52 protein-coding genes (2 of these 52 running past the window's edge) are annotated in these 57,671 nt (G+C 49.8%); 25 read left to right on the top strand and 27 right to left on the bottom strand.

The window, feature by feature from the left end; translation table 11 throughout:
• The 5 genes from AZF00_RS18365 to AZF00_RS18345 form a co-directional block, all read right to left on the bottom strand.
• Positions 1 to 1,414 carry the 5' portion of a putative bifunctional diguanylate cyclase/phosphodiesterase gene (locus AZF00_RS18365; protein ID WP_062384639.1) on the bottom strand. The gene continues 632 nt to the left of window position 1, outside the view, so only the first 1,414 of its 2,046 coding nucleotides appear in the window; it begins with the start codon at positions 1,412 to 1,414; its stop codon lies off the left edge, out of view.
• A gap of 463 nt (positions 1,415 to 1,877) precedes the next feature.
• Complete coding sequence (locus tag AZF00_RS18360; RefSeq protein ID WP_062384637.1) at positions 1,878 to 2,243, bottom strand: DUF3703 domain-containing protein; 366 nt, start codon at positions 2,241 to 2,243, stop codon at positions 1,878 to 1,880.
• Positions 2,236 to 2,745: an RNA methyltransferase gene (locus AZF00_RS18355; RefSeq protein ID WP_062384634.1), complete on the bottom strand. Its 510-nt coding sequence runs from the start codon at positions 2,743 to 2,745 to the stop codon at positions 2,236 to 2,238. The genes AZF00_RS18360 and AZF00_RS18355 overlap by 8 nt, the downstream gene beginning before the upstream one ends.
• 511 nt (positions 2,746 to 3,256) lie before the next feature.
• Positions 3,257 to 5,278 carry a PKD domain-containing protein gene (locus tag AZF00_RS18350; protein WP_062384630.1) on the bottom strand — a complete coding sequence of 674 codons (2,022 nt, stop codon included), beginning with the start codon at positions 5,276 to 5,278 and terminating at the stop codon, positions 3,257 to 3,259.
• Complete coding sequence (locus tag AZF00_RS18345; protein WP_062384625.1) at positions 5,275 to 5,550, bottom strand: hypothetical protein; 276 nt, start codon at positions 5,548 to 5,550, stop codon at positions 5,275 to 5,277. The genes AZF00_RS18350 and AZF00_RS18345 overlap by 4 nt, the downstream gene beginning before the upstream one ends.
• 456 nt (positions 5,551 to 6,006) lie before the next feature.
• On the opposite strand from AZF00_RS18345, the gene AZF00_RS18340 reads away from it, so the two are divergent.
• The 3 genes from AZF00_RS18340 to AZF00_RS18330 all read left to right on the top strand — a co-directional run bounded on the left by AZF00_RS18340 (position 6,007) and on the right by AZF00_RS18330 (position 10,131).
• The gene (locus AZF00_RS18340) at positions 6,007 to 7,158 is read left to right on the top strand and encodes an IS4 family transposase (RefSeq protein WP_062383042.1); all 1,152 of its coding nucleotides are present in this window, start codon (positions 6,007 to 6,009) and stop codon (positions 7,156 to 7,158) included.
• A 1,084-nt stretch (positions 7,159 to 8,242) separates the two neighbouring features.
• Positions 8,243 to 9,691: an SLC13 family permease gene (locus AZF00_RS18335; RefSeq protein WP_008252982.1), complete on the top strand. Its 1,449-nt coding sequence runs from the start codon at positions 8,243 to 8,245 to the stop codon at positions 9,689 to 9,691.
• Between the two features lie 44 nt (positions 9,692 to 9,735).
• Entirely contained in the window at positions 9,736 to 10,131 is a 396-nt protein-coding gene (locus AZF00_RS18330) for an MAPEG family protein (protein WP_008252980.1), read from the top strand.
• Positions 10,132 to 10,289: 158 nt separating this feature from the next.
• Here the strand turns inward: AZF00_RS18330 and AZF00_RS18325 are convergent, their stop codons facing one another.
• Positions 10,290 to 11,819, bottom strand: coding sequence for a carboxylesterase/lipase family protein (locus tag AZF00_RS18325; protein ID WP_008252978.1), 1,530 nt, complete (start codon positions 11,817 to 11,819; stop codon positions 10,290 to 10,292).
• A gap of 507 nt (positions 11,820 to 12,326) precedes the next feature.
• Here AZF00_RS18325 and AZF00_RS18320 point away from each other — a divergent pair.
• Complete coding sequence (locus AZF00_RS18320; protein ID WP_008252976.1) at positions 12,327 to 13,109, top strand: Crp/Fnr family transcriptional regulator; 783 nt, start codon at positions 12,327 to 12,329, stop codon at positions 13,107 to 13,109.
• Positions 13,110 to 13,295: 186 nt separating this feature from the next.
• Positions 13,296 to 15,545, top strand: a complete 2,250-nt coding sequence (locus AZF00_RS18315) for a TonB-dependent receptor (protein WP_008252974.1) — start codon at positions 13,296 to 13,298, stop codon at positions 15,543 to 15,545.
• Between the two features lie 70 nt (positions 15,546 to 15,615).
• On the opposite strand, the gene AZF00_RS18310 is transcribed toward AZF00_RS18315, so the two are convergent.
• The 4 genes from AZF00_RS18310 to AZF00_RS18295 are packed head-to-tail and all read right to left on the bottom strand — an operon-like array spanning position 15,616 to position 20,740.
• Entirely contained in the window at positions 15,616 to 17,376 is a 1,761-nt protein-coding gene (locus AZF00_RS18310; protein WP_008252972.1) for a SulP family inorganic anion transporter, read from the bottom strand.
• A 43-nt stretch (positions 17,377 to 17,419) separates the two neighbouring features.
• Positions 17,420 to 18,313, bottom strand: a complete 894-nt coding sequence (locus tag AZF00_RS18305; protein WP_008252970.1) for an MBL fold metallo-hydrolase — start codon at positions 18,311 to 18,313, stop codon at positions 17,420 to 17,422.
• 60 nt (positions 18,314 to 18,373) lie between these two features.
• The gene (locus tag AZF00_RS18300) at positions 18,374 to 19,366 is read right to left on the bottom strand and encodes a cytochrome d ubiquinol oxidase subunit II (protein ID WP_008252968.1); all 993 of its coding nucleotides are present in this window, start codon (positions 19,364 to 19,366) and stop codon (positions 18,374 to 18,376) included.
• Positions 19,367 to 19,369: 3 nt separating this feature from the next.
• Complete coding sequence (locus AZF00_RS18295; RefSeq protein ID WP_008252967.1) at positions 19,370 to 20,740, bottom strand: cytochrome ubiquinol oxidase subunit I; 1,371 nt, start codon at positions 20,738 to 20,740, stop codon at positions 19,370 to 19,372.
• A gap of 238 nt (positions 20,741 to 20,978) precedes the next feature.
• On the opposite strand from AZF00_RS18295, the gene AZF00_RS18290 reads away from it, so the two are divergent.
• From AZF00_RS18290 to AZF00_RS18275, 4 genes are read left to right on the top strand one after another with little or no spacing between them, the layout of a single operon-like run.
• Positions 20,979 to 22,295: a sigma-54 interaction domain-containing protein gene (locus tag AZF00_RS18290; RefSeq protein ID WP_040804432.1), complete on the top strand. Its 1,317-nt coding sequence runs from the start codon at positions 20,979 to 20,981 to the stop codon at positions 22,293 to 22,295.
• Positions 22,296 to 22,334: 39 nt separating this feature from the next.
• A complete protein-coding gene (locus AZF00_RS18285; RefSeq protein WP_008252965.1) occupies positions 22,335 to 22,769 on the top strand; it encodes a hypothetical protein in 435 nt (144 codons plus the stop codon).
• Between the two features lie 30 nt (positions 22,770 to 22,799).
• On the top strand, positions 22,800 to 23,006 hold the full coding sequence (locus AZF00_RS18280) for a hypothetical protein (RefSeq protein WP_008252964.1): 207 nt from the start codon (positions 22,800 to 22,802) through the stop codon (positions 23,004 to 23,006).
• Positions 23,007 to 23,027: 21 nt separating this feature from the next.
• Positions 23,028 to 23,393 (top strand): SpoIIAA family protein, encoded by a 366-nt coding sequence (locus tag AZF00_RS18275; protein WP_008252963.1) that lies wholly within the window; start codon positions 23,028 to 23,030, stop codon positions 23,391 to 23,393.
• Between the two features lie 20 nt (positions 23,394 to 23,413).
• Here the strand turns inward: AZF00_RS18275 and AZF00_RS18270 are convergent, their stop codons facing one another.
• The gene (locus AZF00_RS18270; RefSeq protein ID WP_008252961.1) at positions 23,414 to 24,007 is read right to left on the bottom strand and encodes a class I SAM-dependent methyltransferase; all 594 of its coding nucleotides are present in this window, start codon (positions 24,005 to 24,007) and stop codon (positions 23,414 to 23,416) included.
• 530 nt (positions 24,008 to 24,537) lie between these two features.
• Here AZF00_RS18270 and katG point away from each other — a divergent pair.
• Positions 24,538 to 26,748: a catalase/peroxidase HPI gene (katG, locus tag AZF00_RS18265; RefSeq protein ID WP_008252959.1), complete on the top strand. Its 2,211-nt coding sequence runs from the start codon at positions 24,538 to 24,540 to the stop codon at positions 26,746 to 26,748.
• 40 nt (positions 26,749 to 26,788) lie between these two features.
• On the opposite strand, the gene AZF00_RS18260 is transcribed toward katG, so the two are convergent.
• The 4 genes from AZF00_RS18260 to AZF00_RS18245 all read right to left on the bottom strand — a co-directional run bounded on the left by AZF00_RS18260 (position 26,789) and on the right by AZF00_RS18245 (position 31,355).
• Complete coding sequence (locus AZF00_RS18260; RefSeq protein WP_008252958.1) at positions 26,789 to 27,997, bottom strand: CaiB/BaiF CoA transferase family protein; 1,209 nt, start codon at positions 27,995 to 27,997, stop codon at positions 26,789 to 26,791.
• A gap of 15 nt (positions 27,998 to 28,012) precedes the next feature.
• Positions 28,013 to 29,191, bottom strand: a complete 1,179-nt coding sequence (locus AZF00_RS18255) for a hydroxymethylglutaryl-CoA reductase (protein WP_008252957.1) — start codon at positions 29,189 to 29,191, stop codon at positions 28,013 to 28,015.
• Positions 29,192 to 29,297: 106 nt separating this feature from the next.
• Positions 29,298 to 30,572, bottom strand: a complete 1,275-nt coding sequence (locus tag AZF00_RS18250; protein ID WP_008252956.1) for a dicarboxylate/amino acid:cation symporter — start codon at positions 30,570 to 30,572, stop codon at positions 29,298 to 29,300.
• Positions 30,573 to 30,734: 162 nt separating this feature from the next.
• Positions 30,735 to 31,355 carry a class I SAM-dependent methyltransferase gene (locus tag AZF00_RS18245; RefSeq protein WP_008252955.1) on the bottom strand — a complete coding sequence of 207 codons (621 nt, stop codon included), beginning with the start codon at positions 31,353 to 31,355 and terminating at the stop codon, positions 30,735 to 30,737.
• 193 nt (positions 31,356 to 31,548) lie between these two features.
• Between AZF00_RS18245 and AZF00_RS18240 the strand changes: the two genes are divergently transcribed.
• The 4 genes from AZF00_RS18240 (at position 31,549) to AZF00_RS18225 (ending at position 35,691) form a co-directional block, all read left to right on the top strand.
• Positions 31,549 to 32,706, top strand: a complete 1,158-nt coding sequence (locus tag AZF00_RS18240; protein ID WP_143829483.1) for an alpha/beta hydrolase family protein — start codon at positions 31,549 to 31,551, stop codon at positions 32,704 to 32,706.
• 123 nt (positions 32,707 to 32,829) lie between these two features.
• Positions 32,830 to 33,645, top strand: a complete 816-nt coding sequence (locus AZF00_RS18235; protein WP_008252953.1) for a Stp1/IreP family PP2C-type Ser/Thr phosphatase — start codon at positions 32,830 to 32,832, stop codon at positions 33,643 to 33,645.
• A gap of 28 nt (positions 33,646 to 33,673) precedes the next feature.
• Positions 33,674 to 34,318 (top strand): FHA domain-containing protein, encoded by a 645-nt coding sequence (locus AZF00_RS18230; RefSeq protein WP_008252952.1) that lies wholly within the window; start codon positions 33,674 to 33,676, stop codon positions 34,316 to 34,318.
• A 176-nt stretch (positions 34,319 to 34,494) separates the two neighbouring features.
• On the top strand, positions 34,495 to 35,691 hold the full coding sequence (locus tag AZF00_RS18225; protein ID WP_008252951.1) for a kinetochore Spc7 family protein: 1,197 nt from the start codon (positions 34,495 to 34,497) through the stop codon (positions 35,689 to 35,691).
• 131 nt (positions 35,692 to 35,822) lie between these two features.
• Here the strand turns inward: AZF00_RS18225 and AZF00_RS18220 are convergent, their stop codons facing one another.
• The gene (locus tag AZF00_RS18220; protein WP_008252948.1) at positions 35,823 to 37,193 is read right to left on the bottom strand and encodes an FAD-dependent oxidoreductase; all 1,371 of its coding nucleotides are present in this window, start codon (positions 37,191 to 37,193) and stop codon (positions 35,823 to 35,825) included.
• A 204-nt stretch (positions 37,194 to 37,397) separates the two neighbouring features.
• Between AZF00_RS18220 and AZF00_RS18215 the strand changes: the two genes are divergently transcribed.
• Genes AZF00_RS18215 through AZF00_RS18205 form a run of 3 tightly spaced genes read left to right on the top strand, consistent with a single transcriptional unit; the run spans position 37,398 to position 40,056 of the window.
• Positions 37,398 to 37,958, top strand: coding sequence for a chorismate--pyruvate lyase family protein (locus AZF00_RS18215; protein ID WP_040804427.1), 561 nt, complete (start codon positions 37,398 to 37,400; stop codon positions 37,956 to 37,958).
• A 60-nt stretch (positions 37,959 to 38,018) separates the two neighbouring features.
• Positions 38,019 to 38,900 carry a 4-hydroxybenzoate octaprenyltransferase gene (gene ubiA, locus AZF00_RS18210; protein WP_008252943.1) on the top strand — a complete coding sequence of 294 codons (882 nt, stop codon included), beginning with the start codon at positions 38,019 to 38,021 and terminating at the stop codon, positions 38,898 to 38,900.
• A gap of 10 nt (positions 38,901 to 38,910) precedes the next feature.
• Positions 38,911 to 40,056 (top strand): GNAT family N-acetyltransferase, encoded by a 1,146-nt coding sequence (locus AZF00_RS18205; RefSeq protein ID WP_008252940.1) that lies wholly within the window; start codon positions 38,911 to 38,913, stop codon positions 40,054 to 40,056.
• 45 nt (positions 40,057 to 40,101) lie between these two features.
• Here AZF00_RS18205 and AZF00_RS18200 read toward each other — a convergent pair whose 3' ends face one another.
• The gene (locus AZF00_RS18200) at positions 40,102 to 40,485 is read right to left on the bottom strand and encodes a hypothetical protein (RefSeq protein ID WP_008252939.1); all 384 of its coding nucleotides are present in this window, start codon (positions 40,483 to 40,485) and stop codon (positions 40,102 to 40,104) included.
• A gap of 49 nt (positions 40,486 to 40,534) precedes the next feature.
• Positions 40,535 to 41,872 (bottom strand): prephenate-dependent tRNA uridine(34) hydroxylase TrhP, encoded by a 1,338-nt coding sequence (gene trhP / locus AZF00_RS18195; RefSeq protein ID WP_008252938.1) that lies wholly within the window; start codon positions 41,870 to 41,872, stop codon positions 40,535 to 40,537.
• 145 nt (positions 41,873 to 42,017) lie between these two features.
• Between trhP and AZF00_RS18190 the strand changes: the two genes are divergently transcribed.
• On the top strand, positions 42,018 to 43,304 hold the full coding sequence (locus AZF00_RS18190) for an OmpA family protein (RefSeq protein ID WP_008252937.1): 1,287 nt from the start codon (positions 42,018 to 42,020) through the stop codon (positions 43,302 to 43,304).
• A gap of 207 nt (positions 43,305 to 43,511) precedes the next feature.
• The gene (locus tag AZF00_RS19525) at positions 43,512 to 45,044 is read left to right on the top strand and encodes an OmpA family protein (protein ID WP_197465692.1); all 1,533 of its coding nucleotides are present in this window, start codon (positions 43,512 to 43,514) and stop codon (positions 45,042 to 45,044) included.
• 77 nt (positions 45,045 to 45,121) lie between these two features.
• On the opposite strand, the gene AZF00_RS18180 is transcribed toward AZF00_RS19525, so the two are convergent.
• On the bottom strand, positions 45,122 to 45,727 hold the full coding sequence (locus AZF00_RS18180; protein WP_008252935.1) for a DUF938 domain-containing protein: 606 nt from the start codon (positions 45,725 to 45,727) through the stop codon (positions 45,122 to 45,124).
• 101 nt (positions 45,728 to 45,828) lie between these two features.
• On the opposite strand from AZF00_RS18180, the gene AZF00_RS18175 reads away from it, so the two are divergent.
• Positions 45,829 to 46,287: an EVE domain-containing protein gene (locus AZF00_RS18175; RefSeq protein WP_008252934.1), complete on the top strand. Its 459-nt coding sequence runs from the start codon at positions 45,829 to 45,831 to the stop codon at positions 46,285 to 46,287.
• 7 nt (positions 46,288 to 46,294) lie between these two features.
• Here AZF00_RS18175 and yaaA read toward each other — a convergent pair whose 3' ends face one another.
• From yaaA to AZF00_RS18160, 3 genes are all read right to left on the bottom strand, one after another.
• Positions 46,295 to 47,071, bottom strand: a complete 777-nt coding sequence (gene yaaA / locus AZF00_RS18170) for a peroxide stress protein YaaA (protein ID WP_008252933.1) — start codon at positions 47,069 to 47,071, stop codon at positions 46,295 to 46,297.
• A 22-nt stretch (positions 47,072 to 47,093) separates the two neighbouring features.
• Positions 47,094 to 47,597, bottom strand: coding sequence for a DUF4265 domain-containing protein (locus AZF00_RS18165; RefSeq protein ID WP_008252931.1), 504 nt, complete (start codon positions 47,595 to 47,597; stop codon positions 47,094 to 47,096).
• Between the two features lie 91 nt (positions 47,598 to 47,688).
• Positions 47,689 to 48,336 carry a hypothetical protein gene (locus AZF00_RS18160; protein WP_008252930.1) on the bottom strand — a complete coding sequence of 216 codons (648 nt, stop codon included), beginning with the start codon at positions 48,334 to 48,336 and terminating at the stop codon, positions 47,689 to 47,691.
• A 76-nt stretch (positions 48,337 to 48,412) separates the two neighbouring features.
• Between AZF00_RS18160 and AZF00_RS18155 the strand changes: the two genes are divergently transcribed.
• The 4 genes from AZF00_RS18155 to AZF00_RS18140 all read left to right on the top strand — a co-directional run bounded on the left by AZF00_RS18155 (position 48,413) and on the right by AZF00_RS18140 (position 51,729).
• On the top strand, positions 48,413 to 48,931 hold the full coding sequence (locus tag AZF00_RS18155; RefSeq protein WP_008252929.1) for a TRAP transporter small permease subunit: 519 nt from the start codon (positions 48,413 to 48,415) through the stop codon (positions 48,929 to 48,931).
• On the top strand, positions 48,921 to 50,294 hold the full coding sequence (locus AZF00_RS18150; protein WP_008252928.1) for a TRAP transporter large permease: 1,374 nt from the start codon (positions 48,921 to 48,923) through the stop codon (positions 50,292 to 50,294). Before AZF00_RS18155 ends, AZF00_RS18150 begins: the two co-directional genes overlap by 11 nt.
• A 117-nt stretch (positions 50,295 to 50,411) precedes the next feature.
• Positions 50,412 to 50,801 (top strand): acyl-CoA thioesterase, encoded by a 390-nt coding sequence (locus AZF00_RS18145; protein ID WP_008252927.1) that lies wholly within the window; start codon positions 50,412 to 50,414, stop codon positions 50,799 to 50,801.
• Positions 50,802 to 50,874: 73 nt separating this feature from the next.
• A complete protein-coding gene (locus tag AZF00_RS18140) occupies positions 50,875 to 51,729 on the top strand; it encodes an SDR family oxidoreductase (RefSeq protein WP_008252926.1) in 855 nt (284 codons plus the stop codon).
• 627 nt (positions 51,730 to 52,356) lie between these two features.
• Here the strand turns inward: AZF00_RS18140 and AZF00_RS18135 are convergent.
• The 5 genes from AZF00_RS18135 to AZF00_RS18115 form a co-directional block, all read right to left on the bottom strand.
• Positions 52,357 to 53,082 carry a hypothetical protein gene (locus tag AZF00_RS18135; RefSeq protein ID WP_008252925.1) on the bottom strand — a complete coding sequence of 242 codons (726 nt, stop codon included), beginning with the start codon at positions 53,080 to 53,082 and terminating at the stop codon, positions 52,357 to 52,359.
• 126 nt (positions 53,083 to 53,208) lie between these two features.
• Entirely contained in the window at positions 53,209 to 53,778 is a 570-nt protein-coding gene (locus tag AZF00_RS18130) for a hypothetical protein (RefSeq protein WP_008252924.1), read from the bottom strand.
• Positions 53,779 to 53,862: 84 nt separating this feature from the next.
• On the bottom strand, positions 53,863 to 56,220 hold the full coding sequence (locus AZF00_RS18125; protein ID WP_008252923.1) for a TonB-dependent receptor: 2,358 nt from the start codon (positions 56,218 to 56,220) through the stop codon (positions 53,863 to 53,865).
• A gap of 198 nt (positions 56,221 to 56,418) precedes the next feature.
• The gene (locus AZF00_RS19845; RefSeq protein WP_040804062.1) at positions 56,419 to 56,610 is read right to left on the bottom strand and encodes a zinc-binding dehydrogenase; all 192 of its coding nucleotides are present in this window, start codon (positions 56,608 to 56,610) and stop codon (positions 56,419 to 56,421) included.
• Positions 56,611 to 56,620: 10 nt separating this feature from the next.
• A complete protein-coding gene (locus AZF00_RS18115; protein WP_008252920.1) occupies positions 56,621 to 57,232 on the bottom strand; it encodes an AMP-binding protein in 612 nt (203 codons plus the stop codon).
• A gap of 399 nt (positions 57,233 to 57,631) precedes the next feature.
• Here AZF00_RS18115 and AZF00_RS18110 point away from each other — a divergent pair, with 399 nt between their 5' ends.
• On the top strand, positions 57,632 to 57,671 hold the start of the coding sequence (locus tag AZF00_RS18110) for a TetR/AcrR family transcriptional regulator (protein ID WP_081482731.1). The gene runs 617 nt beyond the window's last position; 40 of the gene's 657 nt are visible here — the first part of the coding sequence; its start codon is at positions 57,632 to 57,634; its stop codon lies off the right edge, out of view.

Raw genomic sequence — 57,671 nt, 5'->3', positions numbered from 1 at the left:
TTAAGCCGCGTTTTTTATGCGGCCAGCGGATCAAGGCTTCTGCTCCTAATACACGGTTGAAGTTGTCGACCTGAATTTGGTAATACAAGCAAAATTGCGAAGTTTCCTCGGCAATGCGCAATTCATGTTCCAGGCTGGTGCGGATGTGAATGATGTCCTGCATTTCCTGGTTAAAGAATCGCAAAATATTTCGACCCTCTTTTTTGGCTTGATGCAGGGCGATACCAGCTTGCTTCAGCAGTTCTTCTGCACACGGGCTATCATGCCCGAAAAACACCGCGCCCATACACGCGGTGCCACGGTATTTGTGCTGGTATAACTGATAAGGTTGATTGAGTGCATTGAAAATCTTCACACTCATGGCCTTGGTCATTGCGGCCGCTTCTATGGGGTGTATGTCTAGATCTTGCAGAATTAACACAAACTCGTCATCTCTGACGCGTGCCAAGGTATCGCCTTTGCTTATGCAGGCATTGAGGCGTTGCGTAGTTTGTTCCAGTAATAAATCCCCGTGGCCGTAGCCGAGGGTGTCGTTAATATCTTTGAAATTATCTAGGTTGATAAAAAGCACGGCATTTTGTGCGTATTTACGCATGCTAGACGCTATGGCGTGCTCAAGCCGATCAATCAATAGACGTCGGTTAGGTAGGCCGGTAAGGGGGTCGTAAAAGGCGAGGGTGTGGAACTCTACGGCGCGCTTATCTTTTTCTTCATTTTGAAACGCCAGCTCAGTGTTGGCAAGGGCCAGCTCAGCTGCGCGTTTATCTTTCTCTTCGTTTTGAAAGGCGAGTTCGGTATTGGCAATGGCGAGCTCAGCCGCTCGCTTACCCTTTTCTTCATTTTGAAAGGCCAGCTCGGTGTTGGCTATAATCAGTTCCGCCGCGCGTTTGCCCTTCTCCGCATTTTGAAAGGCCAGCTCAGAATTCGCTGCAGCCAGTTCGGCTGCGCGCTTGCCTTTTTCGGCGTTTTGAAAGGCTAGCTCAACATTGGCAATGGCAAGCTCAGCGGCGCGCTTACCCTTTTCGGCATTTTGAAAGGCCAACTCGGTATTAGCAGTGGCCAGTTCAGCGGCGCGCTTATCTTTTTCTTTGTTCTGAAAAGCCAGCTCGGCATTGGCGATGGCCAGTTCAGCGGCGCGTTTACCTTTTTCTTTATTTTGAAAGGCCAGTTCGATATTGGCGATGACCAGCTCAGCGGCCCGCTTATCTTTTTCTTTACTTTGAAAGTTAAGTTCGTCAGCACGTTTGCCTTTTTCGGTGTTTTGAAAAGCTAGCTCTGTATTCGCGATGGCTAATTCGGAGGCGCGCTTGTCCTTTTCTTGGTTTTGAAAGGCTAGCTCGGCGTTGGCATTAGCCAGCGCCGTATTGGCAGTAGCCAGCTTTGCTGAGCTCAGCCTGCTATGCTTGTTATTCACAATCCTTCTCCGTTTCGTCACCCATAGGTGTCTCCATTGAAGTCGTTGAATATCCTTATAAAGTAGTTCCTTACGACAATTCGAGATGTGATATTCTGATATGGAGTTCTGAATGCCGCGCTTTATGTCGACGCGGCCGATATGCAGTGGCCCCACTGGGGTAAATAGCGAGCGCGGCCCAAGATTAATTCCTGACTCATTATAGGCTGTCTGCAGCCGGTAGATAATAAGGAATCACCGCAGGATCTAGATCTTGATGAAGGCCTAACTGGCGCTTAATACTGTCTGCAAACCCGCAAGTGTCAAAGATATTAGCATATTCGGGAGTAGCTAGGCCTTTTAATCACCAAGTAGCTTGGTACAGATGGCGGAATTTGGTTGAGTGTGGTGGGGTATGGACTGAAAATTTACTGTATCGTTGAACTGCATAGCGCAAAAACAATAATGCCGCTAAATAAGTTTGTTAGGGTTTGTCTTCAAGCATAGTGATAATGGCTTCGTGTTCGGGTTTAATTGGCATTACCGCAATGGGGCTAACATTGCTGCCGCCGGTATTGCCCGTTGGCACTCCTTTAATTGCCGTTAACGCTGCTGCGCCAATGATTCTAATCAGCTGCCCAAATATTTCGTGGCGGTCATTTTGTTTTATTCCCCAGCGCAGCATTAAAATATGCACCTTCACATGCCAATAAGTAGAGGCTTGGCCAAGTACATGGGCGTTCTCAAGATGCGTAAATGCCAGCGCATAATCGCCCGACTTTTGTAGTTGATCTGCTTTTTCCAACTCAGACTTAACATAGGGAGCAATACGCTTTGCAAATTTACTCATTGTTGATGCCGCTCGTGATCTGTTTGCGCTTATGACTTAATACATACTGATGATGCGAGAAATTGTCCCCTTTGGCGAGGCGGTCATACAGCACCACATTGACTGTGGCGGCCAAATTCATACAGCCCTCTGTGGGAATATAAACAATGTCTTGGCAAAGGTCTGTGATTTCTTTTTTAAGGCTGCCGTCTTCCGGGCCAAAAATGTAAAAGGCCTGAGCGGGGTGTTTATAGCTGGTCAGTGGCTTAGCGCCTTTGACAAGCTCAACGGCGACGGGTACGCAGCCTAGCGGAATAATGTCCATTAGGTCTTTGACACCAATCAGCGGAATCTTTTCATAAACCTTTTTGGTGTCGGTGTAAAAGGGCTTGGCGCGATCGTAGCGCACACCGGTATAAAACACCGAGTTAACGCCATAACAGCCTGCAGCGCGCATCACCGAACCGACATTCTCTACAGATTTTGGATTGAATAAGCCAATGCAGGCGTAGTTGTTTTTCATAATGTTTACAAGCTAGTTCGCTGAGCTGGTTGATGTGCGGTACTCCACCAGGGAACTATAGCTCAAATGGCACACGACTGTTATAGAAAATAGTTGGTCGAGTTTGGTTTTTACATTGGTTTAAGGTGGTGCTTAATTAAGGCCGTTTGGCAAGAAATTTCAATATTACGGTGGTGGGCGACTCAATCGCGAACACAAAAATTTATGAGACGTTAATAGGCAGCACTCGCTTTTTTCACGCTATTTTTTAAAATTTTTCGCGGATGTCAAGACTGCTCCGCTGGCGATAGAATTATGTTTTAACAATTGAAAAGCTATCATGTAGCTGAATAGAGTATTTCAGCAGAGACGATACTCCTAGTGGGTGTTACGAGTACGAGCGAATAATTAAAGAAATTGAGCGCTATAACTTAAATATATCACCCACAAAAAAGGCCGGGATCACCGGCCGTTAATTGGGAATAAATTTAATTATTAGCCCGCTAAAGTGCTAGCGGGCAGCAGTCAAGTGTTACTCGCTTGCGTCATAGTTTTGTCCGCTATCAATAGCGGTCTGTTTCTTGTTGTGACGAACACATACATCGACTGATCCAGAGGCGCTGCCTTCATAATCGGTAGCGGTGAAGTTGACCCGATAAATGCGGCCGTCACCATTACCTGAACGCTCAGCGCGTAGCAACACCGTGCCATTGGCATTGATTATCGCGTCCACTGCGGTGTCACCGTCGCCAGTGCCATTGGTAGACTCGTCGGACGTTACGCTGTCAATCACAATACTTGCGTTGTCTTCAGGGTCGCTCACACCAAGAATGCTGACCTCGGTCATCTTATGGTTTGGTGGCCACATGCAATTCACAGAAGGCTGCGCAGCACTCACTAGTGGTGGATCATTCGCATTCTGAACATTCACCAAAACCTGATCTGTTGCGCTACCGCCAAAGCCGTCTTGAACGGTAACTTCTAAGATCAAGGTCTCGCCGCCTGGACTTACAAATGGCGCAGTGAACGAAGGTGTTGGCGTATTCGCGTCGCTAAGAACAACGGTGCTACCGCCAACTTGCACCCAAGCGAAGCTTAAGGCATCCCCATCGGGGTCGGAGCTACCATTTGCATTAAGCTGCAAAGGATTAGCTTCGTTAATGGTGATATCGCTACCTGCATCAGCAATGGGGTCGTTATTAATATTGCTAATATCAATAGCAACTGTCGCCTGATTGTCGGTAATACTGTATCCAGGTGCCGCCGCATCGGGTGAGAAGCCGTCGTCGACTGTTAAACTAAACACCAACGTTGCCACTACACCAGGGTTGCCGCCGGCACTCACAAAGGGCGCGGTAAAAGATGGCGTTGCAGTGTTTGCGCCAGTCAACGCTACAGTTGGGCCAGAAAGCTGCGTCCAGCTATAGGTGATTGGATCGCTGTCACTATCAAAGCTCGCGCTACCATCCAAGTTTACCGGTGAGCCTTCACCAACAAGCTGTGCGTCGCCAGCTTCGGCTACCGGCACGTGGTTGATATTTACCACGGTTATACCTACCTGAGCATTGCTGGAAAGGCCGTTGGCGGTCACCAGCAAATTAAAGGTTAGTGTTTCGCCGCCTAGCGCTACCGTTGGGGCGGTAAAGCTCGGCTGCACTGCACTTGGATCAGATAAGGTGACTGTAGTACCAGACACTTGTGACCAGGAGAAGCTCAAGGTATCGCCGTCGGCGTCACTGCTGGCGCTGCCATTGAGTTGCACCAAATCCTCTTCGTTTACCGAAAAATCGCTGCCAGCATTGGCAATTGGTGGGTTGTCAGACACTTCAAGGGTACAGATGCCAGAGCACCCATCGCCGCCTTGAATATTGCCATCGTCACACTGTTCAGAACCCTGCAATAGACCATTACCGCAGACCACGCCCTCGCAGACATCACCCTGACCATTAAAGTTAACGTCCTCTTGTCCAGGATTGTAATTTAGCGGGCAATTATCATTATTAGCGCAGAGGCCGTCGCCATCACCGTCGTTTGCCGAATCTAGGGGGCAGGCGTCCTCATCATTACAGATGCCGTCAAAGTCAGCGTCGGAACATGCGCCGCCACCAAAGACTTGCGGAGGGAAGCTTTCGCCAGGATAGGGATATTCCACCGCTGTGCTAGTGGTGAAGGAAAAGGTATGTAAAGCACTGGCAAAGGAACCGGTAAAGGTCTGAAAGTGCCGAACACCTGACTTAACAACGCCATCTGGGTTGCCTGGTACACCACCACCGTAGCTCGGCGTAGCCCAGCAATGGGCGTCAGCTGGCAGCGCGCCCGGCAAGATAAAGCCTGTGAAGGGGTAGTCGAAGCCATCAATGATAATACTGCCGACCGGCGAGGGCGCTTCATTCGCGCTGTGATAGGTGCCAGCGTAAAATGTGGTTACGCCGCCGTTGTCGCGCCAGCAAATTTGAACGGTATGGGCGCTTGCTGCAACGCTAAACAGAGCAATGACTAAAAAGCCTGTCGCGCATACTAGCGTACGCATTTGCTTCATTAGGGAATAGTTCATGATCTTGCCCTCATGCCAAGTAACTCACGAATAGAATCCGCGAGTGAGGCCACGGACGCTAAGCTCGACCCACTAGCGCAATCAACACTTAGCACATCCAACATTTGCTTTGCCTGCTCTAGCTCGTTACTGCTACTGCCGTTCAGTGCGGCGATTTCGTTATTGAGCGTCACCACCTCGGCGTCGCAGTCGGCATCAGCCGCGGCATACCACGAGACAGTGGAGGCAAGCACCAAAACCGCGACGTAACGCGGGCTCTTTTTAATTTTCATTTTATATACCCCTAATATTGTAACGGTGCCAATTGAACTTCGGCCCCAGCTTGGGCTATTAAAAACACTAGCAGAGTCTGAATGATTCGGTATTAGCGAAGGTGGAGGAAGGAGGTTTGTACGGCGGTTTTATTTGGTATTTAGAATATCTAATGCAACATAATCAATATGTTAGTATTTTGAAAAATAATTCATTATTTTTTTAGGAAAGTTCTTTGTGTTGTTATTAAAGTGCCTAAAGGAAATGCAGTGTGCACTAGCAATGCGTATATACACTTAGATTTTTCCATAAAAACTAGTTCACGATTTTTGATAAAAACAGAGTTATGAGAATTAGCGACGTTTTATTTAATGTCATTGCTGTCCCATAAATCTGACATAAAAAGGGCTTGAATCCCAACAAGTTGTTACAATGGATGTGCGACCAAACACTGTAAAAACAGGGAGATTCAAGCCTTGGCACATCATAACACGGTATTTTCTCAATTGTTAAAACTCGTATCGAGACATGAATTTGAGAATCTCGCCAAACAGCATCACGAGGGTCAAAAACTGCGCAAAATGTCGCGCTGGTCTCAGTTCGTCGCGCTGAGTTTGGCGCAATTTTCTGGCCGATCCAGCTTACGCGATATCGTCAGCAATCTGTCTGCCCAAGCGGCCAGGCTTTACCACCTCGGTACCGGTAATGTGTCGAGAAGCACTCTTTCCCGCGTGAATGAAAGTCAGCCCTATACGCTTTACGAAGCGCTGTTTCATAAACTGCTTTCTCGCTGCCAAGGCGTCGCGCCCAAACATGGATTTCGCTTTGGGAACAAACTGTATTCTCTCGATTCCACAACTATTGACCTGTGTCTTTCCGTGTTCCCTTGGGCAAAATTCCGTCGTGCCAAAGGAGCAGTAAAAGTGCATATTGGCCTAGATCATGACGGACTACTTCCCAGCTTTGTCAGCATTAGCGATGGCAAAAAGCACGATGTCACTGTCGGTCGCGTCCTTGAATTCCCTGCTGATAGCATTGTGGTAATGGATCGTGCCTATACCGATTACACATGGTTTAAGGCCCTGAATGACAAAGGAATATTTTTCGTTACTCGACAAAAACGTAATGCCACGTACCGTATTATCGAACGCCGCGAGGTCATTAAATCCAAAGGCCTGACATGTGATCAGACCATACTGATCACCGGGGCAAAGGCAAAGACTTGCCCAATTCCTTTGCGCCGGATCGGCTTCCGTGATGCTGAAACCGGCAAGCACTATGTGTTTCTGACCAACAACTTCCATCTTGCCGCCAAGACCATTGCTGATATCTACAAATCCCGCTGGAAAATTGAATTGTTCTTCAAATGCATCAAGCAAAACCTGAAAATCAAATCCTTTGTCGGCACGTCCAAGAACGCGGTCATGACCCAGATTTGGATTGCTATGTGCGCCTATCTACTGCTGGCTTGGATTAAGTTCAGTAGCCAAATTGATCGCAGCCTGCAGCAAATGATTCGCCTTTTGCAGCTCAATTTATTTGAGCGCAGAGAGTTGCTGCCTTTGCTAAGAGGTGATCCACCGGAGCCAATCGACAACAACATTCATCCGCAACTATGCTTGATGTGAATATTTATGGGACAGCAATGATTTAATGTAATTTAAATAGAAATGTGATGCTGTTGGTAGCATGATTTATTGCTTGAAATTCTATTTGGCATTAAGGTCTCGGATTTTAATATGATTTGGAGATTGTCGAAATCTAATCCGTGGGATTAAGACCGGAATCAGAGGCATTCGCTGCGCTCACATGGTTACCTGCTTACGCAGGTAAGACGAATTTTTTAGCCGTGATGAAAAACGCCTACATCTTCGCAGCTAAAAGGATAGTCTCAGTACAACGACATCGTCGCCCTCCGTAGCTAAACACTAAATTAAGGCTGATAGTGTCGCGTCTTGTTGTTAAGGTAACCTTCGTCGCAGGTGTAATGGTGGTCGTTTCGGGGATGGCTGTTGTAAAAATATTGCGTTGTTCCGTGGGTTTACAACGAGAATTAGAGGCATTCGCTGCGCTCACATGGTTACCTGCCTACGCAGGTAAGACGAATTTTTAGCGGTGATGAAAAACGCCTACATCTTCACAGCTAAAAGGATTGTCTCAATACAACGACGTCGTCGCCCTCCGTAGCTAAAGACTAAATTAAGACTGATAGTGTCGCGTCTTGTTGTTAAGGTAACCTTCGTCGCAGGTGTAATAGTGGTCGTTTCGGCGATGGCTGCTGTAATAATATTGCGCTGTTCCGTGGGTTTACAACGGGAATTAGAGGCATTCGCTGCGCTCACATGGTTACCTGCCTACGCAGCTAAGACGAATTTTTTAGCCGTGATGAAAAACGCCTACATCTTCGCAGCTAAAAGGATTGCCTCAGTACAGCTACATCGTCGCCCCTGCGAAGGCAGGGGCCCATCGCTACGACGAAGCATTAGCTAGCAGCTGAGATTAAATCCGCTGGCGAAGCGCGCAAGGTCTCGATGAGGCTTGTTGCTATCGACGGCGGAAAAAGGCTAGCAGTAATTTGCCATGGTCAGTCTGAAGGGCGCAGGTTAGCGACTCATTGGGCAGACATGCCATAAGCAAAAAATTCCCCCTACCGGCATCTGGTCTATACTGCGAATCTGCCCTTGCCATTTATCCTAAAGACCAGAATTCTTCATGATCACTAAGCAATCTCACAAAACTGCCAAGCCCGGGCTACTCGCCTTAATTATCGGCCCAGTCATGCTGGTCTTCACGCTATTGATCCCAGCACCCGCCGGAATGAACTCCGAAGCATGGTTAGCTCTTGGTTCTGCTCTATGGATGGCGACATGGTGGGCGACAGAGGCGGTGCCAATTCCGGCGACGGCGCTATTGCCCTTAATTTTGGTGCCGGTCTTAGGAATTGCTAAGGTCGGAGATTTGGCAGATGCCTATGCCAACGGCATTATCTTTTTGTTTTTGGGTGGTTTTCTTTTGGGTTTGGCGATGCAGCGTTGGAATCTGCACCGCCGTATTGCGTTGAATATTCTACTGGCGGTCGGACAGCAGGCTACGCGGCAGATCGCGGGCTTTATGATTGCTACTTCGTTTTTGAGTATGTGGGTGAGTAATACCGCGACCAGTATCATGATGCTGCCGATTGGTTTGTCGGTAATTAGCTTTTTGCCTGCGGGCAATGATGGCGAGCGGCGCCGCTTTGCGGTGGCCTTGTTACTGGCCATTGCCTACAGTGCAAGCATTGGCGGTATTGCGACCTTAATCGGTACACCGCCCAATGCGATGTTGGCGGCGTATTTAAAAGACAACCACGATATTAGCATCGGCTTTGCCCAGTGGATGATGATTGGCCTGCCGGTGGCTGTGGCTATGCTGTTGTTTACTTGGTGGTGGTTGTGTCGCAAGGGCTTTGCGGGCTTAGAGAACGCAGGCAGTCAAGATTTGTTGCGCGCAGAGTTGCATCAGCTGGGACCATTGAGTGGGGCTGAGGCGCGGGTCTTGTTGATTTTTGTGGGCACTGCGGCGGCGTGGATTTTTCGACCCCTATTAAACGATTATGTGCCAGGCATTAGCGACACAGTGATCGCAATGGCGGCGGGTGTGTTGCTGTTTGCGGTGCGTTCCGGCGGCCCCGACTCGCAGGCCTTGCTCGACTGGGACAGCGCCGAAAAATTGCCTTGGGGGGTATTACTGTTGTTTGGCGGCGGCTTGGCCTTGGCGGTAATGATTAAAGATTCCGGTTTGGCCGAGTGGCTGGCGCAGAACTTTGCCTTGCTCAACGCTTGGCCGTTGTTTGCGGTGGTGCTGGTGATTGTCACGGTAATTATCTTCTTAACGGAGATCACCAGTAATACCGCAACCACGGCCACCTTCTTACCGTTGTTAGGGGCCTTGGCCGTGGCGCAGTCGGTGTCGCCTATGTTGTTTGTGATTCCCGCCGCGATTGCCGCGTCTTGTGCGTTTATGATGCCGGTGGCTACGCCGCCAAATGCTGTGGTGTTCGGTAGTGGTGAGCTGCGCATTAAAGATATGATGCACGCAGGCCTTTTAGTGAATCTATTTGGTATAGGATTGGTAAGTATTTTGGGTTATTACATTGTGCTAGCGGTGTTCATCGCCAGCTAAGCTAGTGCAGTGTTTATGGTAATTATTTATTTGGAGACGCTACGATGAATATTGCACTTATGTGTATTGGCCTGCTGGGCGCCCTGTGTATTGGGATGGGCATTGCGGTGACAGTGAACCGAATAAAACAAAAGCAGGGCTTCGGCTGCCCAACGGATCCCAAAGATACGCTGCATAAGTATATTCGAGCCCATGCCAATACTATCGAATTTGCGCCGGTGCTTATGGTGCTGATGTATATTTTGAGTCAGTCGCAAATGGCGGGCTGGGTGTTGTGGTCGATTATTTTGGCGACGCTATGCCGTTTTATTTTGGTAGCTGGCTTAATCTTCCCCCGAACCATGTCGCGGCCGAATCCTATTCGCCAGATTGGCGCAGGGGGCACGTATATTTTTGGTCTGGCGCTTTGTGTTGCGGTATTACAGCTGGCGGCGGGGTAAAGCGTAACGCTTGATGGGAGACGGGAAAGGCAAAATAGAAGGCGCATCGGGATTTGAGTATTGCTGCTCTTTGGCATCTCCCGTTTGCCGGTTAAGCCATAGCAGTGCTTCAGGTGGCAAAACGCTAAGCTTGGTAATTGCCACCTGAATGTTAAACGCTACTGAATTATTTTTACCTGCTTGGTCTCATTCCACAGCGGCCACTCAGCATTGGCAGTGTATTTATTGGGATCCGTCGTTTCAATAAACCCCTGAATAGCTTTGCGCAGCTCGGTATGAATATTTTCTCTTTCTGCCTCTTCGCTGACACGCCAAGTAAAGTGCGTAAAGTTTTTTGTGCCGAGACCAAAGTTGCCAAAGATAAAGGGTACATCAATGCCGTGGTAGGCTCCAAAAAGTGCGCGCCAGGGTTCTGGTGTTTTTTGCCAATTAAATTTGTACTGGTAAACTGGAACCGATTGCTGAGTAAGGAGCGGGACAGCATCTTGGACCATACTTAACAGCATTTTATTTGTGACCCACGCGCTTACCTTAAATTTCCAAAGGTCACTTAGGCCGCCAAAGAAATCACTTTGTTTCAAGGGCTTGTCGGTATGAATCATCTCCCAAATAGCGCTGTAATTTTTTTGGCTAAACTTCTTTAGTAGCAGCAGTGGTGCTTCATTTTGAGTTGTGCCTATAAGGGTCGGCACGGCATTTACCAGCGGCCCAGATTTGCCCACGGTAATCACGTGGCCATCTACTGCAATGGCAATGCCGCCAGTACCTTGGGACGCACTGCTAATATCAATCGCTGATTTACTGTAAAGGTAGTTTTTGAGTTGTGTTGGGTTCGTGGTATTAAGGTAATTCTTCAGTTCGTCCTTCGATGCAATGATGCCATCGGCTACCAGTAAGTTAGCCAGCAATTTATTGTTCGTTTCCGCTAATTCTTCTTTGCTACTTTCCTGTGGTAGACCAGATAGGCAAATGGATTTGTGGAATTTACCGCTTGCCAGTGGTGAACGCATCAATGACCAAATACTCGTGCAGCCTGCCGAGTGACCCATAACGGTTACATTACTCGCGTCACCACCAAAGCTGGGTATGTTTTTCTGAACCCACTCGAGTGCTTTGATTTGGTCTAGTAAGGCAAAATTTCCTGAATCGTGAGCGGGATCACCAGTTTGCAGCGCGGCAAGGCTAAGGTTTCCGAAGAAGCCGAGACGATAATTTATACTGACAAAGACTGCGTTTAATTCTTTGGCCAATCGTTGGCCGTTGTATAGCGGCAGCAGAGTCGCGCCGTGTACTCCACTGCCGCCGTGAATAAATACAATAACCGGACGGGGCATTGCGGATCGCTTTGGAGCCCACACGTTTAGGTGTAGGCAATCTTCGCTACCGTAGGGACGATCAAAACTAGCGGCGTCATTGCTTGTGTAAAAGTTGCCGAACTGGGCGCAGGCGTCACCAAAAGCATTGGCGTGGTGTAAGCTGTCCCATGGTTCTGGGTCCTGGGGGGCGCGCCAACGCAGCTCCCCCACAGGGGGCTTGGCATAGGGAATGCCCAAAAATGCGGTTACCTCGTCATAGCTGATACCGCTCGCCTGACCCTGTTCAATTCTGACCGTATTATTTGCTTGAGTACTTGCGCCATTTTTTTCATCAGCAACTGCCGTCATTATAGAAAGGCTTAGCAGTGTCATTATCGTTCGTTTGGCGACCTGGATACAGTTTAAAAAAGTCATAATGTCCTCTGTAAAATAATGACGATGGCTAGCAATAAAATGGTCGACGGTGGATCATGTATATGCAGCCGCGCTAGGGATACATCGTTAAATCCGCGCGATGCGGCTCAGTGAATGATGGGTATATAAAAGGCGGCGAAGACATAGCCGGTCTGTAAATAATATATTGGCTTAGCGGTCTTTTTCGCGTTTTTAGGTATACTGCTATTATTAGCTTGTAGCTGATTCATTGTTTGCTTGTTCTCATTGGCTAGCCATTTAGATAAGGTCCTTGTTCTAATATTGCTAAAACTGCGGTAATAACAAACGGCTATAAAAATAGACCTTAGCAGTGTCGCCAATTTTGATTTCATTGAGCAACAGAATGCATTGTCCGGCGCTGGCGATGTTATGCAATTTACCTGCACACGACGCGAAAGGCTGTCATTTTCGGGACAGTTACAGTGCAATTCACGAGGACGGAGTATGAAATCCCAAGCGTTGGAATTGATTCACTGCTGGACGTGGTTTAAATTTTTACCGGATGAGGCTAAATCAAGCTTAGCGGAAGTGTGCCGATTAATGACGATTGATAAAGGCACGGCGCTGTATCGTCATAATGACGAGACAAGTTATATATATGGTGTTGTCAGTGGTGGCTTTCGGATTTATGTCGCGTCGCCTGAAGGCGAAGAGATGACTCTTGAAGACGTTGCGGCAGGGGCTTGGTTTCCCCATTTTTTGCCTCAGGAGACGCCAGTCTATTTTGGTAATTGCGTGTCGACTAAGTCGAGTACCGTGGTAAGCATTTCTGCAAAAGACTTTCTCGCGTTTGGCGAGGTGTGGCCCCAGTTGTATCGTGGTCTGTACAATGAATTCGTTGCCCGTGGCGCGGTGACTATCGGTCGCCTGGAATTATTAACATTCCACAGTCTTAATGTCCGCTTGGCCGTGTATCTACTTAGACTGCTGGTTATCCGTGGTAGCGCAGCGCCGAGTAGCAGCTATTTTATCGAATCAAGTGACAATCAAGGTGAAATTGCTAATCGCGTGGGTGGGGCGCGGCAGCGAGTAAACGGTATTCTGAAAGAGTGGGAGCGTAGAGGCGTTATTTGCATTGAGAAACACGGTTTATTGATACAGAAACCGGAACACCTTTTGGGACTGGCGCGAGATAGTGGTTTCGATGTCGAGACGTATCTTGGCGCCTGGCAGGGGGGCTGGAAGAGCCCGTTCCAGATTGATTCAGGCTTCTCAGCATCCGAATAACATCGTCTTTCGCTATCGTCTAGTGACGAATGCGCCTTTGTATATCTATCTGGGTGACCGAGGCATATTGAATGGCTTATATCAGCGATTGGGGAAATTACGCGGTGCTGTCCCAAAAGTGACTGCCACTGATGGCCAACGACGTAATAATTGTCATTGTTATAAGCCGCAACCGTGAGAAATATAATGATTACCGCGTTCAATAGACTCTCTTTAGCAAATCGCCTATACCTGCTTACACTTCCCCTTGCGTCTGTCAGCCAACTGTCATTGGCGGACGCAGGGAAAAGGCAAATCGAAGAAGTTATTGTTACGGCCACAAAGCGTTCAGAAAATTTACGTGACATCCCTGCTTCAATTGCCCATTTTGACGGATCAGCTCTTGAAGAGCAGGGTAAGCTCAATTTATCTGACTATTTGCAGGAAACACCGGGCGTTGTTTTAAATAATGCAACTCCGGGCTTTATGCGTATCTCGATTCGGGGCATTGGTATCGACAATAGCCCGAATTCCACGGTTTCCTCGCCGGTGGGGATACTGATTGGTGACACGTCCTTCAGCGACCCCTATGTTGCCAGTATCACTCCAGACTTGAGTGCTTTTGATCTTGCCAGTGTCGAGGTACTAAAAGGTCCCCAGGGTACGGTCTTTGGTGGTGCGGCGCTGTCTGGCGCCGTGCGCTACGTGCTTGAACCGCCGCATATGGAGGGCTTTGAAGCGAAAGCGTTTAGTCAACTGTCGGATGTATCTCACGGTGGTGAGGCCTATACCTCCGGGGTGTCTGCTAATGTACCGCTTTATGAAGACAAGCTCGCGGCCCGATTGGGCTTTGTGAAACGTGAGTATCCTGGTGTATTCGACAACCGTCGCACGGGCGAAGAAGACGTGAACGATGGTGGCGGCGAGCAACGCCGCGCTTTGTTGCGCTGGCTGCCGACAGATAAGCTGAGCGTTAATCTCACCTACTTACATCAGGACTTTGCCGTTGATGACGCAGTGTATATTGCCGATAATCGCGAAGAGAGAAGTTTGGACGATGTGCTATTTGCTCAACCCAGCAACCACGACTTTTCACTGAAGAGCATGGAGCTACGCTACGATTTTGAGCATTTTAGGGTTTTGTCATTGACCTCAAAAATCACCAAAGACTTGTATAACGTTTCAGATATATCCGCCACCTTTAATTCACCCCCATCTGGCGCAGGTCCAGATGAGGGTATTATTTCAGTCGTGAACCACAATTCTAATGCGCTCTCCCAAGAGTTTCGTTTCCAGTCTAGCGGGGATTGGTGGGTAGACTGGATAGTGGGTTTATACAGCTACGATTATGAAATGTATTTCGATATTTTTATCAATACGGTTGCCCAGCAAAGCCTGAACAGTACTCTAGCACCGATTGTTGGTCTCGTTCCTGGCTTTGATAAAGAAACGTCGGTGCTGTACGCCTTTAACGATGCTACCGCAACTGAGCATGCCGTGTTTTTCGATTTGACGAAAACCCTGTGGGATAGTTTGCATTTTGCCGTGGGCGCGCGCTATTACGAGACGGTTGTAGAAGGCGGCTATAACGGTGTTGGTGTGTTGGCTAGGGCCGCAAACAACGGCCAAGCTGTGGATATTCACGAGGAGATTATCGAAGACGGTGTGAGTCCGCGCTATTCAGTAAAATACGATATTACCGAGGAACATTCAGTCTATGTACAAGCCGCGCGGGGATTCCGTTTTGGTGGCATACAAACCATACCGTCTAGTGAAGTAGAGCGGGTTCCGTCTACGTATAAGTCGGATAAAATTTGGAATTATGAACTTGGTCTGCGATCGTCGTGGCTGGAAAACACCCTGCAGATTGACGCTGCTATTTTTGAAATTGAGTATACCGACCCGCAGATTCAGCAAAAAACGCAGACCACGCAGCTTAACTTTCGCGACAATGTTGGTGCGGCAAAAAGCTCGGGTTATGAAATTAGTTTACGTTGGTTAACGCCAATAGATGGATTGACCTTGGCGGCCAGTGGCGGCGAAGTTGACGCCCATACGACGGAAGAGTTCGAAGACTCTAATCGAAATTTGATTCCGCCGGGAACCCAAATGCCGGGCGCCGCAGACTCGCAATACGCCGTATCGGCATCGTATTTTAATACGCTGTTCGGCGTGGATTACAATGTCTATCTTAGCTATGATTATATTGGTAAAAACTTTGGCGATCTTGCTCAGACTGAAGCCGTGAATGATTTCTCTACGCTTAATGGCGGTCTGTCACTTGCCTTAAATGAATTGCGATTCCGTCCTCAGTTGTCGATTAATATAAGTAATATTCGCGATACCACCAATGCCATTGGCGGTGGCTCGAGAACCTTGGCAACCCAGGAAGAACAAGCAATTTTTACGTTGAATTCGCCAAGAACGCTTAACGCCCGTCTGTCTTTTGAATTCTAATTTTTTTGCTCTGGATTCGGCTGCGCCGTATCCAGTGTATTTCCTCATCGTGTTACACACATAGTCATACTTAAATATTCCAGTCTTGAACCTTTTGGGTGTCAGCGCTTTTCTGCTTAGCTAGAATTTTTTGTATTCCCAAGTGGTGAGACAAAAATACCTGGCCGCTCAGGTGCTTTATAAACTCGGTATGGGCGAGTACATCCATCACCGGCCCCTTCACTTCCGACAAATGCAGTTTTATGCCACTGTCTTTTAGGCGAAGATTAATCGATTCAAGTACTTCTAAAGCGCTTAAATCAATTTCGTTTACGGCGGTACACATTAAAATAACGTGCTGAATATCAGAGCAGGCGTCGACCAATTCATAAACCTTGTCTTCAATAAAACCGGCATTGGCAAAGTACAGGCTTTCGTCAATGCGCAGCGACAGGATATGGTTGTGGGTAATGACTTTGTGGCGATTTATATTACGGTAGTGTTCGGTGCCCGGAACCTCGCCAACCACGGCCATGTGGGGCACCGAGGTTTTGTATAGGTGCAGGGCGAGCGAGGCGAAAACGCCACAGGCGACGCCAGTTTCTACACCCATAATTAAGGTCACGACAAGTGTGGTGACCACGGCGATAAAGTCGCTGCGGGCATAAGCCCAGGATTTTTTGAGTATGGAAAAATCCACTAGCGATAAAACCGCGACGATAATGGTCGCCGCTAAAGTGGCCTTGGGTAAGTAGGCCAAGTAAGGGGTGAAATACATGGCGGCGGCGGCAATGCCCACGGCGGTAAACATACCGGCCGCTGGGGTGACGGCACCGGCATCAAAATTAACCACCGAGCGCGCGAAGCCACCAGTAACCGGATAGCCGCCAGAGAATGACGCGGCAATATTGGCGGCGCCAAGACCGATCAGTTCTTGGTTTGGCACAATGCGCTGGCGGCGCTTGGCGGCCAGGGTGTGGCCCACCGATACTGACTCAACAAAACCGATAATGGATATAAACACTGCTGACAACATGAGTTCACGCCAGGCGTCGTGGCCGAGTTTGGGCATTTGAAAACTGGGCAAGCCGGTGGGGACCTCACCGACCAAGACGACACCTTTGCTGCCAAGTTCAAAATAGTAGGCGGCATAACTGGTGGCAATAATGCCGAGCACGGGGCCGGTCTTCGCTAGCATGGCCGCGGCTTTGTCACTGAGCCCGGTGCGTACTAGCAGCGGTTTAAGGCCGCTGCGTACCCAGAATAAAAAGATCAGCGTGGGTAAGCCCACCGCCACGGTATAAAAGTTGGTATTGGCCACCGAGGCATAGAGCGAGTGCAGCAGAGCAAACAGGTTTTCGCCATGGGCATTGATGCCCAATATATATTTAAGCTGGCTAAACGCAATAATAATGCCCGAGGCCGTGATGAATCCGGCAATGACGGGGTGGGATAAAAAGTTCGCTAAAAAGCCCATGCGTAGCAAGCCCATGCCGAGCAGGAATACACCCGACAAAAAGGCCAGCAATAAGGCGGCTTCGATATAGCTCACACTGCCGGCACTGGCAATATGGCCGATGGCCGATGCGGTCATTAGCGAGACCACGGCCACCGGCCCCACCGACAGCGTGCGGCTAGTGCCAAAAATACCGTAGGCGACCAGTGGCAACATACTGGCGTACAACCCCATTTGCGGTGGCAGCCCGGCCAGCAGAGCATAGGCGAGGGACTGGGGAATTAGCATGATGGTAACGATTAATGCCGCCAGCAGATCGCTAAATAGCACATCGCGGTTGTATTCGCCTGCCCAGCTCAGAATGGGAAAGTAAGATTTAAGCGTCGTTTTTTGCACTGGGATTCCTTAGCCTTATGTCGCCGTGTTTAGCATAGCTAATTTATAGCGTATCTAAGGGCACTTTGAGATACACAGTGCCATTGCTGTCGGCTTCGGGCAAATGTCCGGCGCGCATATTGATTTGTAGCGCTGGAATGATGAGCTTGGGCATGCCTAAGGTGGCGTCGCGTTGTTCTCGCATGGCGACAAATTCGTCTTCGCTTATGCCTCGGTGCACGTGAATATTATTGTCGCGCTGTTGTTTAACGGTGGTCTCAAATTCCACGTCGCGACCATTGGGCATATAGTCGTGGCACATAAACAAACGCAGTTCATCGGGTAGTGACAGTAAGCGCTGAATTGATTGGTAGAGGACCCTAGCGTCGCCGCCGGGGAAGTCGGCGCGGGCGCTGCCGCCGTCGGGCATAAACAAGGTGTCGCCCACAAAGGCTGCATTACCCATAATATGGGTCATGCACGCCGGTGTGTGGCCAGGGGTGTGCAATGCGTGGCACTGCAAATTGCCCACGGTGTATTGGTCGCCGTCTTTAAAGAGTTGATCAAACTGAGAGCCGTCGCGCTGGAACTGACTGCCTTCGTTAAAAATTTTACCGAAGGTTTCTTGTACCGTAATAATGTGTTCGCCAATACCGATTTTGCCGCCAATCTGGCCTTGGATATAGGGCGCTGCCGACAAATGATCGGCGTGCACGTGGGTTTCAATAATCCACTGTAAATCGAGTTGTTGTTCGCGAATATACTGAATAATTTTATCTGCGCCTTGTAAGCCTAAATGTCCTGCGGCGTAGTCTATTTCCATAACCGAATCGATAATTGCGCAGGCCTTGGATGTCGGGTCTTGCACAACATAGGAAAAGGTATTGGTGGGTTCGTCAAAGAAGGGAATGACCACCGGTATTTGTTTTAGATTGGGTGTAAACGCAATGGTGTTCATTAGGCATCTCCGGTTGTAACGCGTTGCGGATTTTTTATGGTCATCATTATTTTAAATACACTATTCATAGGAAAGCGCCGTGGCTTTGCCATGAAAAATGCGGTACATAAAAAAGGTATAGAACAAAATCGCGGGCAGGGTGATAACAACACCGACTAAGGTAAATTGCAGCGACTTAACCGAGGCGGCGGCGTCCCAAATCGTCATTTGACCAATAATAATGTAGGGAAAAATACTGTAAGCCAAGCCCAGGCTCGCCATAAGGCAAATTACCGCGGTGGCGGCGTAAATTAGCCAGCCGTAGCCGTGGCGAAGAATATTGGGTTTGCCCAACAGAATAAAAATTGCCACATAACAGATGATACAGCTTAGCGGAATGGGTAGCAGTAAGATGGTGTAGGGTAGGGTAAACCATTTCGCGGCAATAGCTGGGCTGACCATGGGCGTGGCCACCGAGACCATAAATAGGCCAAGCCCCATGGGCCAGATTGCCATGCGGCCCCAGCTGATGGCCTTATCTAATAATGCGCCTTCGGTTTTCATTAGCAGCCAGCCGCAGCCTAATATTAAATACAGGGCGGGTAAGGTCATGGCAATGAGCGCCGAAAATAACAGGCTGGTTATGTTGTCTTGCAAGCCGGTGATGTAGGCGCCGAGCATCCAGCCTTGGGCTGTTGAGGCAATTAAGGACCCAGCAAAAAAAGCCTTATTCCAACGGCCGCGATGGTGGTCGCCCGCTTTTACCCGCAGGTCAAAGGCCACCCCGCGCAGCATTAAACCCATGAGCATGATGGTGACGGGCAAATACAAGCCGCTAAGAATAATGCCGTGGGCAAGCGGGAATGCGATTAATAAAATGCCAACACCCAGTACAATCCAAGTTTCATTGGCGTCCCAGAAGGGGCCAATGGAGGCGATCATCATGTCTTTTTCGTCTTCTTCCGCCAGTGGCAGCAATAAGCCCACGCCGAGATCGTAGCCGTCTAGCATCACGTAAATGAGCAGCGCCAAGCCCATAATGCCCATATAAATAATTGGTAGCCAATATTCCATTGTTCAGTGCCCCCGGTTCTGTGGCGATGTATCGCCAGCGCTGTTGCGGCTCGGTAAATTCATCATTCCTAAGGAGGCCGCGGGCTTGTTCGACATGTGGCGCAGGGCGGCAATATAAGAGCCCAACAGAAACACATAAAGCGCGACATAGCCAAATAATGTACCGGTGAGGGTGGCGCTGCTGTGATCGGCCGCGACGTCGTTCACTGTTAAAACGCCGGTGACAATCCACGGCTGGCGGCCAATTTCAGTTACATACCAGCCGGCGAGAACTGCGATCCAGCCAGAGAATGCCATAGCCGATAAAACATGGAGCATCGGCTTGTTGGGCTGATGATGGCCGCGAAATTGCCAAGCACTGATCCACGCGGTGAGTAGCATTAGACCACCCATAGCGAGCATTACGCGAAAGGACCAAAATACCATGGCAACTGGCGGATGCTCGCCTTTAAAGTCGTTCAAACCCTGCACTTTGCCATGGGGATCATGGGTTAAAATTAGGCTGCCAGCGTAGGGTACCTCTACGGCAAACCGGTTGCTGCGACTGGCTTCGTCCGGCAGGGCGAATACCGTAAAAGGCACTGCTTGGTCGGTGTCCCAAATAGCCTCCATTGCGGCGATTTTTGCGGGCTGATGTTCTAAGGTATTAAGGCCGTGAAGATCGCCGATAAAAATTTGCAAAGGCGTTAATACGGCGGCAATGATGACACCGGTTTTCATTACTTTCCACGTAGCTGGGCCATCAACGTTTTTCAGTGCCCGCCAGGCACTGACCCCCGCCACTAAAAAGGCGCTGGTGAGTACCGAGGCAACTAGCATGTGGAAGAAGCGATAAGGGAAGGAGGGGTTGAAAATCACTGCTATCCAGCTGTCGACCATCACCACGCCCTCTTCTAAATGATAACCGCTTGGGGTTTGCATCCAAGAATTTAGGCTGAGGATCCAGAATGCCGACAAGGTAGTGCCGAAGGCGACTAAAAAGGTGCTAATTAAATGTAGGCGGTTGGATACACGATCTTTGCCAAACAGCATAATGCCGAGGAAGGAGGCTTCTAAAAAGAAGGCCGTCAGCACTTCGTAACCGAGCAGCGGGCCTGCGACGTTCCCGGCCTTTTCCATAAACCCGGGCCAATTGGTGCCAAACTGAAAGCTCATGGTAATACCAGACACCACGCCCATCGCAAAGGTGAGTGCGAAGACCTTTACCCAAAATAAATAGGCATATTCCCAAGCCTTGTCGCCGGTTAGCGTGTAGCGCAGGCGGAAAAATAGCAGGATCCACGCAAGACCAATAGATATGGCGGGAAAGAGAATATGAAAACTCATATTGGTGGCAAATTGAATGCGTGCCAGTACAAAGGGGTCGAAATTCATGCCTGCGCTCCCAAAAGAGATGCTATTACCAAGATTGGCGAGTGGATTACGATTATGGCCCTGTGTGCCTAAACAGCAATAGCTGTGCCACGGCGAGCATGCCGCACTTAGCTGTACTTAAGTTGCTGTTTTATAAGTAGTATCTAATTTTCTTTGAGTGGTTTGTCAAAATTAGGCTCGATAAGCACGCGCTTTGTTGTCATTATTGGCAAACTTTTTTGACAAATTTGGCAAGATCATGCAGTTGATTGCAAGTGATACTGATAAAGGCTTGGCGCGGATGCTGGACGGCTACAGTGATCCCGCGATTTTAGTGTCGGCAAATTATGAAATTTTGGCGACAAATGAGCGCTACCGCGAAACCTTTGGCGAGATTGAAGTTGATCGTGGCGCCCATTGCTATGAAGTTTCCCACGGCTACCGGGTGCCTTGTGACCAAGCCGGTGAAAGCTGTCCGTTGCTTGCATGTAAAAGCTCTGGTGCCAAAGAGCGCGTGCTGCATATTCATAGTACACCGCGGGGCAAGGAGCATGTTGATGTTGAAATGTTGCCGATTCGCGGCGACGACGGTGAGTTACGGTATTTTGTCGAAATTTTAAGACCCGTTACGATTGCCAGTGCCGAATTTAGCACCCAGCAAATGGTGGGGCGCAGCCCGGCGTTTAATAGCTTGGTTGATATGATTAACCTCGTTGCCAGACGCGATACCTCGGTGCTTCTTATGGGTGAGTCGGGCACGGGCAAGGAGTTGGCCGCTAAGGCGATTCACGAGGCCAGCCCTCGTCATAAGCATCTTATGGTGACGGTGGAATGCGCCGGCCTCACCGAAACCTTATTCGAGAGCGAGTTATTTGGTCACGTTAAAGGCGCATTTACCGGCGCGGTCAGTAATAAACCAGGCTTGTTGGAGAATGCTGAAGGCGGCACCCTCTTTTTGGACGAAATCGGCGATGTGCCACTGGGTATGCAGGTTAAATTACTGCGCTTGATTGAAACGGGCAGCTATCGCGCGGTGGGCAGTACCCAGCTTAAGCGCGCCCAGTTCCGTTTGATTTGTGCCACCCACAAAAATTTAAAAGAACAGCTTGCCCGAGGGGCGTTCCGAGAAGATCTCTATTATCGGATTAACGCCTTTCCCATTGTGTTGCCGCCACTGCGCGAGCGCCGCGAAGACGTGGGTATTATTGCTAAATCCATTCTCGGTAAACTCAGTCCAGACGAAAATTATCGCTTAACCGACTCTGGCATTAAACTACTCAGTGGCTGCCATTTTGCGGGTAATGTGCGGGAATTACGCAATGTGTTAGAGCGGGCGACAATTTTTGCGCACTCGAATATTATTGATGTGAAAATTCTGGCGCAGTGTCTGCTGGATGCAGCGCCATTGCAGACTGTTGCTCAGACTGAGCAGTGGCCCGATTTGAAAACCCAACAAGCGCAGTATCTCAATGATTTACTTGAGTATTGTCACGGCGATAAAAATCAGGCGGCAAAAATAGCGGGCATTAGTTTGCGATCACTTTACCGCAAGCTGGGTTTGCTGCAAAAGGAATGACGTTCAGTGTTGTAAGTATTTCACAGGGATGACAGGGCAATGATGACTTTATTAAAAATACTGTTCTTTGGCGGAGCGAGTCTATTAACGCCCAATGCAATCGATTTGCTGGATACCACCACACTCATTCAGTTAGTTGAGCCAATAAGCGCGATAACTGAGGGCGCAGCACTTGAGATTGATGTGAGCCAGTATATTCGCGCTGACAACGACGAAGAGGCGGCACGGGTGTTTCCATTGGTGTTCCCAGAGGCCTGTGTCAGCGCTATGTTGCACTCTAAGTTTGGGGTGTCGGTGTATTTAGACAAGGTTGAGGGCAGGGCCATAGACGGCAAAAAATTATTGCGATTAAGCGCATCGAGCGGAATGGTGGCGGGGGTTAATTTTAATCGCCTGGAGCTGCATGTGTGCAAAGAAATTCGCCATACCGCGCTGACCTGGTATAACTATGACAAACCCGCATTTTTGCCCTAAAGTTAAGAAAAGACACAGAGGTGTGTATTCATGAGCAGCGAGGCAATGCTGTTATGGAGCTTATTATTTAGCTCTATCGGTTTGGGTTACTTTGTCTATGGTCGCAAACAGGGCAATAAAGTGGTGTTGTATACCGGCATTGCTTTAATGCTCTATCCTTATGTGTTTAGTAGTGCTATTACTGTGGTTGTGGTTGGTGTAATGCTAATGTGCGTGCCACGGGTTTTAGCTTTATAAGACAATTTCTTTGGAGCCAATATGCTTGAAGTTATTCATAGTGCTGGCAACCGTATCGATATCGTTCTCAATGGCAAAATAGATGCTAACGTCATGAAAAAGGCGTTAGACGATTTGCTGAAAGAGTCAGAAAACATTGAAGACGGTGTCATGCTATACCGTATCGAAGATTTTCAGTTTCCGTCACTGGCGGCAATGGCACATGAGCTATCGCGTATGCCAACGCTGCTAAAATTGATGAAAAAATTTAAGCGCATTGCCGTACTGAGCGATAAAAAGTGGTTGAAAAAGATCAGTGAATTAGAAGGTAAGTTTTTTCGAAATTTAGAAATAAAGGCTTTTGATTTTAAAGATATTGAACTTGCTGAAAACTGGCTGCAATCTTAAAACTAGCTTGAGAAATGCGCTTAACGTTTTTGAGCGATGATATAAGCGTGCTTTTCTGGAAGCTGATCCAATTCGAGATGCAAAATCGACAGTCCCATATTGAGCAGTAATTGGCAGTTTTCACGCAGGCCAATAGAGCTGTAATAAAAAGTGTCGTTATGCCATTGGTCGCTATGCTCACCGTAGTCGTCGCCAAAGCTATAAATGAGTACACCGTTGTGGTTTAGCTTTTGACAAAGCTTTTTGAGCACTGGCTTTTGCATATTAAAAGGCAGGTGAAATAGGCTGTCCCAAGCAAGGATAAAATCAAAATTCTCATCGCTTTCCCAGTTGCAAATATCACTGTGTATAAAATTATGCTGAGGATGATTTGCTTGTGCGAGCGCGATCATTTCCGCAGATATATCTAAACCGGTCACTGAATAATTCTTCTGGTGAAGAATACGAATAAACCGTCCTCCGGCGCCGCAGCCAACATCCAGCGCCTTGCCGCCAGCAGCGCGAAGGCCAATCGCTTTTTCAAATTGCGCTAGGCCGTAGCGTGAATCGCTATGTTGCTTATGCCACCACTGAGCGATGTTGTCGTATTTTTCACCAAGTAGTATTGGGTCCATCTTTACGCCTCTCCTTGCTGCCATTGGACGTCGCACATACTCGGGTGGCGGGCCGGTGAAAAAGAGTCAATTTGAATGTCGCGCACTTGCGTAAGATTAGTCCACAGCAGTTTGTGTCTGCGCAGCTTGCGGGTGGTCCGAAGGCTTTTTCCTAACTCCATGGTCTATCCTTTAGCGGTATCCGTACACTAAGTCGTTAATTGGGACTTGGCTTGTGGCCTGCCGAACAGGCATTAGTGTCATGCAGGCTCTTTAGAATGCTATATCAAGACCAGTGACGAGGCTACTGGGCTGCTTAGGCGCTATTTGGCACCGACGCTTTGCTCAGCGTAGTCTAGTATAAGGGTGGTTGCGCGGGTGATAACGAATGATTTCTGGACTTCGATACAGTAAAGCTATCGGTCTAATGTAAATATACGATTTTAAACTATTAATCGTCATTGCTATGGTGGTGTCATGCACAAGTAAGTACCGAAGATAATTAATGTGGTTTATCAATCTAGATCGACACAGTTACATTGGAGAAAGTTATGAGCGCGAATAAAAATGAGCTTAGCGGCGGCAAATGCCCAGTGATGCACGGTTCACAGACGAAGGTCGGCGGACAAACCACTGCAAACCAAGACTGGTGGCCCAATCAATTAAACCTCAAGATTCTTCATCAGCATTCCACCAAGAGCAACCCGATGGGGGGGGATTTTGATTATGCTGAGGAGTTTAACAAGCTTGATTTAGCCGCGTTGAAGAATGACCTCACCACGCTAATGACGGACTCCCAAGATTGGTGGCCTGCGGATTACGGGCATTACGGCCCATTTTTTATTCGTATGGCGTGGCACAGTGCCGGTACCTATCGCATTGGCGACGGTCGCGGTGGTGCCGGTGCCGGCTCGCAGCGCTTTGCGCCCCTTAATAGTTGGCCAGACAATGGCAATCTTGATAAGGCCCGCAGACTGCTATGGCCGATTAAACAAAAATACGGCAGCAAAATTTCTTGGGCCGATTTAATGATTTTGGCGGGTAATGTCGCGCTGGAGTCTATGGGCTTTAAGACCTTTGGTTTTGCCGGCGGTCGCGCCGATATTTGGGAGCCAGAGGAAGATATTAGCTGGGGTGCAGAGCGTGAGTGGTTGGGCGATACACGCTACAGCGGAGATCGCGAGCTGGATAACCCTTTAGCCGCCGTACAAATGGGTTTGATTTACGTCAACCCAGAAGGCCCCAATGGCGAACCTGATCCCCTTGGCTCGGCGCGGGATATTCGCGAGACGTTTGCGCGTATGGCCATGGACGACGAAGAAACCGTGGCACTGGTTGCGGGCGGGCATACTTTTGGTAAAACCCACGGCGCAGGCGATACCGCCCATGTTGGCCCAGAGCCAGAAGCAGCCAATATTGAAGAACAGGGTTTAGGTTGGATAAATAGCTTTGGTAGCGGCAAAGCGGGCGACACCATTACCAGTGGTTTAGAAGGCGCGTGGACCGCAACACCAATCACTTGGGATAATAGCTATTTTGACACCTTGTTTGGCAACGAATGGGAGCTGACCAAAAGCCCAGCCGGGGCCCAGCAGTGGACACCAAAAGGTGACGCCGCCAAAAATACCGTGCCTGATGCCCACGACCCAAACAAGCGCCATGCACCCATGATGTCGACCGCCGATTTGGCGCTGCGGGAAGACCCTGAATACAATAGAATTTCTAAGCGTTTCCACGCTAATCCGGCAGAGTTCGCCGATGCTTTTGCACGGGCGTGGTTTAAATTAACCCACCGCGACATGGGACCGGTAGCGCGTTACCTCGGGCCGGAAGTGCCCACCGAGGAGCTGATTTGGCAAGATCCGGTGCCCGCCGTAGATCATGAGCTTATTAATAGCGACGATATTGTCGCCCTCAAAAAGGCCATTCTCGCAACCGGCTTGTCGGTGGCAGAGTTGGTGGCGACGGCCTGGGCTTCGGCGTCAACGTTCCGTGGCTCCGATATGCGCGGCGGCGCCAATGGCGCGCGGATTCGCCTAGCGCCACAAAAGGACTGGGCGGTGAACCAGCCCAAGCAATTGGCCAAGGTATTGTCGCAATTAGAAGCTGTGCAGAAGGTGTTTAACGCCGCCCAGCCCGGCAATAAAAAGGTGTCTTTGGCAGATTTGATTGTACTGGGTGGCGCTGCCGCCATTGAGCTTGCGGCCAAGCGTGCGGGCCACGCGATTGAGGTAGATTTTATGCCGGGTCGTACAGATGCAAGCCAGGCGCAAACCGACGTAGAGGCGTTTGCCGCCTTGGAGCCGGTTGCCGATGGCTTCCGCAATTACCTAAAACAGCAGTACAGCGTGAGTGCGGAAGAACTGCTAATTGACAAGGCGCAATTGCTGAACTTGAGCGCGCCTGAAATGACCGTACTTGTTGGTGGTATGCGGGTCTTAAACGCCAATGTTGGGCAAAGTCAGCACGGCGTCTTAAGCAGCGCGGCGGAAACATTGAGCAATGACTTCTTTGTGAATTTGCTGGATATAAACACCAGCTGGAAGCCAACTGGCGAGCCGGATGTGTTTGAAGGACGCGATCGCAATACCGGAAACGTGAAGTGGACGGCGAGCCGGGTGGATTTGGTGTTTGGCTCTAACTCCCAGCTGCGTTCTACCGCAGAAGTGTATGCCTGCAGCGACTCCCAAGCGCGCTTTGTGCATGACTTTGTCGCGGCCTGGAATAAAGTGATGAATGCCGATCGCTTTGATCTGAGTTAAACATACGCGATTGTTGTTAAGCGCCGTGTTAGCACGGCGCTTAAATTACCGCGTCTTCTTTAAGCGCTGTTATGCGCTCTTCGTTAAACGCCAATAATTGGCTTAAAACCTCGTCGGTATGCTGTCCCAAGCTTGGGCCAGGCCATTGTGTGCTGCCGGGCGTACCGACTAATTTTGGCACCATGCCGGGAATAGTTAGGGTATCGCCGTTTACCTCAACTTTTTCAAATAAATCTCGGGCTTGGAAGTGTGGGTCTTCGGCCATGTCTTGGGCATTGTAAATTGGCCCGGCGGGCACCCGCACCGCTTCTAATTGCTCGATAGTGGATTGGATGGTTTGGGTGGCACACCAATCGGCAATTGCGGTGTCGATTTTTTCTTGGTGAATAACGCGTCCAGCGTTGTCACTCATGGCCGGGTCCTTGGCAAAATCATCGCGACCAATGGCATTCATTAGGCGCTTGAAAATAGAGTCGCCATTGCCGCCAATAATCACGTATTTGCCGTCGCTACAGCGATAGGTATTGGTGGGCACAATGCCGGTGAGGGTAGTGCCAGAGGCTTGCCGAATAATTCCCTCTTCTGCGTATTCGGGTACGACGGACTCCAGCATATTGAACATGGTTTCATAGAGCGCTACGTCGACGACCTGCCCTTTGTGGAGGCCGCGCTCGCGCGCGTTAAGGGCCATTAAAATGCCGATGATGGCGTGCAGCGAGGCGATGCTGTCGCCGAGACTAAGGTTGGGTCTGACCGGGGCTTCACCGGGGAAACCATTTAAATGACGAAAGCCACTGATGCCTTCGCATACCGAGGCAAAGCCAGGCTTGTCGGCATAGGGGCCGGTTTGGCCGTAACCGGAAATACGGGTGTAAACCAAATTGGGGTTATCGGTTTTTAAGTCGTCGGGGCCGAGCTGCCAGGCTTCCATCACACCGGGGCGAAAATTCTCCACCAGTACATCGCACTGTTTAGCGAGGTCGCGAACAATGGCTTGGCCCTCGGGGTGGCGCAAATCAAGGGTTACCGACTTTTTATTGCGGCCAATGCTATACCACCACAGCGACGTGTCGCCCTTCATGCTGCGCCAGCGGCGAATGGGGTCGCCAATACCGGGGGCTTCGATTTTGATTACCTCGGCACCAAAATAGGCGAGCATGGCGGTAGTGAACGGCCCCGCGATGAGCTGCCCCAATTCTAATATGCGAATACCCTGTAAAGGGCCGGTGTTGGCTGTGCTTGTGGTCATGGTGTTGCTCATTGCTTACGGGCGGTTGCGGCCGAGTTGATCGTGGCTCGATACCCACTCGTCAGAGACGATGGCGGCGGCCAGCGAAAGATCGCCAGCGAGTACCGTGGCGCCAATAATTTCGGCTAATTTGCGGGCCTTGCCTTGGCCGTAGCAGTCCATCATTTCTAAGCATTCGCGCTGGGTGGGTAGGCCGGTGCCGCCGCCATAACTGGCGCAAATGATGGAGGGCAGTGTCACTGAGTAATACAAATCCCCCGCCGGAGTGAGGTCCATAAAGGCGATGCCGGTATGGGATTCCACGACATTGGCCTCATCTTGGCCGGTGGCGATAAACATGGAGGCAATGCCGTTTGCCGAGTGTGGGCCGTTGTAGGCTGAACCCGCCAAAATAGCACCGAGTATCGTGCGTTGGCGCAGGCGTACCATGCGCTCAGGATCTGCGCGCATGAGGTCTTTAAGTACGTCTTTGCTGATGGTGGCTTCGGCCACGACCTTTTTGCCGCGACTGTGTAAAAGGTTCATGTGCGAGTGCTTTTTGTCAGTTTCGATACCGCAGGAGAGCGAGAAGTTTTCAATCACGCCGGGGTAATTACCGAGTATCCATTGGCAGGCTTTGTGGGTGGCCTTGCCGGTCATGTTTTGGCCAGCGGCGTCACCGGTGCTGTAGTTAAAGCGGGTGAATAATTTATTGGCAATGACCCAGCTTTGAATATGTTGCAGCTTGCCAATGGCGGTGGTGCTTTCAGCTTGGGCGCGAATGGCAGGAAGTTCTTGCTCAAGCCACTGGGAAAAATGCAGGGCTTCGCGGGCGCTGGCAAATTCAAACAGTGGCGCGCGCTGCATAGATTCGCCCGTTACCGTAACTGTGGCGCCACCAGATTCAGAAATAACGCGCATGCCGCGACTGTACGACGCAATGAGGGTGCCTTCGGTGGTTGCCATGGGCACATAGAAAACCCCTTGGGCGTGCTCACCATTAATTAAATAGGGCCCGGCAACCCCAAGAGGCATTTGCACCACGCCAATAAAGTTTTCGGCATTGCCCTCAACTACCTTTGGATCAATGGAGTAGTGGCCGGTGTGTTTTAGGCTGGCCCCGGTTTCGGCCTCAATAAATTCCCGCCGTTGTTTGGCGGCGGCCTCGGAATAATTGTCTTCTTTAAGGCGGGGAATTGGCTTACGTAAGCTCATCGTTATCTCTTATTTTTGTGGGAATGTGAACGGGATCGGTCGGACGAAAAGGTAAAATATCCTGAAGCACAGCGGAGGCTGGAATCTAAGCTGCCGACCTCCGACCTTAAACCTGTGCTGCTACTTTAGTGGTCTCGCCTTCACTGCGCGCAATAATGACCGCCGCGCAGGAGTCGCTAAACACGTTCACCGCGGTGCGCACCATATCGAGAACGCGGTCGGTAACCAATAATAAGCCAATCCCTTCAAGAGGAAGCCCTATTGCTCCGAGAATTACCGAGATGGCAACTAAGCTCGCGGCGGGTATACCGGCCACGCCAATGGAGGTGAGCAGGGCAATAATGACCACGGTAAATTGTTGCACCCAGCTTAGGTCAAGCCCGTAAACCTGGGCGATAAACATGGCGGCAACACACTCGTAAAGGGCTGTGCCGTCCATGTTAACGGTGGCGCCAAGGGGTAATACAAAACCACTTACCCGTTTCGATACGCCGGATTTTTCTTGGATGCTCTCGAGAGTCAAGGGCAGGGTTGCGGAGCTAGACGCGGTAGAGAAGGCGGTTAGCATTGCTGGGGTCATGGCCGCAAAATGGGCTTTGGGGTTAACTCTGCCCACGTAACGGAGCAAGAGCGGTAACGCCACAAAGGCGTGAATTAATAAGGCTAACAAGGCCGTAAAGAAAAACAATAGCATGGGTTTGAACGCCGCAAATCCGGTGGCGGCGACGGTCTTGGCCACTAAACCGAATACCCCGAGTGGGGCAAATTTCATCACCCACATGGTGATTTCGGTCATGATGTCCATCACCCCTTGCCAGAAATGCATAAGGGTGGCGGCGTGTTCGGATTTACTGCGCGCCAGAAAAAAGCCAAAGAGCAGGCTAAAAAAGATTAAGCCTAGCATTTGGCCGTTTGCGGCGGCCGCCACGACATTGGTGGGCACCATGCGCACAAACACTTGCACAACATCGGCCATGCCACGTCCTTCGACCTTGGCTAGGGTGTCGCTCAATTCTGGGTCGCTGCTGCTGATGGTGGCGGCAAGGGCTTGGTTGTCACCGCTGCCCGGCGCGATAATATTCACCACGGCCAAACCAATGAGTATGGCAATGAGGCTGCTAGAAGCGTAAAAGAGCAGGGTTTTGCCGCCGAGCTTCTCTAATTTATCACCGCCTACGCCTGCCATGCCGCTAATAATGGACGCCATTACCAGCGGGACAATGAGCATTTTTAAGGCGTTAAGAAAAATGGTGCCAAGAAACTCATATACCGATATAAAAGACAGTCCGCCTATGCCGCCGTCGGCGCCGCCGAGTATTCCGGCCAATACCGCAAGAAGAATTGCGATGCCAATTTGCCAGTGCAGGGGAATATTGCGCATGTGCTATTTACTCTTTAATTTTAGTGGCTGAGCGACATAGCGCTTTACTTTAGCACGGCTTCGTCTGACCTCGGAAGTCGGAGGTCTGACGAGGCCGTACGTCCCAATTTGAGCGTATGGCTGCTTTTGGTTTTTGTCCGACATCAGACGCCCGACTTCCAACTAATTTTTCACCGCCGTCCCGTAATACATATACCCAGCTATTCGTGGCGCGTCGTCAACATAGCATTGCTCAAGGCTGTCAATTTTAAATCCGCAGCTGGTGATGAGTTCGGGAATGCGGCGGTTGAGGTGGCATCCCCCCGCTAGCTTTTTCCATACCGGAGTGATGCGGTTTTGCCAGTTTTGAATATTGCGGTCCGGCGCAAGGCCGTGCTCACAAAACAGTAATTTGCCACCAGGCTTTAGTACCCGCCGCATTTGCTGCAGGGCCTGCTGCCAGTCGGGGATGGTGCACAGGGTGTAGGTGAGTAATACGGTGTCGACACTATTGTCGTCTAGGGAGATGTCTTCGCCGTTTAAATTGAGCCACTTTACTTTGAGATTGGTGTTTTTAAGGTTTGCGCGGGCCTTTTTACGCATGCCTTCGGAGGGTTCAAGTCCCCAAATAAAGTCGATATTGTCGGCTTGATACAGCGCTAAGTTAATACCGCTGCCCATGCCGACCTCCAGTACCACCCCGCTTGCCAGCGGCACGATTTTTTCGCGGAGCGCCATAATTGGCGCCATCGAGCAGGCTTTGTCGATAACAAAGGGAAGTATTTTATTTTCGTAAAAGCCCATATTGTTCTTCCTATTAGGGGGTTTTGACGTATCTCGCAGCCGATATGCGAGTATTCCACAATACCCGAGATTGACAAGTTTTGTTATCAAGGCAAACATGCTGCACAAATAGCAATAAATGCGTTGTTACGCTGACTCTAGGCGACAAATCCTTGGCTGTGGAGTCAGACCGGTTTCTCACATGGGTGAATCAATGAAATATCCTCATATTATTATTCTAGGTCTTATCGCAACACTTGGCGCCTGCGGTGGTTCAACGTCGTCGAGCTCGTCCTCGAGTTCCTCGTCGTCGGCGAGTTACGTTACTGAAGCATTTACAACTAACGCCGCGGCGGATTTAGCGGCGTTTAATATTGCCGGGCCAATGGATATTAACCCGCTGTGCGTGCCGGATACAGCGTCAAATCTGCCATTGCCTGAAGGTCTCTTGGTTTATAAGAAAGATGAGGCGCCAACGCGCCTAGTGGTGTTTGCCCACGGAATCGGCCACACGGTACGCAAAAGTTGGCTGCCGCATATGCTGAGGGAAATTCGCCTTGCACGGACCTTTGAAAATAATCCCGGCAATGTTGCCTTTGTGACGACTGACTACCGCGATAATCTGGGTTTTCCTACTCTGCGTGGTGCCCACGATACGATTGCGGCGACCTTGCACGCCATGAAGAAGTTTCCCAGCATTGAAACCGTTTATATTTTCGGGGTGTCGATGGGTGGCTCAATCTCCGGGACGGCGATAGTGGAATCGACGGCGGTAACTGCCGATGGCAGCTCACTCTACGATTACTGGCTGGATGTAGAGGGCGTGAGTCAGCTGATTGAGACGTATGCCGAAGCGACAGCGGCGGCCTCGATATCGGAAACGGCAGCCCAAGCGCAGGCGGGTATTGAGCGGGAGACCGGCGGCAATCCTCTTATTTGCCCCTTAGCGTATGAGCGGCGCTCGCCAGCCTACCAAGCGGCGGAAATGAAATTGGCTGGTTTGCGGGCCGCGACTGTGGTGCACGCGATAAATGATGGCTTAGTGCCACATAATCAGGGTCGAGTAATGGCCTCGGGTCTGACCACCGCGGGTATTCCTACGCAGTTCTTCACCATTGTGGGTATTCCGCCTTTCCAGGATCCGGGTACAACGGGTACCGGCACCTTAGGTCTAGGTGATTTGGACCCCTATTTAAATTTGGCGGGGCACGGCTCTGAAGCACAGGCTTATCACCCAGTAATGCGGGTGGCCTTTGAAAATATGCGTAAGATGCTCGACGGCACCTACAATGAAACCGTGCCGTATTTTGAATGTGTGGTTGATCCAAATATACCGTCTGACAGTTGTCCGGTAGATCAGCTTCAGCCCTAGTTTAGTTGATAAAGAGCGCTGCCTACCGCTCCTTGGCAGCGCGTGTTCAGAATCGACATTGACCGCGTTAAAAAGCAGTGACTATACTCAGTTCTTAATAATGTAGAGCGTTGGCGCAAATTCATGGATGAGAATATACGTTTTCGTGCTTTTGGCATTACTGATATAGGTCAAGTGCGCGAACATAATGAAGATGCTATTGGCCTAGCCATAGACCAAGGCTATATGGTGGTTGCCGACGGTATGGGCGGCCACAACGCGGGCGAGGTCGCCAGTGCTATTGCCATTGATGAAATTGCGCATCACCTGTCTTTTAGTGATTGTCCGGCGCCTAGCGCCGACAACGCAGTTTATTCTCCGCAGACCTTGCATCTTCGCGATGCGGTTATTGTTGCTAATGCGGCGATACTCGACGCTGCGAAACAAGATTATGCCCGTCAAGGCATGGGCACCACGGTGGTGGCCATGCAATTTACGGCTAACCGCGTCGCCATCGCCCATGTTGGGGACTCGCGCTTATACCGGTTTCGCGAGGGGTTTTTGGATCAGCTCACTACCGATCACACCCTGGTGCAGGAATGGCTGACTCGCAAGCTGTATACCCAAGAAGAAGCCCGTAATGCCAAAAACAAAAATGTCATCACCCGCGCGCTTGGTTTGCTTGAGGAGCTTGAGGTAGATTTATTAGAAGAACTGGTTCGCAGTCAGGATCTCTATTTGCTGTGTTCCGATGGCTTGAGCGGTATGCTCGATGATACTGAAATCAGTAAGGTATTAAGCAAACACGGGCAGGAGCCTGAAACCGCCGCAATGTTACTGCTGAAATTGGCAAATATGGCGGGTGGTAAAGATAATATTTCTATTATTATTGTGTGTGTTGATGAGGTGGTCGCCGGACAAGACGATGCGTCAGACGAAACGCTTGACTGGTTCGACTAGGGAAATAGCTCAGTAACGGATTAGAATTATGGCAAAGCTGGTTCTCAGTTTTCAGGGTAGAGTGCTTGAGGATTTTCCCCTCGACAAAGAGCGGGTCACTATTGGCCGGGCGGCCGATAATGATATTTGCATAGAAAACCTTGCCGTGAGTGGTCGTCATGCTGCGGTCGAAACCTTTCAGAATGACAGTTATCTAGTTGATTTAGGCAGTACCAATGGCACCTTGGTTAATGGCAATCCGGTGACCCGCCATGCCCTGCGCAGTGGCGATTACATCACTATTGGTAAGCATTCACTTACCTATCACGGCCTCCAGCGCACTGCAGAAACAGATGACGAGGTCGAAAAGACCATTGCCATTCGCCCTGCAATGCGCAGCGCCGAAGCCGCGCCAGTAGCCCTGCTAGGGTATTTGCGGGTGCAGAATGGTGGGGCCGCTGGTCGGGAAATGGTATTGAGCAAAGCCCAGACCAAATTAGGTAAAGCGGGCTTGCAAGTGGCGGCAATTAGTCGACGCCAGCAAGATTACTACTTGGAGCATATCGAAGGCCAAGATGGTCGCACCCCGACGATTAACGGCGTACAGATTGGTTTGCAGCCGCGTAAATTAGCGCATGGCGACATCTTGGAGATTGCCAATACGCGTTTGGGTTTTGAATTGCGGCCGGCGTAATACCGAGTGAGTTTTCAATAAAATTGTGAACACATAAAAATGGGGGAGCTTTGTGGCTCCCCCATTTTTATGTCGGTGAGTTTAGCCAACGGTGCTAAATTGACCTCGTTTACATCGCGGGGTAAAGTCAAAGCTGAGCCGTTAGACAAAATATTTTACGTAGAGCCCCCATTCCGATGTTGATTTTTTTCCTACCAACCAAGCAGTTGGCGCACGCTGTTTTGTGTGTGCTGTGTCTTGCTATGGTTTCAGCGTACACAAGCTATGCATATGCTGATATTAGTGACACAAGAGCGGAGTTAGAACGTGCTAGCGAACGCGTTGTGCGGGCATGGACTGAGTATGGTGAGTTAACGGGCGATGCACCAAGTGCTGAGCAAATCAAAAATCTACGCACTTATGTTGCTAATGTTGCTGATGATCAAGTGGCAAAAACCCTTGATGACGTAGCAAGTGAGCTCACGTCACTAGAAAAAGAAATTATGTTCTTGAAGATATTGCCAAGCGCAAGTAATGAGTCTGGAGGCGCCAGTAATGGCGGCCTGGAAACGCTACGAGGGCAATTTGATGATGTGGGATCGAGGTGTAGTAAGCGGTTTTATAGCGATAAAATGTTCCAAGAAGTATTCAACAGCAGTCCGTGCTCAGAATACACAGAGCGCTTTGACAATGCCATTTACCACGCCGAGAACGACGCTGACAAAGTCCAAGCTTACGAAGAGGGCATTGCTAGCCTGACGAAAATTTATAGGCAAGTAGCTGACTTGGATACCGCAGAGTTAGGCCGTATTCACGAGAAAGTTAAATCTTTTAATGCCAGGAATGCCAAATTAGAGGCGCTCCTGGAAGAGCGCCAAAGTCTTATGCCGCGCATTAACCCTCTCGTTGAAAAAATGGATGAATATAAAAGCAAGGCCGAATCGTATATTGATGATGCGAGCTCAAATTGCCGGGCCGAGGGCGTTGATTTTGATTGTGGAAATCGATGTCAACGGCGGGTGAGAGACCCTATTTTTGGCACTTATCGCAATGAACCGGATCGGCGATGTTTAGAAAAATGCAATTTTCAAGAACAACGGGCTACCGATGATCTCAATGAGCAAATTGAAGAGTGTATTGATGAGCGGGATTGGGCCAAAGATAAATTAGAAGACATTGAGTTAGATTATAAAAGTATGCAATCACGAGTATTGGCCTTATATGACCAATATGAGCGGGTTAACGATGAAATAGTGTCACTCGCCGATAGCAACAAAAGGGCAGTTGTGGAATTGGATCAGTTCCTAATTCAATTACTCCCAGAAGTATTTTATGCAATGAATAGTGAGTTTAGCGCTTACGGTGTGAATTCGGTTTCGTATCGATCAGATTAAGGGCGTTATTTCCGCCTGGTTCTAACAGCACAGTATGGAAATAAAAAAAACGGCTGCCTTAGTGGCAGCCGCTTCAATCAAAAATGCCAAGGCGTTTTAAGCCATGGCATTCATACCAACAAGGCATTTCGCTAGGGCATAATCGCCGGCAACTGCTTTTGCAGGGCCATTTTCTGCTTAGTGCCTTCGCCGGTTAAGGCGAAGCCAAGTAATTCGCCATTCGTGCCGACAAAGCGCGCTACTACATTGACGCCATCTTGTTCGATTTCCCAGCTGCCTTTTGCATCTCGAGGCGCAGGGCTAACCGTGACGGGGCAAGCCGGTGTTTTAATGGTGACCGGCATGGCCGGGTAGCTGACCTCGGTAGCATCGCCGGTGAGGGTTTTTGCCAAGGCGCGGGCCTGGGCCATGAGTGGGGCAACATAAACCAGAACGTGGCCAGCGACTTCTGCGCAGTCACCCATGGCGTAGACATTGGGCGCACTGGTTTCGAGTAGGCGGTTGGTTGCGATACCTCGGTTTACCGTAATGCCAGCGTCTTGGGCGAGCTTGATTTGCGGACGCACGCCAACGGCGGACAAGACCAAGTCACAGCTAATGGTTTCGCCATTGTTGAGGCTCACTGCCAGTGCATTACCGACTTTATTTACTTCAGTTACCAGCGGCCCAAAATGGAATTTTGCGCCCTTGGCTTCGAGGCCTGCTTGCACGGCTTTTCCGGCGGCTTCGGGTAGTAGGGTAGGAATACAGTAACCGAGTGGGTCAACGGTTTCCGTTTCAATGCCGCCATTAAGCAAGTCGTTGGTAAATTCGCAGCCGATAAGGCCGCCGCCAATAATGCAGACTTTCTTCACGTTGTTTTTTGCTACCGCGGTGCGGAAGTCGTGATAGTCCAGCAAATCATTAACCGAGTAGACGTATTCTAAGGCATCGCCTTTGATGGGCGGCCGGATAACATCGGCGCCCAGTGCCAAGACCAGCTTTTTGTAATGTACTTGGGTAGCTTGGTCACCAATGGTAATGGTTTGGCTGGCGGTGTTGATGGCGGTGACCTTGGTCAGCGTCCACACGCTGGCATTAAGGTCTTCACCCATGCCGCCAGCATCTTTCTGGGCGAGGGCGTCGGCGTCCATATTTTTGGTGAAGCCGGTCGATAGCATTGGCTTAGAATAGGCGCGGCCGTCGTCGGCGCTAATCATGATGATGGGGCTGTCTTTATCGTATTTGCGAATCTCGCGAACCAGGCCGTAGCCAGCCAAACCGGTGCCAATAACCACAATAGCTGCTTCGGCGCTGGCAGAGGCGGGTTCTTCATGATGGGGTAGATCGCTTTCTTCCGACTTTTCAATCATTTCAAAGTCTTCTTTACCCACGCCGCAGTCCGGGCATAGCCAGTCGTCGGGAATGTCCTCCCAGCGTGTGCCTGCGGCGATTCCGGAATCCGGGTCACCCACGGCTTCGTCGTAGACCCAACCGCAGACAATACATTCCCATTTACTCATTTGCTTACATCCCCTAAATACAGTGCTTCTATTGGTCAAGCTTAAATTAAAAAGCCCCTAGATATCATGGTCCATTCGGCCGATATTGGAACTTGCAAGTCGCAGATGAATCACGCATTCTGCCGCCACATACAGTTAATTAGTGCTGCATTTACTGCGGCCGAAGCCAACTATTTTCTTATCCATCATTCTGGAAGGCCGCTATTGTACGCTTTTCAAGCAAGTCGAATCCAGACCGCTGAGCCATCCTGGCTGAGCTGTAAGCGACGTGCCGTCTCTCATTTACCGGCGAAAGATGCTCGCTGGCTGCTGGATACCGGCTCTTTAACTGCCCATTTGCGCCGCGTTTCGGAGGGGCATTTCCACGTTGAGGTTTTGTCGCAGCGCTGGCAGTTGCCCCGCCTATCTGAGCGTCGTCTATTGAATATGGGCGATCGGGAATGGGGCTTGGTTCGCGAAGTGTTGCTCTGTTGCCGTAATGAGCCGTGGGTGTTCGCCCGCAGTGTTATGCCTGCGACCTCCCTCGTTGGGCGTTTGGCGCGCTTGCGCCATCTCGATAATCGGCCACTGGGCCATTTATTGTTTACCGACCCCATGATGTCCCGCGACCCTTACGAGATTTGTCAGTTGCCGGTAGCGGATTTGTCGCTAGGTATAAGCCCTGATTCAGAGAAATTGCTGTGGGGACGGCGGTCACGGTTTTTACTGAGCCAACACCCTATTATGGTCAGCGAGATTTTTCTGCCAGCGTTTTGCCCTTGGTAGTCGCTAAAATTGGGGTAATGAGTACTGGTATACTCAATTCAAAGTGCGAGCGAGTGAATTATGCAGCAGTTAATTGCCCAGCTTAAAAAACAATATCCCCACTACCTCGCCTTGATGAGGGTGGATCGGCCAATAGGCACCTATCTGGTGCTTTGGCCAACATTGTGGGCCTTGTGGTTGGCGGCGGAAGGCGTGCCAGATTGGCATTTACTGCTTATTTTTATTTCGGGTACTTTTCTTATGCGCTCGGCGGGCTGTGTCATTAATGATTACGCAGACCGAAAAATAGATGCCCATGTCAGCCGTACCAAACTGCGGCCATTTGCCCAAGGCCTAGTCAGTGAAAAAGAAGCGTTGATCCTTTTTGCCAGCTTGTGTCTGTTGGCTTTTGTGCTGGTGTTGTTTACTAATCAATTGACGGTGTTGTTGTCTTTTGGCGCGGTGCTATTAGCGGCCACCTACCCCTTTATGAAGCGTTATACCCATTTACCCCAGTTGGCTTTGGGCGCTGCTTTTGCCTGGGGTATTCCTATGGCCTTTGCTGCGCAGACCGCTTCGCTGCCGCCTGCGCTGTGGTTGATTTACATTGGGGTGCTGATCTGGACGGTGTGCTACGACACCTTTTACGCGATGGTAGACCGCGAGGATGATCTAAAAATTGGCGTTAAATCCACCGCAATACTGTTTGGTGATGACGATATTACGATCACTGCCATGCTCCAGGTTTGTGTGATTATTGTCATGCTCATGGTTGGCGTACGCTTTGGCATGAGCTTCATATATTACGCCAGTCTTATCGCCGCCAGTGGCCTGTTTATTTACCAGCAACGCCTTATTCGCTACCGTCTGCGCGATGACTGCTTTAAGGCCTTTTTAAACAATAACTGGGTAGGCGCGGTTATTTTTGCCGGTATTGCGCTCCACTTTATGTTGGCCGCTTGAGATCTTATTGATGGTGGATTTGGAGTTTATTAGCGCCATTGCGGATCTCGGCATAGAGAACTGGAATGCGATAGCGGGCGTTGAGTATCCCTTTACCCGCTATGAGTTTCTATCTGCGCTGGAAACCAGCGGCGCGGTGACGGCTGAAAAAGGTTGGCAGCCCCATCACATGGTCGCGCGGCGTGAGGGCCGCGTTATTGGCGTGATGCCGATGTATATTAAAACCCATAGTTACGGCGAATACGTTTTCGACTGGTCTTGGGCCGATGCCTATCAGCGCCATGGGCGCTCTTACTACCCTAAATTATTAGCGGCAATCCCCTTTACGCCAGCAACTGGCCCGCGTTTGTGTGTGAGTGACGAGGCCGATCGCGATGCCGTGATGGCGGCCGTAGCGACTGTGCTACCTGCACATGTAAAGGCGCTTGGCGCGTCGTCGGCCCATATCTTGTTTACCAAGTCTGAAGTGTCGACGGCGTGGCAAGAGCAGGGTTTTATGCAGCGGGTTGGTCCTCAGTACCATTGGTATGATCGAGATTACGGTGATTTTGAAGGCTTTTTAGCCAGTTTTAGCTCCCGTAAGCGCAAGACCTTGCGCAAAGAGCGGCGGGTCGTGGCGGAGCAGGGTTTAGATTTGCAGGTTTTAGTGGGCGATGAAATCAGCGCCGCGCAGTGGCGTTTCTTTTTCCACTGTTACCAATTAACGTACGCCAAGCGCAGCGGTCACGGTGGTTATTTACCAGAGGCATTCTTTGCCCAGCTAGCCGCGACCATGTCTGAAAATTTAGTGATGGTGGTGGCGAGTCACGGCAATGAGCCAGTGGCGGTGGCACTGAACTTCCGCGATCAGCACACCCTCTATGGTCGTTATTGGGGCTGCGTGCGAGAGTATGAATTTCTGCACTTTGAAACCTGTTATTACCAAGGTATTGAATATTGCCTGCGCGAAGGCTTACGCCATTTTGACCCTGGCGCGCAGGGCGAGCATAAAATTCAGCGGGGATTTACGCCAATACTGACTTACTCAAATCACTTCTTAACCGATGCGGATTTTTCTGAGGCGGTGGCGCGCTTTCTCAATGAGGAAAAACAGCATATTGCCCAGTATTTGCGCGAGGCCAGCGCCATGCTGCCGTTTCGGCGGGGCGACGAATAGGCCCCTGAATGCTATGTTGCAAGCGGTTCAGGGGCGGGGGTGGCGTTATTGCTGGGCGTTCTTTAGCACCCGCTCAACATAGAGCAAACACAGTATCGGTAGCACATAACTGGTGGCGATTTGGGTGAGCAGAACAATCTCTGAAAGCGACCACTGGGCATCGCTGCTGATCCAATAGATGAAAATCGGCATGGCAACAAAAATTAAGGTCGGAAGATAACGCCACAAATAGTAGGCCATGCTGGACGCCGCTTCACTATCGGCACGGCGGTAACAGTAGAAGGTTATTAGCACCACTAAAAAGCCAATGACGAGCACGTAGTTATTGCCGAGCAGATCGCCCAGTAAGTTGAGAATAGCGCCAAATACCATGCTTAGCAGACTGATATTGACCAGTCCCCGCAAATTGCGCAATTTTTGCCGTTCCATATTTTGTCCTGTTATTTATCGTCAGTTTTCTACAGTGTAGCTTGCCAAATTAAGCGTTGATGTCTTTGACCAAGAGCCCGTATTTTAGTGCCGCTTCGGGCAGGGGCTGATCTAGCGGGATTTGCACTCGGTGACCGGAACCGGGCGCGGCATTAATCGCCTTGCCATGCTTGTCGCTCAGGGTTTTCAGCTGGAAGCGAGTATTGCCACCAGGCAGCATTAACTCCAGGGTATCCCCGGTTACAAAGCGGTTTTTTACATCGACGGTGATAACCGAATCGCGGGCATCGACGACTTCACCAACAAACTGCTGCTGTTGGGCGTTGTTGAGCCCCATTTCGTAGTTCTGGTATTCCTTCGGCGGGTGGCGGCGATAAAAGCCTTCGGTGTACCCGCGATTGGCTAAGGTATCGAGCTCATCCATTAACTGCATGTCAAAGGGCTTACCGTGGGCGGCATCATCTATGGCGCGGCGGTAGACTTGGGCGGTGCGCGCTACGTAATAATGGGATTTGGTGCGGCCTTCAATTTTTAACGAGTGCACACCCATCGCGGCTAGGCGCTCGACGTGCTGCACCGCCCGTAGATCTTTGGAGTTCATTATATAGGTGCCGTGTTCGTCTTCGTAGGCAGGCATGAACTCGCCGGGGCGCTGAGCCTGCTGTAGTAAGACTGGCTCAGTGACAATGGTGGGCCGTGGTTCTGGCACATAGGTTTGTACTGGCGCGGGTTTATTTACCGCAACAATGTCGCCGGTTTCATCTTCTTTGGCCTCGTGAGCTTGATATTTCCAGCGGCAGGCATTGGTGCAAGCGCCTTGATTGGGGTCGCGGTGGTTCATATAGCCAGACAGCAGGCAGCGGCCTGAGTAGGCAATACACAATGCGCCGTGCACAAAGACTTCTATTTCCATCTCGGGCACGCGCTGGCGAATTTCTTCAATTTCGTCCAGCGCCAGCTCGCGAGACAAAATCACACGTTGAATGCCGTTTTGATGCCAGAATTTAACGGCCGCCCAGTTCACCGCGTTGGCTTGCACGGACAGGTGAATAACTTGCTCGGGCCATTTTTCGCGTACCAACATCATGAGGCCGGGGTCGGCCATAATCAGGGCGTCGGGCCCCATCTCAATTACCGGTTCTAAATCCCGCAAATAACTGCGTATTTTGTCGTTGTGCGGGGAAATATTCGAGGCCAGGTAGAATTTTTTGCCCTGGCCGTGGGCCTCTTCCATACCGGTGCGCAGCGTATCGAGATCTTTAAATTCATTGTTGCGCACCCGCAGGCTATAGCGGGGTTGCCCCGCGTAGACAGCATCTGCGCCATAAGCAAAGGCGTAGCGCATATTGCGGAGGCTGCCGGCGGGGGACAGGAGTTCAGGGATCATGGGCTAGGCTGCCTTGGGGTAAAGAGTGGATACAAGAGGTGTATGGTATCGCAAAGCACTGTTTTCTGCGCTATTGGTGAAAGTGGCCGCCGGGGATACACTCGGTGCTCAGCAGCGAGGTATTGAGTTGTGACGGGATGTGAGCGTGCAAAAACATAGCTATTGGCAGGGCCTAGCGCTTTTCGCCAGCTTTTTGCCCTTCGCCTGCGATGCGACTGAGGCAAATGGCCATTATTATTTAAAAGCGGGTCTGGGCGGATCTTGGCCGTCCGGCACGGCCGAGGCTTATGCTAATAGTGCTAGTGACTCGTCTTCCGTGTTGTTTCCAGCATCGCCCAATACCAATAGCTACCCGCTAGATCAATCTGGAGGGGACAACTACCACATTGCGGCGGGGCTGAGCTTTGCCGATGACTGGCGGCTAGAAACCGGATATTTATCTGAGCGCGGCCGTCTCCGCGGCGGCTCTGCGGCGGAGCCTATAAATGTCGAGCTTGCTCAACACGCATTGAGCGTGTCGCTCTGGCGTGACTTTTCGCTGATGAGCCCACGGTTTCGCCCCTATGTGGGTGCCGGGCTGGGTGGTTTACAGAGTCGGCTTGCGGGGGCGTCTCACCAGCAGTGGACGCTATTTACCGGTGCGGGTGTTGGGCTAGCTTTGACGCCACAGTGGCAGCTTGATATGTCGTATCAGTATACGATTGGCGAAGATGCGCAACTTAAAACTGCCGAAACTAGGTTTACTATTCCGCAAGACGGTGGGCGCTGGCAGATGGGGCTGCGCTATCACTTTGCGCCCACGACAGAGCCCTCGATCAGGGATCGCGATGGCGACGGGATTGCCGACGAGGATGATCGTTGTCCCGAAACGCTGCGAGGTGCGGTTGTTGATATGTATGGCTGCGCCGACAGTGATGGCGATGGGATTATAGATTCACTTGATCGCTGCCCTAATACCCCAGCAGAGAATGAAGTCGATAGTAATGGCTGTATGGACAGCGACAACGATGGCGTCAAAAACAGTGCAGATCAATGCCCCAATAGTGCTCCAGGTGAGCGAGTATTGCGTAATGGCTGTGCGGCGCGGCAGAGCGTTGGCTTGGAAAGTATCCGTTTTGGGCTCGGTGAAACGGAACTAAATGCCGACGCGAAAGTCCGTCTAAGCGAGGTAAGCGCAGTGATGTTAGCCTCACCACAATATCGATTAGCGGTTCAAGGCCACAGCGATGATAGCGGCGATGCTGACGCTAACTATCGTTTGTCCCGGGCGCGGGCGCGGGCAGTGGGAAAGGCGCTAGTTGGTCTGGGTGTGGCCGCCGAGCGTATTGAAATTCAAGCATTTGGCGCTAATATGCCGGTAGCAGATAACAGCACTAGTGCGGGCCGGGCGCTGAATAGGCGGGTTTCGTTAAGGGTGATACGCCCTAAATAAGTAAATTTGGCTCGCCTTTAAATGGCAGTGCTTTACGACGGTGCTTTGCCGGTTTAGCATGCGGGTTTGCGTATTCGTTAATTGTGCACGCAATTTTAATGATAATTTGCACTACTATGGACTAGTATTGCGCAAGTGAGAATGACCCCCTCGTTGAAACTGCTCAGTTTTAATGGGAGGTATAACTTTAATGATCAGGGGATGTTTATGAGTAAGCAATGGAAATCTGCTCTGGCTGCGGGTGTGATATTAGCATCAGCAACCGGCGCGGCAATGGCTGAGGATCAGGAAACTGGCTTCTATGTCGGCGGTAATGCTTTTTACAACGAAGTATTCGATGCCGATGGTACCGCGACGACGACAACTGCGGGCGGCTTTGCCGCTATTCCGCTGATTGGCGATGTACTCAACGGATTGTTGGGTGGCTCCGCGAGTAGCTCTGCCAATCTCGAAACCAGCTATGACAACGACATTAGCTACGGTTTTAGCGTTGGTTATAAATTTGCTAGCCCAGTGCGTATTGAATTTGAATACCGCCAGGGCGAGAACGACGTTGATAAAATTTCAAGTGGCGGTGTATCAACCACTAGCGACAGCAGCCTTGAAGTAACGTCGATGATGGGTAATGTGTGGTATGACTTCGCCGCTGGCGAACGTCTGCGCCCTTACATCGGTTTTGGTTTAGGTATGGCTAACCTCGACATGGGCGATGCCGATGACGACGTTACCATTGGCCAATTGGGTGCTGGTATCACTTACTTCCTGACCCCGCGTTTGGCGCTTGATGCAGGCTATCGCTATAGTGTTGCAGAAGATGCAACCTTCAAGTCAGCGACAATTGAGCAAGAGAACGAATACAGCGCGCAAAGCGTGCAAGTTGGCTTGCGCTATAACTTCTTTGAGGCCCAATACGGCGTAAAAGACAGCGATGGCGACGGCGTTTCTGACGAAACTGATGAGTGCCCAGGCACCCCACGTGGTGTTCAAGTAGACAGCGTTGGCTGCCCACTCGACGGCGATAACGACGGTGTTGCTGACTATCTCGACCAGTGTCCAAATACCCCAGCTGGCGCTAAAGTAAATGCCAGTGGCTGTCCTTTAGACGGTGACAACGATGGTGTAGCTGATGCCGATGATGCTTGTCCTGATACCCCGGCTGGTCAAGCGGTTATGTCTAATGGCTGTGCTAAAGACCAAGCGGTTATTCTGCGCGGTGTTAACTTTGAGCTAAACAGTGCTCAGCTAACCATGAATGCAGAGACCATTCTTAATGGTGTTGCTGAAACACTGGTGAGTTCACCTGGTTTTGACGTTGAGCTACAAGGCCACACCGATAGCACCGGCAGTGACAGCTATAATATGAACCTGTCGCAAAACCGTGCTAAGTCTGTAAAAAGCTACTTGGTTAGCAGTGGTGTTGAAGCGAATCGTTTAACTGCTCGCGGCTACGGCGAAGAGCAGCCTATTGCCAGCAACGACACTAAAGACGGCCGTGCGCAAAACCGTCGTGTAGAGTTGAAGGTTATTGGCGATGGTTCTAGTGATTCAGTAGAGCCAATGATGTATGACGAGCCAATGGTTGAAGAGCCTGCAGTCGAAGAGCCCATGATGGACGAGCCAATGGTTGAAGAAGAGCCAATGGTTGAAGACGAGCCTATGATGGAAGAAGCTCCTGCGGAAGCTGAGCCATCAGTAGAAGATGAGTACGAGTACGATCCTTCTGCGGAAACTGACTACTAAGCGCATTGTTTGCGATTAATAGCTCATAAAAAAACCCGGCCACTGCGCCGGGTTTTTTTATGCCTTTACTACGGCTATTAGCTGCCTTGCGAGCGCCAAATTAACAGGCGATTATTGGCGGGCATGGCATGATCTGCGTGCAGGTGTAAGCCAATTTTCTCGGCCAAGGCATTAATAGCTTCAAAGTCCCGGATGCCACTCTGAGGATTGCGCTGTTTTAGCCATTGATCAAAACTGGCATTGCTGGCGGCGGTGTATTTTCCCTGATAGTTAAACGGTCCATAAATACAGAGCAGGCCGTCGTCTTTGAGGCTTTTGCGTAAATGGCTAAAGAACAATTCCACTTCGTGCCAGCTCATAATATGTAGGGTATTAGCCGAGTAAATACCATCAAATGGGGGTTGTGGCCAATCTACGTCTCTGGCGTCTAGCGTGATTGGAGGGGCTAAATTGGGGAGCTTGGCGTCGTCGATCCAGGCCTGAATACCCTCTAAATTTTCACGCCGATCACTGCATTGCCAATGAAGCTCGGGCAAATTAGCCGCAAAATGTACCGCGTGTTGGCCCGTGCCGCTGCCAACTTCCAATACCCGTTGCCCGGCGGTAAATAGTGGGGCAAGGATCTCTAAAATAAACGGCTGATTGTTTTCACAAGCCTGTGAAAAGGGTTTGGCTTGACTCATGGTTAAATCCCTTTGAATTATGCTTAAATCATTCCTTGGCGAAGGTTGATAGCCTATCCTCGGCTGTCGCCAAGTGTAACGGCTTTTTCAGGAGTACAACAATGGCTTACTGGCTGATGAAATCTGAGCCTGACACGTTTAGTCTCGACGATCTTCGCAAGCGGCCAAAGGGCACTGAACATTGGGACGGGGTCAGAAACTATCAGGCTCGCAATATGATGCGCGACCAAATGAAAGTGGGTGACAAAGTGTTTTTTTATCACTCCTCTTGCCCGCAACCGGGTATTGCAGGCATTGCCGAAGTGGTACGCGAGGCTTACCCCGACAGCAGCGCGCAAAACCCAGAGTCTCGCTATTTTGACCCCAAGGCCAGCCCAGAAAACCCGCGCTGGTATATGGTCGATGTGCGCTTTGAGCGAAAATTTAAGCGCCTGATTCCGCTGGCGGAGCTGAAAGCTGAACCCGCGCTGGGGGAAATGACACTCGTCCAAAAAGGCAGTCGCTTGTCGATTATGCCCGTTACTCCAGAGGAGTGGCGGCAGATTTTAGCGATGGAATAAAGTCTGCTTACTCTTGGCTGTCTCTAAGAAAAACCCACTCTCTGGCAGTCGATTGTTCCGGACAAAAATAATAACCATCGCTATTGAATTGCTTAAGGTCATCGACATGTTTAATACGGTTTTTAATTACATAGCTGGCCATTAAGCCCCGGGCTTTTTTGGCGTAAAAGCTAATAATTTTGTATTTGCCGTTTTTAAAGTCTTTGAATGTTGGGGTAATAATGTCAGCAGCCAGTGCCTTGGGTTTGATGGCACTAAAGTATTCGTTGGACGCGAGATTCACCAAAACCTGCGACTTAATCTCGGCGAGTTGGTGATTCACCGCCTCGGTAATTGTGGTATCCCAAAATTGATAGAGGTTTTTGCCCGCCTTATTTTCAAATTTGGTGCCCATTTCGAGCCGGTAGGGCTGGATCAAATCAAGTGGGCGCAATAGGCCGTAGAGGCCAGAGAGTATGCGCAAATGTTGCTGGGCAAAGGTGAAATCGCTGGCGCTGAAACTGTCGGCATCAAGGCCAGTGTAAACATCTCCGCGAAAGGCGAGCACAGCCGCCTTGGCATTGTCGGGGCTAAAAGGCAGTTGCCAGTTCATAAAACGCTGGTGATTGAGCTCCCCCAGCTTGGGGCTAATTTTCATTAAGCCGGAGATGTCTTCAGGGTTGAGCGTTTGTAATTGCTCAATTAAAACCTGCGAGCGGTCGAGGAAGTCGGCCTGACTAAACTTTTTTGTGTGCGCAGGGTTTTCAAAGTCCAAGGTCTTGGCTGGGGAAATTAGCAGTAACATGGGGAGTCCTGTGACGATTGATTCAAACCTGCAGTAATGCCTGCCACCAATTGAGCGGGTCGCCGGTCTCGGGGTCGTAGACATTACCGTAGACCCACTTAGCTTGATCGCTATTGGCCCATTTATTGAGTAAGGCTTCAATACTGCTAAAGCCGACGCCAAAATGGATGCTGTAGACCATCGCACGTTCAGTTTTTATGTCCAGGCTGCCGCCGAGTTTTTCTAGTTCGGCAGTGAGCTGAACCTCCAAATCTTCATTGGGCTGACGCAAAAACACGCGCACGCAGAGGTTGCCGCTGTGCTCGAGCAGGGTAAAGCGGCCACGGGCATCCTCATTTATCTTTATGCTATCTAATGCGGCAAGCCCGCGAACAAAGAGAGGGGACTTGAGCAGCCGGTACTCGCTTACGTTGGCGAGGGGCGTGGCGAGCACCTTTTCGAAAATAGGCTGATTATTTGTTGGATGGATGCCAGCAAATAACTCTAATAAGGTCTCTTGGTCGGCGAAGGGGGCCTGATCTGTCATAACACTCTTGAATTCACATAAGCATGGGGGAGCAATGATACCGATTTTACGCGCTTAGATCACGGTATCACTGGACGTCCCCGCGACAGTCTCAGCGGCTAGCGGCGGGCATATTGAACTGAATGCCGATGGGTGGCGGTGTGTAGTGGCCGCTCGGGCGGGGCTCTTGGCTAATACTGAGCAGTTTGAAGCCACCTTCCACATAGAGCACGCCGCGCTCAGCTTGGTCTTTAAAGCTGTTTTCGAGGGCGAGCAGCTTATTGCCGCGATCATTTTTCATGGCACCGGCAAAGCGGCGAAAGAACTGGCGCAGGGCGTCGCTGGCCTCAATAACGGCGGGGCTATCGGTGAGCACGGTGCGGTAGCTGTTGGCGCCATCACTCGCTATATAAAGCCGCCCCTTGAAACCGGCGATATTGCTAAATTCCTTGGTGGGTTTGAGGCTCACGGCGTGGGTGTCGGGAATACTGATGCTCTGACCCTGTTGCGCACTGGCTATGACATCGCCCATATCGTCGACGTTCATGACGATTTGTGCACCGCCTTGGCTAATGATCGCGGTCGCTTGATCGCCGTTAATAATCGAATAGGCCATTTGGCCGCGGTCAACGCGAATATGTTGATCGTCGCGATAACTTAGTACCAAGGTTTCTGGCCCCATCGCATAGCGGGCGATAACATCGGCGTAAGCAAAGCTAGCAGATGTCGCCAATAAAATACTTAGGATTACAGAACGCATAGATTCTCCTGGTCTAAACTCGCGGCAGCGGCAATAGAATGGCTATAATGAGGCGCTTACTCAGGGATACCGATCAGTGAAACAGTGTGTATTTTTAATCGATTCGTTTACCGAGCGCTTTGGACGCCTTTTGGCGTATTTAATTCCCTTAATGATGTTAGGCACCGCCACCGTGGTTGTGATGCGCTATGGTTTTGGCCAGGGCATGACCGCTTTGCAAGAGTCGGTGAATTATTTGCACGGCACAGTGTTCATGCTGGGCGCGGCCTACACCTTAAAACACGGCGGCCATGTTCGGGTAGATATTTTTTACCATCGTTATTCCGCGCGCACCAAAGCGTGGGTCGATAGTATTGGCTGCATTGTGTTTTTATTGCCCCTCTGCGGACTTATTTTAATCAGCAGCTGGGATTTTGCCGCTAATGCTTGGGCAATACGTGAAACCTCGGTAGAACCGGGGGGCTTGCCCTTTGTTTACTTATTAAAATCCTTGTTGCCGCTCATGGCGATTAACTTAGCTTTACAGGGTTTGGCTGAGTTACTGCGCAATGCACTGGTGCTAATCAATCAGGAGGCACCTCGCCATGCTGATTGAGTTGTTACCCATTTTGATGTTTGTCGCGATTTGCCTCGTGCTCATGTTGGGCTATCCGGTGGCCTTTAGCTTGGCGGGCACCGCCATGATCTTTGCCGGTATCGGCATTGTGCTGGGCTATTTCGACGCCTCGTTTTTATCGGCGCTGCCAAACCGTCTGTACGGTACCATTAGCAATGTCACCTTAATTGCGGTCCCGCTTTTTGTATTGATGGGGGTGTTATTAGAAAAAAGTCGCTTGGCCGAGGAGCTGCTCGACAATATGGCGGCCTTGTTTGGTCGCAAACGGGGTGGCTTAGGCTTTTCAGTGATACTGGTTGGGATGCTACTGGCCGCCAGTACCGGTATTGTTGGGGCCACGGTAGTCACCATGGGCTTGATGTCACTGCCGACCATGCTCAATCGCGGTTATGACCCCAAGCTCGCCACGGGCACCATTTGCGCTACCGGCACCCTAGGGCAAATTATTCCGCCGTCCATCGCCTTGGTCTTGCTGGGCGACACCTTATCTAGCGCGTATCAACAGGCGCAATTGGACATGGGCGTGTTTAGCCCAAAGACCTTGTCTGTTGGCGATTTGTTTATTGGCGCCTTGGTGCCCGGCTTACTATTGGTGTGTCTGTACCTGCTGTATATGGGCTTTGTTGCCATTCGTCAGCCAGAGCGGGCGCCCGCCGCTGAAGATTTGAATCCGCCGCCGCTAAGTGCATTGTTAAAGGGGCTGCTGCCTCCGATCGGCCTCATTGTGACCGTATTGGGCTCGATATTAGTCGGTGCAGCAACACCGACCGAAGCGGCGGGGGTGGGTGCACTGGGCGCGGCGCTGATGGCCGCGGTTAAAGGTCAGTTAAGCTGGGCGCGGCTGGGTGAAGTAGCGCGGGAAACCTTAAAAGTCACCTGCATGGTGTTTATGATTTTAATCGGCGCCGCCGTGTTTTCATTGGTGTTTCGCGGTTTTGGCGGCGACGAACTCATCCAACATTTTTTCGATGGTTTACCCGGTGGCGTGATTACCGCGACGCTGATCGTGATGGTGGTGATATTTTTACTGGGCTTTATTCTCGATTTTATCGAAATTACTTTTGTGGTCGTGCCAATTGTGGGGCCGATCCTACTAGCCATGGGCGTTGATCCCATTTGGCTTGGCATTATGATTGCGCTGAATTTGCAAACCTCATTCTTAACACCGCCTTTTGGTTTTTCGCTATTTTATCTGCGCGGAGTGGCGCCGCCGTCGGTGTCGACCGCAGATATTTATCGCGGGGTGGCACCGTATATTGGTTTGCAATTACTAATGTTATTTTTATTGGCTTGGTGGCCGAGCTTGGCTACCTGGTTACCGGCCTTGGTCCGCGGGCAATAAGGGCTTAGCCTGCTATACCCGCGGCTTTAATAATGCTATACACATCATTGACAATGCCCAATGGTGCACGTTAACTATGCGGCATTTAATTTTACCCTAATTTAGAGAGACAATTTTATGCGTGACATCGACGACACGCCCAAGCCTGCCGGTGAACTCGCCCTGCTCACCATCGCCATGCCCGCAGATACGAATGCCAGCGGTGATATTTTTGGTGGTTGGCTAATGTCGCAAATGGATCTTGCCGGTAGTCAAACCGCCGCGCGTCGCGCAGGTGGTCGGGTGGCTACTGTGGCAGTAGACTCCATGGCATTTATGACGCCGGTCAATGTTGGTGCAGCGGTAAGTTGCTACACCGATATCGTTGATGTGGGGCGTAGCTCTATTCGGGTTCGGGTTGAAGTTTGGGTAACCAATAAGCACCAGTACGAGCCCGCTAAAGTGACCGAAGGTGAATTTGTGTTTGTGGCAATAGATGGTAACGGCCGCACTCGGGTTGTTGATTAAAGCCGAACCGCTTTAAAGCAAGATCACAAAATTATCTCGGCCGATAAGCTTACGACAATAATGGAGAATAATAATGTCGATGCTCAATAAGGTCTGTTTAATCACCGGTGCCAGCAGTGGTATTGGTAAAGAAACAGCACTGGCTTTAGCTGCACAGGGCGCTGAATTGTTTCTATTGTGCCGCAATGCGCAAAAGGGCGAGGCGGTATTGGCCGAAATCGCCGCCCAGTCTCCTGAGTGCCGCGCAACTTTGTTACTCGGCGATCTCGCCAGTCAACAAGATATTCGCCGGGTAGCGCAGAATTTTTTAGACACGGGTAAACCCCTTCACCTGTTGTTGAATAATGCCGGCGTAATGAACACCAAGCGCAAGGTGACCTCAGAAGGCATAGAAGAAACGTTTGCAGTAAATCATTTAGCTTATTTTTTGCTCACCAATTTGTTGTTAGAGCGTATTAAAGAAAGTGCACCGGCGCGTATAGTAAGCGTGGCATCGGAGGCACATGCCTTTGTGAAAGGCGTGCAATTTAATGATATTGAATATAAAACGACACCCTACAAAATATTTAAGGTCTATGGCCATTCAAAACTTTGCAATATTCTTTGGACACGGTCACTTGCGCAAAAACTAGCAGGCACTGGCGTTACGGTGAATTGCGTACATCCCGGAGCGGTGGCCACCCACCTCGGTCATCAGGACAACGCACTGCTTGGCAAGATCGTGGGCGGCATTACTAAATTATTTTTTAAAACCCCAGAGCAAGGTGCAAAAACCTCGATATTTGTGGCGACTTCACCAAGCCTAGACAATGTCAGTGGTGAATATTTTGCTAACTGCAAACCCGGCAAAATAAAACCCTGGGCCAAGGACGATGTAGCCGCAGAGCGCCTGTGGGAGATTAGCGAAAAATACTTAAAAATTTCCTGATCTACCCTTAGAGGTTGAGCGCGTCTGCAGAGGGTGTTGTATTAAGCTACTGGATACCTCGATATTACAGCGCTAAACATATTTGATTTACACGTTATTCCTTGTCTAAGCGCTACGCGAATTACGCTAAGCTAGTGGCGTAATTGGTAACGCCGTAGTGGTTAGCAGATGTAACTAGATGCAGCTATAAAAAAATGGATTTTATCTTATCGCCCTAAGATAATAATTGCGTAGAGACATCGGCTAACTAGCCACTTAATATATTAGTTAATCCAATTGTCTGTAAGGCACGGATGGAAACAGTAAGCCGAACGATTACTAGTCGTTAACAGCACTAAATTTTCTGGGTGGGCGCATTTTAAGAAGTACGAAGCTGGATGCTGAGTTTAATTTTTAGCACTCACCGCAGTAGGTTTAAGGCGTCGCAAAAACACCTAGCGTTATTTTCTCCACGCGCTACAGAATTGATAAGGGCGTTGCCGGATATCCGTGAGTACTAATTACGGAGTAACTGTCGGTTAGCAAGGTAAACGCCTAGTGTAATGGTATTAACATGACATGACATGACATGACATGACATGCTAGGCGTAGTGTATCCAACGAATATCCTCTATACGAGGTTAAGATTTATACTGCGTTATTTTTAAACGCTGCCAATTTATCGCGATTCAATTTTTGATACATAAACCAGTTTGTGCTTATAAGATAGCTTCCCCATACGAATACAGGAATATAAAAGCCGATTAGTCCGTGGTACGCAAACGGCCCAACTTTGAAAAATGCCGGTCCAATCGCACCGAGCATGGTCATGGCTGAGAATAGTGTTAGCCAAGCCATCCAGCGCGGAACAATAGGATGCTCACTTTTATCTTTAAATTCCACGCAGGCGGATGCAAGCATTTCAATTGCTAAATAGACCCATCCAAACAAAAAGGCGAACCATGCCCAATCGTTAAACGCTTGAATAACATCTGGGCTGGTCGTTGCGCGATAAGAGCATACTATCCATGCACAGGCGTTCAAGAATACAATTAATGAAATAAAAATTCCGCATACCGCAGTTGTAATAGACCAGATAGGTCTAGGCCCTTCAACTTCGGCCAACATAATTCCCCATTGAATGGAGCCAGGTGTGAGGAGCGCGCTGCCGATATACAAAAAGGTACAGCCAACGATGGTCTGCCATTTATAGGTTTCAGAAAACCATATTTTTGCGTCCTCTGGAGATAGTGATGCCGGTGCGGGAGCGTAAAAGTGTGCGATTCCCAGCCAACCTATTGCAGTGAGTGCGACAAATATCCATGTGCACCAAAGTGCAGCTTTCTGGGAATTAATATTGTCAATTCTCGTCATTTATCTCTCCAGGAGGAAGGGCAAAGTATAATTTTGGTTTCATCGTTAAAAAGCCACCAAAAAGATGGCTAAATGAATTGTTGTATTAACATTAATCTATCGATGAAATTCCCTGTCTTTATTAGGCTAAGGAATGAGTGTTAGAGCGCTACTTAATACCGCTTCAGGGCTCATTAAGACGCCAAGCTCTGCCACGGGTACCAAGTTCAATCCACCAGAAAGCCCACTTAGGTCGGCCGGAAATGGTGCACTGACAATAGGGATGGCGGGTACTGCAATGAGGCTAGAGTCAAGAATGGTGCCGCCGCCAATTATGTACCCCGGAAATTGCTCTGGTGCTGTATATAAAACTTTGAAGCCGGGTATAAAACTATATACAAGTGGCGGTGCCAGCGGCACTGGAACGAAAGTCTGCGGACTGCCTAATATAGTGGTTAAACCATTTAACGCTTTTCCGTAGGTGGCAGGATTTAATCCGGTAAGAGTGTCAGGACTTAGCATGTGCTCAAGTGCGACAGCGTTAATATTGGCTAATCCATCTAAGCTAGGTAGGCCTCCGTTCAAGCCTCCTAATAGGTCTAAGCCAGGCAGATTGAGGTCGCCGATGATTGCTACCTGTGCTTGGGCACCAGAGGTAGCTAGGCACAACGTCATGCCAACGCTGCGGATGTATTTATTATATGCACGTGATTTCATTTTTATTACCTCGATAGAAAATAAACCTAGTAATTTCTTTAGATTGCTCGTCATGAAGACCGAGGCAATCTGTTAAAAGGTGATTTACATCACCGTGTCAAATTCCCATTTCACTCTAAGGCCTACTATGCCTGGTGCTGCAAGGGTATCTGCACGGCCAAAATCTTGGGCTTGGCGAGAAATGTAGTACTCTTTATTTTTAATGTTTTCACCAAAAGCGGTAATTTGCAGACCCCAAGGGTAGTAGAAATAGCTCGCGCGCGCGTTCCATAACTCATATTGGGGTTGAACGTAATGTTCGCTATTCGAAGCTGCGGTGTAGTAAAAATCTGAGTAAAAATAATCGACCGCGATTTCAAGTGCGGAGTCATCTGTTAGGGCAATATTTTGGTTAATTGACGCGGAAGAACTGTATTCCGGTGTACGTACTATGCGGTTGCCAGAGAAGTCTCGGCTGGTATCGCCAGTAACGCTTTGCGGACCGAAAGCAAGCCCCGTTTCGTCATCAAACCCACTACCATTTGGGAAGTCTGCATATTTGGCATCCAAGTAGGTAGCATTACCCGTAATTGCCAGGCCGGGATTCAAGTCCGGCATCGGCTGCCAGAGAAAGTCGAATTCCGCGCCTTCAATTTCACCAGTACCTGCGTTCGAAAAGCGCACTACGCCACCCGAAGTAATAGACAGTTCGGCATTCAGTAAGTCTTTAACTTGGGTTTTAAAAACGGCTGCATTCAAGCGTAAATTGCCGTCGAGCCATTCAGATTTAACCCCTAATTCAAAGGCAGTGGCTTCTTCACGGCGAACCACATCCGGTGCGGAGAAGAAGTTAATTGGGTTAAAGGTAGGGCTTTTATATCCACGAGCAAGGCTCGTGTATAATTGGATGTCATCGTTTACAAACCATTGTAGCGCAACTCGTGGCGAGAACGTTTCATCGACAACGCCTGGTGTTACAAACCTAGCGGCTTCGAACTCGCCACCAAAGATGGGCGTGCCCGCACTAAGATAGGTGTTAAAAACGTTACGGCGCTCCTTCTGATAGCGCGCACCTAATGTTACTGAGAATTCTGGGTTAAATGTCCAGGTAGCTTGACCGTAAGTTGACATGGACTCGGTCGCAAGTACACCAGCGGTAAATAAATCAACCTGACCGGCTGTACCTTTTAAGAGATTGCCGAGAAAGTTCGGAATTCCTAGCGCACCAGCACCTAAGCCGAGACCATCAACAACAAGGTGGAGATAATCAAAGCCAGCTTCAGCTTTTAGGTAGTACAAGCCGATTACCCACTCTAAATTTTCTGCCTGCCAACTATTGTCGTTAGACAATAGTTGTAGCTCGGCGGTTTGCTGATCTGCAAACTGGGCGGCGTCAAAGCTAGCACCTTCGTATTCGCTGGTGTCGTAGTCTAGTTGGGAGTAGTAGTTGTCAAAGTATTGGTCAGACAGAATTAATTTGTAATCTAGGGCATCTGTTTGCCAGTCGGCAATAAGGCCAATGGTGTAGGTGTCGGACTGAGTGCCGGCAACGCCTTCAACACTATTATGATAAATACGATCTAGTTTGTCGGCTTCCTGACCCGCTGCAAGCACCGCTGCAGGTCGGGTGTTTTCTTGGATCATAGAGCTGGGATCGTTTTGGTCGTTATAATCACCAAGAAGTGTCAATGCGAATGAGTCTGTGACATCCCAGCGAATTTTGGCTTTGACCCCCTTTGAATAATGATCCATCGGATCTTCATAGACGCCGGAGCCACGCACCCGTTCATTCAGCATGGTGGGGTCATAATCTTGGGTATAGGCACCTAGGGTGAATCCTAGATTCTCTGTAATAGGGGCACCAATAAAAATATCAGCTTTCTGAGTTCCACCTTCCCAGCTTTGATAGTCCGCGGTTTCAAAACTCACGTTACCAATAAATTCCTCAGGAGGGTTCGCTGATATTATGTTAACCGCACCACCTGTGGCGTTGCGGCCAAACAGTGTCCCCTGCGGGCCCTTGAGCACTTCAACGCGCTCAATGGGACCAAGACTGTTTTGAAGGCCGTGACCTGAAACTTTGTTAATACCGTCAACATAGGTCGCAATACTGGGGTCGGCAGAGGGCAAGAAGGCATCGGCGCCGACACCGCGTAGGTAGATAACGGTGTAGCCAACGTTAACTGTGAAGGTTAAGCCTGGGGTAATTCGTCCCAAATCCTCTACTTTATCAATACCAAAGGCATCGAGCTTTTCAGAGCTAAATGCAGAAATAGTAATGGGTATTTCCTGGGAGTTTTCTTCGCGTTTCTGGGCGGTTACAACAACCTCTTCTAGCAAGCGGTTGGTTCTTTTCCCGTCTGGCGCGGCGAAGGCACTAGGGGCAAGAGCGGCAATACTTAAAATACTGGCAGATAACGCGGCAGTGGATTTGAGCCTAAAATTTGGGTGGCGATTAACCATGAAAATCTCCTAGCTTTTATAATTGTTAGCGCGGTGATGTTACGCATGCGATCAATATACAATACGTTAATTAAAAAATAAACACTATGTTCATCTTTGTGATGCAGTTCGAATCACGATCTTCTTGCTCAATTGGCTTAATTTTGCCGCTGTTGGTGGTATTTTCGATAATTTGTGTGCCTAAAAGGCTCGAAGTGTCTAAATATCTATGCAGATTTTTCCTAGGTGTTGGCCCGAAAGTAAGTATTGAAAGGCCTCTACTAGCGACTCAAAATCAAAGCTACAATCAATAATCGGCTTGAATCTGGCGGCTTCTAAAAACGAAACCATTCTTGTTTGCATTTCTCGGCTGCCAACTGCGCCCGGTCGAACGCGAGGCTTCTTAAGCATCCATTGTGGGTCAGTTTTGTAATCTGCGCCTAAGCGAAGAAGGCGTTTCATTTTTTCGGCTGAAGACGAAGTTGCATAAACGGTGGCAGCAAATGCCAGTGGTGCCGGAGGTGTAAATGATAGCGGCAATATCATCGTCTTCTACATCAACGGGTCTAGCCGCTTGATGAACTTGCTGGGCGATGAGTTCTTTTAGTGAGTATTCGGGCGTAATTGCAGAATCGGTTTGAAAATAATGTTGGCAGGCTAATTTGCTTTGTAATGCTTGAATGACCGAGCTGTGTTCCGTGTCGGTAACGATGACGGAAGGATCACAATCATTAATAATCGGGAGAAGTTCTGCCGAGCTGAGTCTAAAGTTAAGGGGAACAAATATCGCGCCGATGTGCGTAGCTGCAAAGAGCAGCAATAAAACCTCAGGACCATGAAAGCCCAAATAGGCAATGCGATCGCCTTTCGATACACCACGGGCAGAGAGTATAGCGGCGAGCTTGTGGCTATCGTCGGTAAATTCTTGATAGCTCCAACGAGTGTCACCGCAGCTTAATGCCGGCTTATTCGCCGAGAACTCTGCCTGCCGGTTTAGTCCATGGGAAAGATTCTGTGGGTTAAATTTAGCCAAGAACCCTCCTCGCTGTCGTTATGTGTGTAGATTGATATCTTCATTGCTCAAGCTTAGTGATTTTAAAAAAGGCCACAAGACTGTGGCCAAACGCAGGGTGCGTAAATCGTGAGTGGCATTAAATTCTTTGCCGCAATGCTTACAGATTAAGCCGCTTTGGTATTGTGTACGTGCTAGCCGTTGCTTTATTGGACCTCGGCTACTTATCAGATACGTTGATCTAAGATGATACGCTTGCTACTAATATACATAGTGTTTATATATAAATAAACATGTTGTTCATAAAAAGTTAAGTTTCATCCGGACATGAGGCATAATTGCGCCAGTAAATCGCCGGAACGTGAGATTTGACGTATTCTGTGTGTGGAAATTAAGGTTTAAGCTAGCGGTAAGTTATTTATGGAAAGAATCACAGCACGACCCAGTCGAAAGGCCAGAA

It is taken from the genome of Zhongshania aliphaticivorans (assembly GCF_001586255.1).
GTDB classification, from domain to species: Bacteria; Pseudomonadota; Gammaproteobacteria; order Pseudomonadales; family Spongiibacteraceae; genus Spongiibacter; species Spongiibacter aliphaticivorans.
Note: the sequence above shows the minus strand (reverse complement) of the source record. Positions and strands in the feature narration are given on the sequence as shown.

Bases quoted from the DNA above. Each gene is read 5' to 3' on its own strand.
- AZF00_RS18360 (WP_062384637.1), bottom strand. From the start codon at position 2,243: ATGAGTAAATTTGCAAAGCGTATTGCTCCCTATGTTAAGTCTGAGTTG.
- AZF00_RS18355 (WP_062384634.1), bottom strand. From the start codon at position 2,745: ATGAAAAACAACTACGCCTGCATTGGCTTATTCAATCCAAAATCTGTA.
- AZF00_RS18350 (WP_062384630.1), bottom strand. From the start codon at position 5,278: ATGAACTATTCCCTAATGAAGCAAATGCGTACGCTAGTATGCGCGACA.
- AZF00_RS18345 (WP_062384625.1), bottom strand. From the start codon at position 5,550: ATGAAAATTAAAAAGAGCCCGCGTTACGTCGCGGTTTTGGTGCTTGCC.
- AZF00_RS18335 (WP_008252982.1), top strand. From the start codon at position 8,243: ATGATCACTAAGCAATCTCACAAAACTGCCAAGCCCGGGCTACTCGCC.
- AZF00_RS18330 (WP_008252980.1), top strand. From the start codon at position 9,736: ATGAATATTGCACTTATGTGTATTGGCCTGCTGGGCGCCCTGTGTATT.
- AZF00_RS18325 (WP_008252978.1), bottom strand. From the start codon at position 11,819: ATGACACTGCTAAGCCTTTCTATAATGACGGCAGTTGCTGATGAAAAA.
- AZF00_RS18320 (WP_008252976.1), top strand. From the start codon at position 12,327: ATGAAATCCCAAGCGTTGGAATTGATTCACTGCTGGACGTGGTTTAAA.
- AZF00_RS18315 (WP_008252974.1), top strand. From the start codon at position 13,296: ATGATTACCGCGTTCAATAGACTCTCTTTAGCAAATCGCCTATACCTG.
- AZF00_RS18305 (WP_008252970.1), bottom strand. From the start codon at position 18,313: ATGAACACCATTGCGTTTACACCCAATCTAAAACAAATACCGGTGGTC.
- AZF00_RS18300 (WP_008252968.1), bottom strand. From the start codon at position 19,366: ATGGAATATTGGCTACCAATTATTTATATGGGCATTATGGGCTTGGCG.
- AZF00_RS18295 (WP_008252967.1), bottom strand. From the start codon at position 20,740: ATGAATTTCGACCCCTTTGTACTGGCACGCATTCAATTTGCCACCAAT.
- AZF00_RS18290 (WP_040804432.1), top strand. From the start codon at position 20,979: ATGCAGTTGATTGCAAGTGATACTGATAAAGGCTTGGCGCGGATGCTG.
- AZF00_RS18285 (WP_008252965.1), top strand. From the start codon at position 22,335: ATGATGACTTTATTAAAAATACTGTTCTTTGGCGGAGCGAGTCTATTA.
- AZF00_RS18280 (WP_008252964.1), top strand. From the start codon at position 22,800: ATGAGCAGCGAGGCAATGCTGTTATGGAGCTTATTATTTAGCTCTATC.
- AZF00_RS18275 (WP_008252963.1), top strand. From the start codon at position 23,028: ATGCTTGAAGTTATTCATAGTGCTGGCAACCGTATCGATATCGTTCTC.
- AZF00_RS18270 (WP_008252961.1), bottom strand. From the start codon at position 24,007: ATGGACCCAATACTACTTGGTGAAAAATACGACAACATCGCTCAGTGG.
- katG (WP_008252959.1), top strand. From the start codon at position 24,538: ATGAGCGCGAATAAAAATGAGCTTAGCGGCGGCAAATGCCCAGTGATG.
- AZF00_RS18260 (WP_008252958.1), bottom strand. From the start codon at position 27,997: ATGACCACAAGCACAGCCAACACCGGCCCTTTACAGGGTATTCGCATA.
- AZF00_RS18255 (WP_008252957.1), bottom strand. From the start codon at position 29,191: ATGAGCTTACGTAAGCCAATTCCCCGCCTTAAAGAAGACAATTATTCC.
- AZF00_RS18250 (WP_008252956.1), bottom strand. From the start codon at position 30,572: ATGCGCAATATTCCCCTGCACTGGCAAATTGGCATCGCAATTCTTCTT.
- AZF00_RS18245 (WP_008252955.1), bottom strand. From the start codon at position 31,355: ATGGGCTTTTACGAAAATAAAATACTTCCCTTTGTTATCGACAAAGCC.
- AZF00_RS18240 (WP_143829483.1), top strand. From the start codon at position 31,549: ATGAAATATCCTCATATTATTATTCTAGGTCTTATCGCAACACTTGGC.
- AZF00_RS18235 (WP_008252953.1), top strand. From the start codon at position 32,830: ATGGATGAGAATATACGTTTTCGTGCTTTTGGCATTACTGATATAGGT.
- AZF00_RS18230 (WP_008252952.1), top strand. From the start codon at position 33,674: ATGGCAAAGCTGGTTCTCAGTTTTCAGGGTAGAGTGCTTGAGGATTTT.
- AZF00_RS18225 (WP_008252951.1), top strand. From the start codon at position 34,495: ATGTTGATTTTTTTCCTACCAACCAAGCAGTTGGCGCACGCTGTTTTG.
- AZF00_RS18220 (WP_008252948.1), bottom strand. From the start codon at position 37,193: ATGAGTAAATGGGAATGTATTGTCTGCGGTTGGGTCTACGACGAAGCC.
- ubiA (WP_008252943.1), top strand. From the start codon at position 38,019: ATGCAGCAGTTAATTGCCCAGCTTAAAAAACAATATCCCCACTACCTC.
- AZF00_RS18205 (WP_008252940.1), top strand. From the start codon at position 38,911: ATGGTGGATTTGGAGTTTATTAGCGCCATTGCGGATCTCGGCATAGAG.
- AZF00_RS18200 (WP_008252939.1), bottom strand. From the start codon at position 40,485: ATGGAACGGCAAAAATTGCGCAATTTGCGGGGACTGGTCAATATCAGT.
- trhP (WP_008252938.1), bottom strand. From the start codon at position 41,872: ATGATCCCTGAACTCCTGTCCCCCGCCGGCAGCCTCCGCAATATGCGC.
- AZF00_RS19525 (WP_197465692.1), top strand. From the start codon at position 43,512: ATGAGTAAGCAATGGAAATCTGCTCTGGCTGCGGGTGTGATATTAGCA.
- AZF00_RS18180 (WP_008252935.1), bottom strand. From the start codon at position 45,727: ATGAGTCAAGCCAAACCCTTTTCACAGGCTTGTGAAAACAATCAGCCG.
- AZF00_RS18175 (WP_008252934.1), top strand. From the start codon at position 45,829: ATGGCTTACTGGCTGATGAAATCTGAGCCTGACACGTTTAGTCTCGAC.
- yaaA (WP_008252933.1), bottom strand. From the start codon at position 47,071: ATGTTACTGCTAATTTCCCCAGCCAAGACCTTGGACTTTGAAAACCCT.
- AZF00_RS18165 (WP_008252931.1), bottom strand. From the start codon at position 47,597: ATGACAGATCAGGCCCCCTTCGCCGACCAAGAGACCTTATTAGAGTTA.
- AZF00_RS18160 (WP_008252930.1), bottom strand. From the start codon at position 48,336: ATGCGTTCTGTAATCCTAAGTATTTTATTGGCGACATCTGCTAGCTTT.
- AZF00_RS18150 (WP_008252928.1), top strand. From the start codon at position 48,921: ATGCTGATTGAGTTGTTACCCATTTTGATGTTTGTCGCGATTTGCCTC.
- AZF00_RS18145 (WP_008252927.1), top strand. From the start codon at position 50,412: ATGCGTGACATCGACGACACGCCCAAGCCTGCCGGTGAACTCGCCCTG.
- AZF00_RS18140 (WP_008252926.1), top strand. From the start codon at position 50,875: ATGTCGATGCTCAATAAGGTCTGTTTAATCACCGGTGCCAGCAGTGGT.
- AZF00_RS18135 (WP_008252925.1), bottom strand. From the start codon at position 53,082: ATGACGAGAATTGACAATATTAATTCCCAGAAAGCTGCACTTTGGTGC.
- AZF00_RS18130 (WP_008252924.1), bottom strand. From the start codon at position 53,778: ATGAAATCACGTGCATATAATAAATACATCCGCAGCGTTGGCATGACG.
- AZF00_RS18125 (WP_008252923.1), bottom strand. From the start codon at position 56,220: ATGGTTAATCGCCACCCAAATTTTAGGCTCAAATCCACTGCCGCGTTA.
- AZF00_RS19845 (WP_040804062.1), bottom strand. From the start codon at position 56,610: ATGCTTAAGAAGCCTCGCGTTCGACCGGGCGCAGTTGGCAGCCGAGAA.